The organism is Streptomyces sp. NPDC000229, from assembly GCF_040300825.1.
GTDB lineage: Bacteria > Actinomycetota > Actinomycetes > Streptomycetales > Streptomycetaceae > Streptomyces.
In genome coordinates, this window is the sequence record NZ_JBEPEL010000003.1 from 171,549 (window position 1) to 224,469 (window position 52,921).

The window sequence follows — 52,921 nt, forward strand, 5'->3', positions numbered from 1 at the left end:
CCGCTGATCGTCGGGTGTGGCCTTGTTGGCGGGAGTTCTGGAGCTGGAGGAGCCGAAGAGATGGACATGCAGCAAGCAGCGGAGCAGGCCGATGCCATGCTGGATGCCACGGTCAATGCTGTGGTGCCTGAGGTTCAGTGGGCCCACCACGTCACAACAGCGGGCAGTTGCAATGTGAATCGTCGGCGGATGGTGACGACGATCATTTCTGAGCAAAGGCGGGGAAGTTTCCTGGGCGTGGTTGAGCGGTTCTGGAGGAAGAGCGGCTACACCATCACTTCGGTGAACCGGGATCAAGAGATGCCGGCGATCTTCGCCAGGTCCTCTGACGGATTTCAGCTGGCCTTGGACGTGGGTTACAAGGGGCAAGCGCACTTCGAAGTGATCACCCCCTGCGTAACGAAGTCGGACGTCGCCGAGCCCACCTCCGAACCCAACGGCCCCGCCTACCCCCTCGGGCAGATCCCCACCCCCAACGTCCGTTCCGCGTTCTGGTCCGCCGAGACGCCCGTCCCCAGTACACCCTCGCCGTCCTCCTGAGCCGCACTCAGTTGCCGTTGCCACCCCCGCCGTTGCCGCCGCCGTCGCCGAAGAAGTCCACCAGCGACGGCGCCAGGACCTGCGGGGCCACCGAGTGGGTCTGGCCCGTCAGCGTGCTGTGGCGGGCGTTCGGAAGGGCGTGGGCCACCGCGCGGGCGGTGTCGCGCAGCCAGGCCGGGCTCGCGCCGCCGTGGATGACCAGTACGCGCGTGGTGAGGGTGGACAGGCGCTCGGCGGGCAGCCGGCCGTCGCCGAGCACGGCGTGGTCGTACGGCAGGGTGGGGGCCAGGGCTTCCAGCGCGGGCCACAGGGGCGAGGCGCGCAGGCCGGCGAGTTCCGGGGGCGGGGTCTCGGACATGAAGAGCGTGAGCGCGTCACCGCGCCGGCCGTCCGCGAGCAGCCGCGTCAGCCGCCCGGTCTGTGCGGTGAAGGCCTCGCAGCCCGCCGGGTCGGTGCGGTAGGGCGGTTCGTACACCGACAGCCGGGTGATCGGCAGCCCGGCCGCCGCCGCCTCCAGTGCGAGCGCGCCGCCGGACGACATGCCGTGCACGGCCGCGCTTCCGCCCGCCGTGTCGATCACCGCCGCCAGGTCCTCGACCTCGTGCTCCACGGCGTAACGATCCGCGTCCCCGCTGTCGCCCCGGCCCCGCCGGTCGTAGGTGTACGTGGCGAAGTGCGGCGCCAGCAGCTCGGCGAGGCGTGCCTCACTGGCGCCCGTGCACAGTGCTCCGCTCACCAGGACCAGTGGCGGGCCGTCGCCGCGCCGCTCGTACGCGAGGGGGGTGCCGTCGTCCGACGTGGTCGTTCCACCGAGGTTGTCCATGAGGAGACAGACCGGCGCCGGGCGTGGAACTCATCGCTCGCCGTCACACCACCTGTGTTTCGTAGAAACACAGGTGGTCCTTGATCTCCGCGACCTCCGGCTTGGGGTCGGAGTACGCCCACACCGCGTCCTTGGCCCCGTCCAGCGACCAATAGGACGCTGTGCCCTTGAACGGGCAGTACGTGTGCGTCTCCGACGGGGACAGCAGGTCCATCCGGACGTCCGCCGTGGGCAGGTAGTAGCGCACGGGACAGCCCGTCTCGCGCAGCACCAGTGGCCGTCGGCTCTCCGCGATCACATGACCGTCGTGGACCACGCGTACAAGGTCGGTGCTCTGTTCGATGGTGATGCGGTGTCCTGTCGTCATGGTCGGTCCAACAGCCGCGCCGGGCGCGCGATTCCCCCTATGGTTGCATCATGAACATTTGTGTCTTCCTGTCCGCCGCCGACCTCGACGAGCGCTACACCGCTCCCGCCCGCGAGTTCGCCGGACTGCTCGGCAAGGGCGGCCACACCCTGGTGTGGGGCGGGAGCGACTCGGGCCTGATGAAGGTCGTGGCGGACGGCGTCCAGGAGGCGGGCGGCCGGATCGTCGGCGTGTCCGTGGACTTCCTGGCCGCCAAGGCGCGGACCGACGCCTACGAGATGGTCTTCGCCAAGGACCTCGCCGAGCGGAAGGCGCTGATGCTCGCCAAGTCGGACGCGGTCGTCATCATGGTCGGCGGCACCGGCACCCTCGACGAGGCCACCGAGATCCTGGAGCTGAAGAAGCACGGCAAGCACACCAAGCCCGTGGTGCTGCTCAACGCGGCGGGGTTCTACGACGGGCTCAAGGAGCAGTTCCGGCGCATGGAGGCCGAAGGCTTCCTGCCGCTGCCGCTGACCGACCTGGTGTTCTTCGCGGAGGACGGGGTTTCGGCGCTCGCGTACCTGGAGGAGAGCGCCGGGATCCGGTAGCCGCCGTCCGGATGCGAGCATGACCCGTATGGCTACACACATGATCACCGGGGCGGGTTCCGGCATCGGCGCGGCCGTCGCCCGCCGCCTGCACGAGCGGGGCGACGACCTCGTCCTGCTGGCCCGCGACGCCGGGCGCGCCAAGGAACTGGCCGACACCTATCCGGGTGCCCGCACCCTCGTCGGCGACCTCGCCAACCCCGACCGGCTCTCCTGGGCCTTCTCCCACCAGACCCTTCCGGACCGGCTCGACTCGCTGCTGCACATCGCGGGCGTCGTCGACCTCGGGCGGGTCGGCGACCTCACCACCAAGGCCTGGCGGAGCCAGCTGGACGTGAACCTCATCGCCCCCGCCGAGCTCACCCGGTTGCTCCTGCCGCAACTGCGGGTCTCCCAGGGGCACGTGGTGTTCGTCAACTCCGGCGCAGGTCTGAACGCGCACGCCGAATGGTCCGCCTACGCCGCCTCCAAGCACGGCCTCAAGGCACTGGCCGACTCGCTGCGCCATGAGGAGCACGGCAATGGCGTACGCGTCACGTCCGTCTACCCGGGCCGTACGGCGAGCCCCATGCAGGCCAAGGTGCACCAGCAGGAGGGCAAGGAGTACGACGCCTCCCGCTGGATCGACCCCGAGTCGGTCGCCACGGCGATCCTGACCGCCATCGACCTGCCGCGCGACGCGGAGATCAACGACCTGACGGTGCGGCCCGGACGATGAACGACACCGACGACTTCAGCTGGGGCCCGGCCACCGGTGTCGGGTCCATGCCGGGCGGCGACGCGCGGGAGGCCGCCAAGGCCGTCACAGGGACCTTCGAGGACTTCCCGTACCTGGCGGAGCTGCCCGCGCGAGGACCGGGCGCCGACATGATCGGGCGGACCATCGGGCTGCTGGTGGAGATGTACGCGCACGTCGAGCCGAGCGGCTGGCGGATCAGCGACCGGCCGGGCCGCGACACCCGGCGGGCCAGGTCCTGGATGGGGGAGGACCTCGACGCCCTGGAGGAGTTCACGCAAGGGTACGAGGGGCTCCTGAAGGTACAGGCCGTGGGGCCGTGGACGCTGGCCGCCGCCCTGGAGCTGCGGGGCGGCGAGGCGGTCCTCGGCGACCCCGGCGCCTGCCGGGACCTGGCGGCCTCGCTGGCGGAGGGGCTGCGCGCCCACCTCGCGGAGGTACGCCGCCGGGTGCCCGGGGCGCGGGTGGCCCTCCAGCTCGACGAGCCGTCCCTCACCGCAGTACTGACCGGGCAGGTGCGGACCGCGAGCGGCTACCGCACGTACCGGGCGGTGGACCGGCAGGTCGTGGAGAGCACGCTCAGGGACGTGGTGGCGGTGAACGAGGGTCCGGTGATCGTGCACTCGTGCGCCCCGGACGTGCCGTTCGCGCTGCTGCGGCGCGCGGGCGCGGCGGGCATCTCGTTCGATTTCGGTCTGCTCACGGAGCGTGACGAGGAGCAGATCGGTGAGGCGGTCGAGGGCGGCACGAGGCTGTTGGTGGGCGTCGTCGAGTCGACCGACGTTCCATTGTCAGACCCTGCCGGTAGCGTCATGGGTGTCAGGACGCTGTGGCGCAGGCTGGGGCTGAATCCGGGGACTCTCGCCGAGTCGCTGGTGGTCACCCCGTCGTGCGGGCTGGCGGGCGCTTCGCCCGCGTATGCCCGCGCCGCGCTCGCCCACTGCGTCAGGGCGGCGAGATCGCTCGCGGACAACCCTGAGTGACGTCAGTAACGGGAGGAATGACGGTGGCTGTCGAACAGCAGGACGTCGTGCCGGCGGAGGCACGGGACAAGCACGCGCAGCTGGCCGAGCAGGTCGAGGAGCACCGCTTCCGGTACTACGTGAAGGACCAGCCGGTCATCAGCGACGCCGAGTTCGACAAGCTGCTGCGCTCGCTGGAGGCCCTGGAGGAGGAGTATCCGGAGCTCCGTACGCCCGACTCGCCGACCCAGAAGGTCGCCGGGTCGTACGCGACGGAGTTCACGGCCGTCCAGCACCGCGAGCGGATGCTGTCGCTGGACAACGCCTTCGACGACGAGGAGCTGGCCGGCTGGGCGGACCGCGTCGCCAAGGAGGTCGGCACCTCGGAGTACCACTTCCTGTGCGAGCTCAAGGTCGACGGCCTCGCCGTGAACCTGACGTACGAGAAGGGGCGCCTCACGCGCGCGGCCACCCGCGGCGACGGCCGCACGGGCGAGGACATCACGCCGAACATCCGCACCATCTCGGACGTGCCCGACCGGCTGAGGGGCGACCGGATCCCGGACCTCGTCGAGATCCGCGGTGAGGTCTACTTCCCGATGGAGAAGTTCGAGGAGCTCAACGCCCGCTTGGTGGAGGCCGGTGACAAGCCCTTCGCCAACCCGCGCAACGCGGCGGCCGGTTCCCTGCGCCAGAAGGATCCGAAGGTCACCGCCACCCGCCCGCTGCACATGGTGGTGCACGGCATCGGCGCGCGCGACGGCCTGGAGATCACCCGGCTGTCGGAGGCGTACGACCTGCTGCGCGAGTGGGGCCTGCCGACGGCCCGGCACAACAAGGTGGTCGACGACATCGCCGGCGTGCGGGAGTTCATCGCGTATTTCGGTGAGAACCGCCACTCGGTGGAGCACGAGATCGACGGCGTGGTCGTCAAGCTCGACGAGATCCCGCTCCAGGGCCGGCTCGGTTCCACCTCGCGGGCGCCGCGCTGGGCGATCGCTTGGAAGTACGCGCCGGAGGAGGTCAACACCAAGCTGGTCAACATCCGGGTGGGTGTGGGCCGGACGGGCCGGGTGACGCCGTACGCGCAGGTGGAGCCGGTCACGGTCGCCGGCTCGGAGGTCGAGTTCGCCACCCTGCACAACCAGGACGTGGTGAAGGCCAAGGGCGTCCTCATCGGCGACACGGTGGTGCTCCGCAAGGCCGGTGACGTCATCCCGGAGATCCTCGGGCCGGTCGCGGACCTGCGGGACGGCACGGAGCGGGAGTTCGTCATGCCCGCCGAGTGCCCCGAGTGCGGGACGGCCCTGCGGCCCATGAAGGAGGGCGACGTCGACCTGCGCTGCCCGAACGGCCGTACCTGCCCGGCGCAGCTGCGTGAGCGTCTCTTCTACCTGGGCAGCCGCAGGGCCCTCGACATCGAGAACTTCGGCTATGTGGCGGCCGCCGCGCTGACCAAGCCCCTGGAGCCGGCCGAGCCGCCGCTGGTGGACGAGGGCGACCTGTTCGACCTGACCATCGAGCAGTTGCTGCCCATCAAGGCGTACGTCCTGGACCAGGACAGCGGCCTGCCGAAGCGGGACCCCAAGACCGGCGAGGAGAAGATCGTCACGGTCTTCGCCAACCAGCAGGGCGAGCCGCGGAAGAACGCGCTGGCCATGCTGGAGAACATCGCGGCGGCCAAGGAGCGGCCGCTGGCGCGGATCATCACCGGTCTGTCGATCCGTCACGTCGGGCCGGTGGCGGCGGAGGCGCTGGCGCGCGAGTTCCGCTCCATCGACCGCATCGAGCAGGCGAGCGAGGAGGAGCTGGCGGCCGTCGAGGGCGTGGGCCCGACCATCGCGGCCTCGCTCAAGCAGTGGTTCGAGGAGGACTGGCACCGGGAGATCCTGCGTAAGTGGCGGGCGGCCGGGGTGCGGATGGAGGAGGAGAGCTCGGGCGAGGACGAAGGGCCGCGCCCCCTGGAGGGGTTGACCGTCGTCGTCACCGGCACCCTGGAGAAGCACACCAGGGATGGCGCAAAAGAGGCCCTCCAGAGCCTCGGAGCGAAAGTGACCGGTTCCGTTTCGAAGAAGACCGCCTTCGTGGTTGTCGGTGACAACCCCGGTTCCAAGTACGACAAGGCGATGCAGCTGAAGGTTCCGGTTCTCGATGAGGACGGCTTCCGTGTGCTGCTCGAACAGGGTCCGGAGGCGGCGCGCGAGGCGGCGGTCCCGCTCGAACAGTAGGCCGGGGAACGACGGAAAAACGTCACCCGTTCAGCGCATACCAGATGGATAAGGGTGGCCGGGTCGCATTCGGGCAAGACCAGTAGAGCGCTGCCCGTCGAAGCCTTCTGCGGCCTACTGTTGAGACGGCGCCTGTCGTGCCCGGCCGGGGGTTGATTCCGGCCGGGCCGACATGACAACGGGCCATCGCGTGGCAACGGCACCGCCGGCTGTGAGAGGGACGGAATGAAACCGACCGAGAGTGCCGCCCCGGTCTCACGGCCGCGTGCGTACGCGGCGTGCACGGGCATCGCCTCCAGGCTCCCGGACATCGTCGTGGCCGTCGCCGCCTTCGTCCTCACCGCCGGGCTGTACGGCGCCGTGAGCGGCGGCCACGCGCTCTTCCCCGGCTCCACGGCGGGCTGGTCGCTCGCGGTGCTCACCGGCATCGTCGTCGGCCACCTGGTCGCCCTCGGCCGCGACCGCTGGTGGGGCGGCACGGGCTCCGGTGCCGCGCTCACCCTCGCCGTCCTGCTCCTGTACGGCTGGGTGCCTGCCGGACTGGTCAGCCTTGCCGTCGTCGTCCTGGTCGGCGTGGCGCGGCGGCACCGCTGGCGGCAGGGGCTGCTGCACGGCGCGGCGGACATCCTCGGCATCGGAGCGGCGGCCCTGGTCCTCGCCGTGTTCGGGGACGTACCGACGGTCGAACAACCATGGCGGCCCCTCGAATGGGGGATCGAGGCCGTACCGGAAGTGGCACTGGCGGCCGCCGCGTATCTGGTGGTGACCCGGCTGCTGTTGTGGTACACGCTGGCCCCGCAGAACGGCGGGCTGCCCACGGCCGCCCGCACGGCGCTGCTGCGGCAGGGACTCGTGGCGGTCGCGCTGCTCGGCATCGCGCCGCTGATCTGCGTCGTGGCCGTGGCCCTGCCGGTGGTGCTGCCGCTGTTCGCCGTACCGCTGATCGCCCTGGACTCGACGCTCTGGATCGCCCGCGCGCGGGCCGAGGAGCAGTTGCGCGACCCGCTGACCGGACTGCCCAACCGGCAGTGGCTGCTGGAGCGGACCTGGTCCGCGCTGGAGGAGGCGGAGGGCGAGGGCGTCAGGGCTGCCCTGGTGCTGATCGACCTCGATCGTTTCCGGTCGGTCAATGACACGCTCGGTCACCTGGCCGGCGACCGGCTGCTGCTCCAGATCGCCGACCGGCTGCGGCTGGCGCTGCCGCGCGGCGCGGAGGCCGCCCGGCTCGGCGGCGACGAGTTCGCCGTACTCCTGCCGGCCGTCGACTCCACCACCAGCGCCCAGCGGGTGGCCCGGCAGCTCGCCGCCGAGCTGTCCTCGCCGCTCGACCTCGACGGCCTCACCCTCGTCCTGGAGGCCAGCGCGGGAGTCGCCGTCTTCCCCGACCACGCGCTGGACGCCGAAGGGCTGCTCCAGCGCGCCGACGTCGCCATGTACCAGGCCAAGCGGGACCGCACGGGCGTCGAGGTGTACGAGTCGAAGCGCGACTCCAACACCCCCGACCGGCTCGGCCTCCTAGGCGACCTGCGGCGCGCCCTGGACGCCGGCGACGTGGAGCTGCACTACCAGCCCAAGGTCCGCTTCGACGGGCACGTGGCCGGGCTGGAGGCGCTGGTGCGCTGGGTGCACCCCGAGCGCGGGAAGGTCCCGCCCGACGAGTTCATCGCCATCGCCGAGTCCTCCGGGCTGATGCCGCACCTCACGGAGTACGTCCTGGAGACGGCGCTCGGCCAGGTCGCCAAGTGGCGCGCCCAGGGCCTGAACGTCCCCGTCGCGGTGAACGTCTCGCCCCGCGACGTCCACACCCCCGGCTTCGCCGGCGCGGTCGCCGCGCGGCTGGCCCGCCACGGGGTCCCGGCGGGCGCCCTCCAGCTCGAGATAACGGAGCACGTCCTGCTGGAGGACCCGCAGCGCGCCGCCGACACCCTGGCGGGACTCACCGGACACGGCGTGAAGATGTCCCTCGACGACTTCGGGACCGGGTACTCGTCCCTGGTCCACCTGAGGCGGCTCCCGGTGAGCGAACTGAAGATCGACCGCTCGTTCGTGGCCCGCCTCGCGATCGACAACGAGGACGCCGAGATCGTCCGCTGCACCGTCGACCTGGCCCACTCGCTGGGCCTGCTCGTGGTGGCCGAGGGGGTCGAGGACGACGAGACCTGGGAGCGGCTGCGGGACCTGGGCTGCGACGCGGTCCAGGGATGGCTGGTCGCCGCCGCGATGCCGCCGGCCGAGACGACGGCCTGGCTCCGCGCCCGCGGCGAGGCCGGCTGGCACCGCCCGCCGCGTGAACTGCCCCCCGCGCCCCAGGACGCGGACCAGGTGGTGCAGTAAGTCCCGCCCCGCCCCGGGCGGGTCGTCCGGTGGGTGGGTTCCCCCCGTGGTGGGCAGTCGCCCCGCAGGCTTCGCCCCCCTTTGTGGGCAGTCGTTCCGCAGGGCGATGGGGGTCCCCCTGCTCGAGCGAAGCCGAGAGCCTGGGGGAGGGTGGGCACAACGGACCGGGGCGGTGCCTGTTCCCGGTTCCCCCTGGGGCAGTGCCCGTCCCCGGGGCGGATGCCGCCGGTGGTGGGGCCCCTCCGGGCTACCCCTCGCGGTCGGCGGGGTGCCCGCCCGGTGCCGGCGCCGTATCGCGCCGCCGATCCCGGCGCGGCCCCGCCCTGGCCGGAGGGCGTGTGCGGGTCGGTGGGTGGTGGGCGCGGCCCTGCCCCGGCCGGAGGCGCGAGGGCCCCGCGGCCAACCGTTTAACGGGTAGAGCGCCCCGCCCCATAGGATTGGGCCAAAACCATCACACTCACCCCTGAGGATCGCTGCATGCCTGGCATCACGCGCGAGGAGGTCGCCCACCTCGCCCGGCTGGCACGTCTTGAGCTGAAGGACGAAGAGCTCGACCACTTCGCCGGACAGCTCGACGACATCATCGGCGCGGTCGCCCGCGTCTCCGAGGTCGCCGACCAAGACGTACCCCCGACCTCCCACCCGCTGCCGCTGACCAACGTCATGCGCGCGGACGAGGTCCGTCCCTCGCTCACCCCCGAGCAGGCGCTCTCCGGTGCGCCCGCCCAGGAGCAGCAGCGTTTCAAGGTGCCGCAGATCCTGGGGGAGGACTGACATGACGGACATCATCAAGCTCACCGCCGCCGAGATCGCGGAGAAGATCGCCTCCGGCGAGCTCACCGCCGTCGAGGTCACCGAGGCCCACCTGGCCCGCATCGAGGCCGTCGACGAGAAGGTCCACGCCTTCCTGCACGTCGACCGCGAGGGCGCCCTCGCCCAGGCGCGCGCCGTCGACGAGAAGCGGGCCAAGGGCGAGAAGCTCGGTCCGCTCGCCGGCGTACCGCTCGCGCTCAAGGACATCTTCACCACCCAGGACATGCCGACGACCGTCGGTTCGAAGATCCTGGAGGGCTGGCTCCCGCCGTACGACGCGACGCTCGTCACCAAGCTGCGCGGCGCCGATGTCGTCATCCTCGGCAAGACCAACATGGACGAGTTCGCCATGGGGTCGTCGACCGAGAACAGCGCCTACGGCCCGACCGGCAACCCCTGGGACCTGACCCGGATCCCGGGCGGCTCGGGAGGCGGCTCCAGCGCGGCTCTCGCGGCGTACGAGGCCCCGCTCGCCATCGGCACCGACACCGGCGGCTCCATCCGCCAGCCCGCGGCCGTCACCGGCACGGTCGGCGTCAAGCCGACGTACGGCGGTGTCTCCCGCTACGGCATGGTGGCGTTCTCCAGCAGCCTCGACCAGGGCGGGCCCTGTGCCCGTACGGTCCTGGACGCGGCACTGCTCCACGAGGTCGTCGCGGGCCACGACCCGATGGACTCGACGTCCATCGACGCGCCCGTCCCGCCGGTCGTCGAGGCCGCGCGGAACGGCTCCGTGCAGGGGATGCGGGTCGGCGTCGTCAAGCAGTTCCGCGGCGAGGGCTACCAGGCCGGCGTGGTCCAGCGGTTCAACGAGTCCGTCGAGCTGCTGAAGGAGCTGGGCGCCGAGATCGTCGAGCTGGACTGCCCGTCCTTCGACCTGGCGCTGTCGGCGTACTACCTGATCGCCCCGTCCGAGTGCTCCTCGAACCTCGCCCGGTTCGACGGCCTGCGCTACGGCCTGCGCGTCGGCGACGACGGCACGAAGTCCGCCGAGGACGTCACCGCGCTGACGCGTGAGGCCGGCTTCGGCGACGAGGTCAAGCGCCGCATCATGCTCGGTACGTACGCGCTCAGCTCCGGCTACTACGACGCGTACTACGGCAGTGCGCAGAAGGTCCGGACGCTCATCACCCAGGACTTCGAGAAGGCTTTCGAGCAGGTCGACGTGATCGTCTCCCCGACGACCCCGACCACCGCCTTCCCGATCGGCGAGCGTGCCGACGACCCGATGGCGATGTACCTCGCCGACCTGTGCACCATCCCGACCAACCTGGCCGGCAACGCCGCCATGTCGCTGCCGTGCGGCCTGGCGCCGGAGGACGGCCTGCCGGTCGGTCTGCAGATCATCGCCCCCGCCATGAAGGACGACCGTCTCTACAAGGTCGGCGCGGCCGTCGAGGCCGCCTTCGTGGCACGCTGGGGCCACCCGCTGCTTGAGGAGGCTCCGTCGCTGTGAGTGCACTGACCAAGGCCAAGGGCTTCAGGAAGTCCCGGGCCGGAACGTATCTGTCCATCGGCACCACCGCCTTCGGCGCGCTCAGCGTGATCAAGCAGGTCCGGAAGGCGCGTGGCGAGAGCGACACGCTTCTGCTGCTGGACGCCGTCGTGTCCGCCGCCGCGATCGCGACCGGTCTCGCCATCCTGGTGCGCGAGCTGAAGCGCGTCGGTGACGACGACGTCCTGTTCGGCTGAGAGGGAAAGTTTCACCGTGACCGTCATCACTGAGCTGGTGTCGTACGAGGACGCCCTCGCCGCCTACGACCCCGTCATGGGGCTCGAGGTGCACGTCGAACTCGGCACCAAGACCAAGATGTTCTGCGGCTGTTCCACCGAGCTGGGCGCCGAGCCCAACTCGCAGACCTGCCCCACCTGCCTCGGCATGCCCGGCTCGCTCCCGGTCGTGAACGCGGTCGGCGTCGAGTCCGCCATCAAGATCGGTCTCGCGCTGAACTGTGAGATCGCCGAGTGGTGCCGCTTCGCCCGGAAGAACTACTTCTATCCGGACATGCCGAAGAACTTCCAGACCTCGCAGTACGACGAGCCGATCGCCTTCAACGGCTATCTGGACGTCCAGCTGGAGGACGGCGAGGTCTTCCGCGTGGAGATCGAGCGCGCCCACATGGAGGAGGACACCGGCAAGTCCACCCACGTGGGCGGTGCGACCGGCCGTATCCACGGCGCCTCGCACTCGCTGCTGGACTACAACCGCGCCGGCATCCCGCTGATCGAGATCGTCACCAAACCGATCACCGGCGCCGGCGAGCGTGCCCCCGAGGTCGCCAAGGCGTACGTCGCCGAGCTGCGTGAGCTCATCAAGGCGCTCGGTGTCTCGGAGGCCCGCATGGAGATGGGCCAGATGCGCTGCGACGTGAACCTGTCTCTGCGCCCGCACGGCACCGAGAAGTTCGGTACGCGCTCGGAGACGAAGAACGTCAACTCGCTCCGGTCGGTGGAGCGGGCCGTACGGTTCGAGATCAGCCGCCACGCGGGCGTGCTGAACGCGGGCGGCACGGTCATCCAGGAGACCCGCCACTTCCACGAGGACGACGGCTCCACGACGTCCGGCCGGGTGAAGGAGGAGGCCGAGGACTACCGGTACTTCCCGGAGCCCGACCTCGTCCCCGTCGCCCCGTCCCGTGAGTGGGTGGAGCAGCTCCGCCAGGAGCTGCCCGAGCTCCCGCGCGTGCGCCGCAACCGGCTGCGCGAGGAGTGGGGCGTCTCCGAGCACGACATGCAGTCCATCCTCAACGCGGGTGCGGTCGACCTGATCGTCGCCACCACCGAGGCGGGCGCCCCGGCCGACCAGGCCCGTAAGTGGTGGATGGGCGAACTGGCCCGGAACGCCAACGAGTCGGGCACGTCGCTCGACGCGCTGCCCATCACCCCGGCGCAGGTCGCCCGGGTGACCGAGCTCGTCGCGTCCGGTGACCTCAACGACAAGCTGGCCCGCCAGGTGATCGAGGGCGTCCTCGCCGGCGAGGGCGACCCGGACACCGTCGTCGAGAAGCGGGGCCTGAAGGTCGTCTCGGACGAGGGCGCGCTGGGCGCGGCCGTGGACGAGGCGATCGCCGCCAACGCCGCCATCGCGGACAAGATCCGCGGCGGCAAGGTGGCCGCGGCCGGTGCCCTGGTCGGCGCGGTCATGAAGGCCACCCGGGGCCAGGCGGACGCGGCCCGCGTGCGTGAGCTGATCCTGGAGAAGCTCGGCGTCGAAGGCTGACACCGGCCCACGGTCCGCACGGCTCGGCCCCCGTACCTGAGGTTCTCGGGTGCGGGGGCCGCGTCATGGTCCGGGGGTCCCCGCCACCGGGGGGAGGGGAGTGGCGGGGACCGGGTACCGTCCCGTGGGGGGAGCGTTGGTGCTTCTGCCCCCGAGTTCGCCGCTCATGCACATCTGGCGTGTTGTGGCCATGGCGATCAGACCGTGTTGCCGGGCACTGCGGGGCGAAGGCGGGCGAACCGCTTGGACTCTTCGCCTCGCCCCTTGGACATTCACCACGCCGTCGTCGCGAGGTCTTTCCGTCGACACCCGCTCTCACTACCGTCCCGTCCGTACTACTCAATGGATCACAGGCGAACCATTGAGCCGTCGACTGGAGGTCGAGCTTGTCACCGGACATTTCGCGGCAGCCGGACATGTCGCGCCGAAGGATGCTCGCACTGGGTGGAGGCGTCCTCGGCGCCGCCGCGGCCGGGTCGCTGCTGCCGCCCTCGTTGCGGGCGGCGATGGCCGCCGCGCCGCCCTCCGGCGGACTGCGGGCGGTCAGGCACGTGGTGATCCTGATGCAGGAGAATCGTTCCTTCGACCATTACTTCGGCACCCTGCGCGGCGTCCGCGGATTCGGTGACCGCAACGCCGTCGAACTGCCCTCGGGCAAGCCGGTCTTCGAGCAGCCCGGCCCCCTCGGCCGCACCGTCCTGCCCTTCCCCGTCCGCGACGCCGCCGAGACGCAGAAGAAGGACCTCCAGTACATCGGAGACCTCGACCACTCCTGGGGCGGCGGAGCCAAGGCCTGGCGCGACGGCTGGATGGACGGCTGGGTCTCCGCGAAGACGGCCGCGACGATGGCGTACTACGACCGCCGCGACATCCCGCTGCACTACGAGCTCGCGGACACGTTCACGATCTGCGACGCGTACCACTCGTCGATCCACACCTCCACCAGCCCGAACCGGAACCACCTGTGGAGCGGGTGGACGGGGTACGAGGCCGACGGCAGCCGCGCCGTCACCAACGCCGCGTACGCGGAGGGCACCCACCCCGGCTACCCGTGGCCCACCTACGCCGAGCGCCTGGAGAAGGCGGGCCGGACGTGGAAGACGTACACGGAGTGGGAGAACTTCACCGACAACAACATCGAGTTCTTCACCACCTTCAAGCAGATCGCCCGCAAGGCCCTGGCCAAGACCGGCGACCACACGTACATGGAGTCCTTCTACGCGGCCGTGCGCGACACCGGGGACGCCGCCGAGCGGGCCGCACTCCTCGCCGCCCTGGAGGAGGGCGTGGCCACGCTCACCGACCAGGAGCGCTCGCTGTTCGAGCGCGGGCTGCGCCGCGTGGAGACCGGCACCCTTGCCGACGCGTTCCGGGCCGATGTCGCCGCCGGCGCGCTGCCCGAGGTCTCCTATCTCGTGCCCTCCGCGATCGACTCCGAGCACCCCGGCTCGTCCTCACCGATCGCCTCCGCCACCCTGGTCTACAAGGTGCTGGACGCCCTCGGCTCCCACCCGGACGTCTGGCGGCACACCGTCGTACTGATCAACTACGACGAGAACGACGGCTTCTTCGACCACGTCCCGCCGCCCGTGCCGCCCGCCGACAACACCGACGAGCGGTGGAAGGGGCTGCCCACCGGGCTCGGCATCCGCGTGCCGCTGCTCGTCGTCTCGCCGTGGACGGTCGGCGGCTACGTCTGCTCCGAGGTCTTCGACCACACCTCGGTGATCCGTTTCCTGGAGGCCTGGACCGGCGTCGGGGAGCCCAACATCACGTCGTGGCGACGGAAGGCCACCGGCGATCTGACGTCCGCGTTCGACTTCCGGCGCGGCCGCCCGCAGCCGGAGGTGGAGCGGCCCGGCGCCATCCCGCCGTTCACCGGCCGGTGGCGCCCGCAGCCGCCGCTGGTGCAGCACATGCCCGTCCAGGAACCCGGTACGCGGCCGGCGCGGCCCCTGCCGTACCAGCCGGACGCGTATGGGCGTCTCAAGGACGGCGGCCTGACCGTCACGCTCAGCAACACCGGAAAGGCGAGCGCCCACTTCGCGCTGTATCCGTACGCGGGGGAGTTCACCGCCCCGCAGCACCAGGATGTAAGGGGCACGGCGCAATGGAGGGTGCCCCTTACCCGTGACGCGTACCGCTTCACGATCACCGGCCCGAACGGCTTCCGCCGCGAGTTCGCCGGCACGGCGGCGGGCGGCGCCGAGGTCACCTCGCGCATCGACCCGCACGAGCGCGACCTGCCCCTCACCCTGGCCGCCACCGGGAACCGGCCGGTCACCTTCACCGTCCGCGCCCTCGGCTACGTCGACGAGGCCGACCTCGGTGACTGGACGCGGCAGGTCACCGTCAAGGCGGGCCGAAGCCGTACGGTCGTGCACTCCGCCGCCGACGCGCACGGCTGGTACGACGTCGAGGTCACCGGCCCTGACGGCTTCCGGCGCCGGCTGATGGGCCACATCGAGAACGGGCGCGCGAGCGTCTCGGGCTGAGTGGACAGGTGGGGCGCGGAAGCCCAGGAGCCTTGGCCCGGGCTTCTGCGCACCGTGGCGAGGGGGCTGTGAGTATCGCCACGAAACGGACAATTGATCTCTTTGGGCTGCCAGAGTGGCGGGACGTAGGTCATGCGTTCTTTACGGGCAACCCCCGATAGAGACCACGAACCACCCAGGGAGTACACCCGTTGGCAGCCATCGCCCGATGGTGCATCACGCACCGCCTCGCCGCCGTCCTGCTCTGGCTTCTCGCCCTGGTCGGTGTCACGGCGGCCTCCGGTATCGCCGGTTCCGCGTACTCCAACGACTACGAGGTGCCCGGCACCGAGTCCGGGCGCGCCGCAGCCCTCCTCGACGAGGCCTTCCGGGGCCAGACCGGCGACGGCGACACCATCGTCTGGCACACCACCGAGCGCAGCGTCCGCGCGGTCGCCGTCGAGGAGCGCATGACGGCGATGCTCGACGACGTGGCCGAGCTGCCGGGCGTCGCCTCCGTCACCGGCCCGTACGACCACGCCTCGACCCCCGCCCAGATCCCGGCCCAGGGCGGCGCCAAGAGCCCCGCCCTTGACACGGCCCCGGGCCGGGCCCATGGCACCGGCCCCTCCGAGCCGGCCTACGAGCCGGGCCGAATCAGCGAGGACGGACGCACCGCCTACGCCACGGTCGCCTTCGACCGGCACGCCGACGAGCTCCCGCCCGACCGGATCCAGGCCGTCGTCGACACCGCCCGCGCGGCGGCGGGCGACGGGGTCCAGGTGGAGCTCGGCGGCAGCGCCGTCGCGGTCACCGAGGCGCCGACCTCCCACACCGCCGAGATCGTCGGCGTGGCCGTCGCCGCCGTGGTCCTCTTCCTCGCCTTCGGCTCCCTCGCCGCCAGCCTCCTGCCGATCGCCACCGCGCTGGTCAGCGTCGGCACCGCCTACGCGGGCATCGGGCTGCTGGGCCACGTCATGACCGTCGCCGACTTCGCACCCATGCTCGGCATGCTCATCGGCCTCGGCGTCGGCATCGACTACGCGCTGTTCATCGTCACCCGGCACCGCAAGGGCCTCAAACGCGGCCTGCCGGTCGCCGAAGCCGCCCGGAACGCCGTCGCCACCACCGGCCGTGCCGTGGTCTTCGCCGGCGCCACGGTCTGCATCGCGCTGCTGGGCATGCTGATACTGCGGCTCGGCTTCCTCAACGGCGTCGCCATCGCGGCCTCCCTCACCGTCGTCCTCACCGTCGCCGCCTCCGTGACGCTGCTGCCCGCGCTGCTGTCGTTCATCGGCATGCGCGCCCTGTCGCGCCGCGAGCGCGCCCGGCTCGCCGAGCACGGCCCGGAGCCCGAGCTGCCGACCGGGTTCGCCGCCCGCTGGTCCGCGTTCGTCGAACGCCACCCCAAGCTGCTGGGCGCCGTCGCCGCCGTCGTCATGCTGGTCCTCGCGCTGCCCACGTTCGGCCTCCACCTCGGCACCTCCGACCAGGGCAACAACCCGGCCTCCTCCACGACCCGCAAGGCCTACGACCTGCTCGCCGACGGCTTCGGCCCCGGCGTCAACGGCCCCCTCACCCTCGTCGCCGAGCTCGACGGCGCCGACGACCGGCTCGCCCTCGCCACGCTCCCCGACGCCCTGCGCGCCACGGGCGGCGTCGAAACGGTCGGCCCGGTCACCTACAGCGGCAGCGGCAACACGGCCGTCCTCACCGTCGTACCGGACTCCGCCCCGCAGTCCCAGCGGACCAGCGACCTCGTCGACCGGCTGCGCGACGACGTCCTGCCGACCGCCGAGCACGGCACCTCCCTCGACGTGTACGTCGGCGGCGTCACCGCCGGGTACGACGACTTCGCCCAGGTCATCATCGGCAAGCTGCCGCTCTTCGTGGGCGTCGTCATCGCCCTGGGCTGTCTGCTGCTGCTGGTCGCCTTCCGTTCGATCGGGATCCCGCTGAAGGCGGCCCTGATGAACGTCGCCGCCGTCGCCTCCGCCTTCGGGGTCGTCGTCGCGATCTTCCAGTGGGGGATGGGCAGCGAACTGCTCGGCCTCGGCCGGGCGGGCCCCATCGAACCCTTCCTGCCGGTGATCATGGTGTCCGTGCTCTTCGGGCTCTCCATGGACTACCAGGTCTTCCTGGTCAGCCGGATGTACGAGGAGTGGCTGGAGACCGGTGACAACCGGCGGGCCGTACGCGTCGGCCTCGCCGAGACCAGCCGGGTCATCAACTCCGCCGCCGTCATCATGATCGCCGTCTTCCTCGCGTTCGTCCTCTCCGGGGACCGGGTCATCGCGATGTTCGGCATCGGCCTGGCGGCCGCCGTGGCCCTCGACGCGTTCGTCCTCCGTACGCTCCTGGTCCCCGCCCTGATGCACATGCTCGGTGGCGCCAACTGGTGGCTGCCCGGCTGGCTGGACCGCGTCCTGCCGCGCATCAGCATCGAAAATCCCGAGTGCCGCGAATCCGATCATGCGAAGATCCCGTGGCAGCGCGCGAGCGACGACGGACAGCTCGTGCCTTGAGCCACGGAGGGCCACGACGGTGTTCGCGACATCCCTGGGCGACGACGGAGCCGAACTGCGCCCGCTGGAGCCGTGGCAGGCCGAGGAGTTCCTGGCCCACATGGACCGGGGCAGGGACTACATCGGGCAGTACGTCGCCCTCCCGACCGTCTGCACCGACCTGCCGTCGACACGGGCCTACCTCCAGTCGTACGCCGACAAGGCGGCCGCCGACACGGGCCGCATCCTCGGCATCTGGCTGGAGGGCACCCTGGTCGGCGGGGTCCTGCTGAGGGTCATGGACACCGCCGCCGGCACCTGCGAGGCGGGCTGCTGGCTGGAGCCGTCGGCGTCCGGCCGCGGCCTGGTCACCCGCGCGGTCCGCGTCCTGATCGACTGGGCGGTCAACGAGCGCGGTATGCACCGCGTCGAGTGGCTGGTCTCCTCGGCGAACACCGCCAGCATCAATGTCGCCAAGCGGCTCGGTATGACCAAGGAGGGCGTGCTGCGCGAGAGCTACCCCTACCGGGGCGTACGGCACGACATGGAGGTCTGGTCCGTCCTGGCACCGGAGTGGCGCGCGGCACGCCAAGAGGCGCGTTAAGGGCCCTCTCAGAAACGGCACCTGGCGTGCCGCGCATGAACCCCACGACGACCAAGACCGACAACGGCGCCGACACCACGGCGACGGCACCCGGGACCGGGCCCTCCACGGAGCCCGGGACCACGCCCCGAACCGCGCCCGAGACGGCCGCCGGCCCGCAGGACCACCAGCCCGAGCACGACGACGAGCACGCCGCCGAGTTCGAGCAGGAGCAGCAGGAGCAGCAGGAACCGCGGGAACAGCCCGAGGCACGGGACGGCGCCGAGCGGTCCACCGGGCCGGGCGGGGCCACCGGTCTCGCCGCCGCCGCGGCGGCCGTCGTCGCCACGGCACTCGGCATCGCCTCCCTCACCGGCACCTGGATGGGCCGCGTCGCCGCCGAGCGCGAGACGCTCATCGGACAGATCGCCACCTCCCAGTCCGGGTCACCCGCCCAGCAGATCTCCGAGATCTACGGAGACGCCTGGCACACCACCGCCCTCGTCAACGGCCTGTTCGCCGTCGTCGCGCTGATCACCGGCCTTGTCGTGCTCATCCGCTCGCAGCGCCCCCTGTGGATCCGGGCGGTGGCCCTGGCCGGCGCCGTGCTCGGCGGACTCGGGCTGCTGCTGTCCGCGGGCATGTACGCCGACCTGTTCCTGCCCCTGCCCAGCACCCGCTCCTGAGGCCCCCTTACGTACGCCTAAGGACCCCGCGCCGCGCAAGATGCGGCAGTCTCCCGATGTGGCCGGACCCCCTGGGGAACGAGAGTTGAGGCATCACCAACGCCCCGACACCACCAGGGAGAACACGATGTTCACGTACGAACTCCAGCAGGCCGCCCGTCACGCCGAGCTCCTCCGCGAGGCCGACGCCCAGCGGCTGGTCAACCTCGCCCGGGCCGCCCGCAGGGCCCACCGCGCCCTCGCCCGCCGGTCCGGCGATCACGCCCCCGGAGGGCAGGTGAATACCGACCACGACCGCTTCGTGACGGCCGCCTGACGGAAGGGTGACGCCCGGGCCATGGCCGTCGCACCGATAACCAGTGCCACGTTGTCAGCGGGCTGTGCGATGCTCGGCGACGTGGAGAACAGGTCCGTCAGTCCGGTATTCGTCGGCAGAGCAGGTGAATTGACCGCACTCACCGAAGCGCTCTCCCGCGCCACCGCGGGAGAGCCTCAGGCGTTGCTCGTCGGCGGTGAGGCGGGCGTGGGCAAGACCCGCCTGCTGGAGGAGTTCCTCGGCGAGGCATGTGCCCAGGGCGCCGTCGTCGCCGTCGGCGGCTGCGTCGAAATCGGCGCGGACGGCCTGCCGTTCGCGCCGTTCTCCACCGCGCTGCGCGCCCTGCGCCGTACGCTCCCCGACGAGCTCGCCGCCGCGGCACAGGGGCAGGAGGGGGAGCTCGCCCGGCTCCTGCCCGAGCTGGGCGACGCGGCCGGGCCCGAGCCGTACAACGAGGACAGCACCGCCCGGCTCTTCGAGCTCACCGTCCGCCTCCTGGAGCGCATCGCCACCGACCGCACGGTCGTCCTCGCCCTGGAGGACCTGCACTGGGCCGACGCCTCCACCCGCCACCTCCTCGCCTACCTCTTCCGCACCCTGCACCGCGGCCGGCTCGTCGTCGTCGCCACCTACCGCGCCGACGACATCCACCGCCGCCACCCGCTCAGGCCCCTGCTCGCCGAGCTGGACCGCCTCCGCACCGTGCGCCGTATCGAACTGCCCCGGTTCACCCGCACGGAAGTCCACCGGCAGCTGACCGGCATCCTGGCCGCCGAGCCGGCGGCCGCCCTCGTCGACGACATCTTCCGCCGCTCCGACGGCAATGCCTTCTTCGTCGAGGAGCTCGTCGTCTGCCAGGAGAGCGGATGCGAGCCCGGCGGCCTGAGCGAATCCCTCCGCGACCTGCTGCTGGTGCGCGTGGAACGGCTCTCCGAGGACGCCCAGAAGGTCGCCAGGATCGTCGCCGAAGGCGGCTCCACCGTGGAGTACGGCCTGCTGGCCGCCGTCGCCCGGCTGCCCGAGGACGACCTCATCGAGGCGCTGCGAGCCGCCGTCAACGCCAACATCCTGCTCGCCGTGCCCGACGGAGAGGGCTACCGCTTCCGCCACTCCCTGGTGCGCGAGGCCGTCAGCGACGACCTGCTGCCCGGCGAGCGCTCCCGCCTCAACCGGCGGTACGCCGAAGCGCTGGAGGCCGATCCCGGCCTCGTACGGGCCGACGAGCGCACCACCCGCCTCGCCAGTTACTGGTACCACGCGCACGACGCCGCCAAGGCGCTGCCCGTCGTCCTCCGCGCCGCCGTCGAGGCCCGCAAGCGCCACGCCCACGCCGAGCAAATGCGCCTGCTGGAGCGGGCCATGGAGCTGTGGGACGACGTGCCCGAGGACGTACGCGCGTCCCTCAGGCCCATCGACTACGCCGAGGCGTACCCGCCGTGCGGCTGCCCCGACACGACCCCGCTGCGCTACCTCGACCTCCTGGCCGAGGCGGCCGTCGCCGCGCGGCTGTGCGGCGAACGCGAGCGTGCCCTGAAGATCGTCAAGCGTGCGCTGCGGATCCTCGACGAGGAGAGCGATCCCGCCATGGCCTCCGGCGGCAAGGACCCCCAGCGCGCCGCCTGGTTCTGGACCGAGCGGTCCCGGCTCATGTCGAACCTCGGCCGGGGCGACGGCTGGGCCGAACTGGCCACCGCCCAGGAGCTGGTGCGCGGTCTGCCGCCGTCCGCCGTCCACGCGAAGGTCCTCGCCGTGGCCGCCGGCTGGGGCATGCTGCACGCGCCGGGCCTGGAGAGCCTCGCCGCGGCAGAACGGGCCGTCGAATACGCCCGCCTGGTCAAGGCCGAGCCGGTCGAGCTCAACGCCCGCCTCACCCTCGGCGGACTGATGGTCGACGCGGGCGACATCGAGGCCGGACTCGCGGAGATGTACGCGGTCCTCGACCGCGCCCGCGAGCTGTGCGTGCGGAACGAGGCCGGACGCGCCTACGTCAACATCCCCTCCTGCCTGGAAGCCGTCGGGCGCTCCCGCGACGCGGTCCGCATCGCCCTGGAGGGGCTCGCGTACTCCCGCGAGTCCGGCCTGCGCGACAACGAGGGCTGGGTGCTGAACAACCTCGTCGAGTCACAGATATCGCTGGGCCACTGGGACGAGGCGAGCGAGGGAGCGCGCCGGCTCCAGCGCATCGCCTACAGCACGAAACCCCGCGCCGGAGCGCACCTCAGGCGTGCCCAACTCGCCTGGCTCCGCGGCGAACTGTCCGTCACCGCCGAGCACTTGGCGCTCGCCAGGGACACCTACGGCAAGCACGACCCGATGTTGCAGTACCTGCTGCCGCTGGCCCAGGTCCAGTTGGGCGTCGCCGCCGCGCAGGGCCGCATCGCCGACGTACGGACCGGACTGGCCGAAGCGGCCCGGGACGGCTTCCCGACCGGCAGCCAGCGGTACGCGTGGCCGCTGCTGCTCGTCGCCGCCACGGCGGAGGCGGAGGCGCGCGGGCTGCCGGCGGCCGAGGAGGGCCGTACGGAAGCCCTGGCGCTGATCCGCTCGTACGCGAAGCGGCTCGCCGCCCCCGTCCCGGTGTGGCAGGCGCACGCGCTGTTCGTCGCGGCCGAGCTGGCCCGCGCGGAGGGCCGCGACGACGCCGACCGCTGGGCGGAGGTCGCGGTCGCCCTCGGTCCGCTGGAGCGCCCCTACGAGCTGGCCCGCGCCCGGCACCGCTGGGCGGACGCGCTGCTCGTCCGGGGCGGCAACCGGGACCGCGCCACCGAACTGGTCCGCGAGGCTCATGTCGTCGCCGTCCACCTGGGGGCCCGCCCCCTGCGCGAGGACCTGGAACTGCTCGCCGCCCGTGCCCGCCTCGCCCTCATGGCACCGCCCGCCGCCCCGGCCCCGGAGCCGGACCACGAGGGTTTCGGCCTCACGCCCCGCGAACAGGACGTGCTCCGCCTGGTCGCGATGGGCCGCACCAACCGCCGGATAGCCGAGGAGCTGTTCATCTCACCGAAGACGGCGAGTGTCCACGTCTCCAACATCCTCGCCAAACTCGGCGTCTCCGGCCGAGGCGAAGCCGCCGCCCTGGCGCACCGCCTCCGCCTCCTCCCCGAAGTCCCCGCCTGACCGCCTGACCGCCTGACCGCGAGGGCCCGACCGGGGCGTGGCGCGGTCCTGCCGGACGGCCTGGCGGGGCCGGCCCGCCCTCGCGCGGCCCTGCCGGACCCCCGGCCGGGGGCGGCCCGCCCCCGCCCGGGCTCAGGTGTCCGACGCGTGGGGCGCGCGGACGGTGACCGTGCCGGAGGCGAGGTCTATCGGGCCGCGTGCCGGGTCGTTGTCGCCCAGGTCCTCCCGGGTGAGTTCGAGGCGCCGACGCTCGTCGTCCGTGTGCTTGCGGCCCGGCGCGAAGAGTTCCTCCATCAGGTTGAACACTGGCTGCCGCCTCTCACTCCACCTCCAGCCGGAGGATCCTGTCGTCGCCCGCTTCCGGTGTGCCCCGGCCGTCCGTCTCGCTGGTCACCAGCCAGAGCTTGTCGCCGCCCGCCGCCAGGACCGTGCGCAGCCGGCCGTACCGCTCTTCCAGGAACGGCTGAGGGTCCGCCGAAGGTTCCGCGCCGGCCAGCGGGATGCGCCACAGCCGCTCGCCCCGCAGCCCCGCCATCCAGACGGAGCCCTCCGCGACGGCGATACCGCTCGGGGAGGCGTCGGCGGTCTTCCACTGGGCGACCGGGTCGACGAAGCCCGGCTTGCCGCCCTTGCCCTCCACCTCCGGCCAGCCGTAGTTCTTGCCGGGCTCGACGAGATTCAGCTCGTCCCAGGTGTTCTGCCCGAACTCGGCCGCCCACAGCCGCTTCTCCGCGTCCCAGGCCAGCCCTTGCACATTGCGGTGCCCGTGCGAGTAGACCACCGAGTCCGCGGACGGGTTGCCGTGCACCGGCTGTCCGTCCGGGGTCATCCGGAGGACCTTCCCGCCCAGCGAGGCCTTGTCCTGCGCCAGGCCGGTCTCACCGGTCTCGCCCGTGCCCGCGTACAGCATCTTGTCCGGGCCGAAGGCGATCCGCCCGCCGTTGTGGATCGTGCCCTTGGGGATGCCCCGCAGCACCGTGTCGGGTGCGCCGAGCTGCTGGCCGGCCGGCTTCTTCTCGTCGTACAGCATGCGGGCGATGCGGTTGTCCGACTCGGTGGTGAAGTAGGCGTACACCAGGCGGTCGGAGGCGTACGTCGGTGAGACCGCCAGCCCCAGGAGACCGCCCTCGCCCGCCGGAGCGACGCCCGGCACCGTGCCGATCACGGTCTTCGCGCCGCTCTCGCCGTCGATCCGGGTGATCGTGCCCTCGTCGCGCGAGGAGACCAGCAGGTCGCCGTCCGGCAGGGCGGCCAGGCCCCAGGGCGACTTCAGCCCTTCGGTGAGCGTGGACACGACCCTCGCCGTGCCCTTCGCCGGCGGCGCGGACGGGGACGGCCGGGAGGGTGACCCCGACGGTGGGGCGGAGGCGGCCGACGGGGACCCGGCGCTCCTGTCGTCCGCGGGGCGCGCGCCCCCGTCCGACGAGCACCCGGTCACGAGACACAGGACGGCGGCGGCCAACACGGCCGTCACAGCAGGACGTTGCACAGTTGTGATCCCTTCGACGGCGGTGTGAGCCGCGTACGCACCCTTGATACACCGCTCGCGCCGGGGAATCAGTCCCACGACCCCTGGGCCGGAGGCAGTGCCGCGATCTCCGCCAGGTCCTCCACCGTCAGCGACAGCCCGGCCGCCCGCGCGTTCTCCACCGCCCACCGCTCGTGCTTCGTCCCCGGCACCGGTACGACGTGCCGGCCCCGTTCCCGTACCCACGCCAGCGCCACCTGTGCCGGGGTGACCCCGGCCGCCTCGCCGCCGTGCCGCTCGGCCACCCGCCGCAGCCCCACCACGATCGGCTGGTTCGCGGCCATCATCTCGGCCGTGAACCGGGGGTGCCGGGCCCGCAGGTCCTCGGGCTCGAATCCGCCGCCGGGCGTCAGCGTCCCGGTCAGGAAGCCGTTGCCGAGCGGCATCGCCGCCAGGAAGCCCACGCCCCGTGACTCGCACCACGGCAGCAGCCGCCGCAGCGCCTCCGGCGACCACACCGACAGCTCGGCCTGCACCGCGCTCACCGGGAACACCTGCTGCACCCGCTCCAGCTGCCGAATCGTTCCCTCGTACAGATCGGCCCCAGCCGCACCCGCCGGGCCCCGGCGCGAAGAGCGGACCGCCATCGCGCACAGGCCGAGCGCCCGCACCTTCCCGGCCGTCACCAGCTCCGCCATCGCGCCCCAGGTCTCCTCGACCGGGACCTCCGGATCGGCGCGGTGCAGCTGGTACAGGTCGATGACGTCGGTCTGGAGCCGCCGCAGCGAGGCGTCACAGGCCCGCCGTACGTACCCCGGCCGCCCATTGGCCACGATGTGCTGCTCACCGACGAGCAGCCCGCACTTCGTCGACACGAAGGCCTCCGCCCGCCGCTCCTTGAGTACCCGGCCCAGCAGCAGCTCATTGGTGAACGGTCCGTACATGTCGGCCGTGTCGAGCAGCGTCACCCCGGCGTCGAGCGCGGCGTGCACGGTGCGCAAGGAGCGGTCACCGCGCTGTTGCGAGGCGCTGTAGGCCCAGCTCATCGGCATGCAGCCGAGGCCGATAGCACCGACTTCGAGCGCCGTCGCCCCGATTGTCCTGCGCTCCAACTCCCCGTACCCCTCCTCGTGCCGCTCCCCAAACTAACCTCCTGACCATGACTGCTGACGTGTGGCTCCCCATTGCGGCCGACGAGATAGAGGGGCTCCCCGCCCCCGCCGAGTCCGGCCTGACCTACCGCTTCTGGGACGGCGGCCCGGACTTCCCGGCCGACCCGGCGGACTGCGTGTTCTACGTCGTGCCCTACATGAAGGGCAGCGAGATCGCGGTGCGCCCGATGGCCGCGATGACCTCCGTACGCGTCGTCCAGACCCTCTCGGCGGGAATCGACCACGTGACGCCCGGGCTCGACCTCCTGCCGCCCGGTGTGGCGCTGTGCAACGCCAAGGGCGTCCACGAGGCCAGTACCGCCGAGCTGACGATCGCGCTGATCCTCGCCTCGCTGCGCGGCATCCCCGGCTTCGTGCGGGGTCAGGACCAGGAGGAATGGCGGGCGGGCTTCTACCCGGCGCTCGCCGACAAATCCGTGCTGATCGTGGGGTACGGATCGATCGGCGCCGCGATCGAGGACCGGCTCGCGCCCTTTGAGTGCGCGCGGGTGGCGCGCGTCGCGCGCTCCGCGCGCACCACCGAGCGCGGTCCCGTGCAGGCGTTCACCGATCTGCCTGCACTCCTTCCCGAGGCGGACGTCGTCATCCTGTCCACGCCGCTGACACCCGACACCCACCACCTCGCCGACGCCGGCTTCCTGGCACTGATGAAGGACGGGGCCCTGCTGGTGAACGTCGCACGCGGTCCCGTCGTCGACACCGAGGCGCTCCTCGCCGAGACCCGGAGCGGCCGGATCACCGCCGCGCTCGACGTCACCGACCCGGAACCGCTGCCCCAGGGGCACCCTCTGTGGCACGTTCCGGGCGTACTGATCAGCCCCCACGTCGGCGGCTCAACATCCGCGTTCATGCCCCGCGCCAAGCGCCTCGTCGCCGGGCAACTCACCCGGTTCGCCGAGCGCGCGCCGATGCGGAATATCGTCCTCACCACCCTCTGACCACGCTCTGAAGCGAAATGGGCGCCCTCCGTACCCATAACACTGATGATCGTCACGGAGCGTAGAGGACCCCTGTCCCTGAGTGACGATCCTGGTGTATCGTCCCGATCTGGGGGCCGCGTCGAGCACGAACCGGCGCAGGGGAGCGACGTGATTGCCGATCAGAATCCGAGGGGGGCGACGGGTGATGCACGGTCGATGGGCAAGCGAGCCGACGCGACGGGGCAGCCGACTGCGACCCGCGACCGCGTCCCGGCCACCGAAGCGGAAGCCGAAGCAGGCGCCGTCGCCGCACCGACCCGAGCCGCGCACCGGGGTGACACCGTGAGCGCCCCGGGAGTGCTCATCGAGCGCCCGCCCGTCACGGGCGGCGCCACCGGCGGGGCGGCGGGAAGCGGTGCGGGAAGCGGCGACGCGGGCCGCTCCGGCGGCCTGCTGTGCCAGCTGCTCCTCGCCGTACTGTGCGGAAGCTATGCCACCGGGGCCGCCGTCGGCTGGGGTTCCGAGGAACTGTCCCTGATCATGGGGGACTTCGGCCTCAGCGCCGCCGCCCTGCTCGCCGCCGTCTCGTGCTTCGTCTACGCACGCACGCGTGGCAGCCGTTTCCGGCCCGCCTGGTTGCTGTTCGCCTTCTCCTCGGCGATGGCGGCCGGTGGCAACACCGTCTGGGGGTGGTACGAGGTCGTGCTCGACCGGGCCGTACCACAGCCGTCCCTCGCCGACCTGTTCTTCCTGCTCTTCGCGCCGCCCGCCATCGTCGGGCTGCTCGTCCTCGCCAAGCGGCCGGTCACCAGGGCCGGCTGGATCTGCCTCGCCCTGGACTCCTGGCTGATCGGCGGTTCGCTGCTCACGCTGTCCTGGAGCCTCGCCCTCGCCCACACCGCCCGCTTCGAGGGTGAGAGCGTCGCGCGGGCCGCGCTCTCGCTCGCCTACCCGCTCCTGGACATCGTGCTGGTGAGCATGGTGCTCGCGCTGCACTTCCGGCGCACCCACGCCAACCGCTCCGCCGTCCACACGGCGATCGCCGCACTCGCCCTCACCGTCCTGTGTGACGCGCTGTTCACCTCTCCGCTGCTGCGCGAGCACTACCGCTCGGGCCAGCTCCTCGACGCGGGCTGGTTCGCCGGCTCGCTGCTCCTGGCGTACGCCCCCTGGGGCGCCAGCCGCGTCCCCGAGAGCCCCGCCCCGCCGCGCGGGCCCCGCCAGTCCAGTCGTCCCATCGCCGGGTCGCTGGCCGCCCTCACGCCTTACCTGGCGGCCGCGGTCTGCACGCTCGGCATCCTCTACAACGTCATCGAGGACCGCACGGTGGACCGCGTCGTCGTCTTCACCGGATGCACAGTCGTGCTCGCCCTGGTCGTACGCCAGGGGATCATGCTCCTCGACAACATCGCCCTCACCCATGAACTGGCCCAGAAGGAGAACCACTTCAGGTCCCTGGTGCAGGGCTCCAGCGACGTCATCATGATCGCCGCTCCCGACGGCGTGCTGCGATACGTCAGCCCGGCCGCGTCCGGCGTGTACGGACGGGACGCGGACGAACTCATCGGCTCCGAGCTCGCCTCCCTCATCCACCCCGAGGACCTGGGCGGCGTCGTCCACGAGGTACGGCGATTCCTGGCCGCTCCTCCTTCGGAGGAGCCCACGACCCGCATCGAATGCCGCTTCAGGTCCGGCACCGGCGAGTGGCTCAACGTCGAGTCCACCGTCAACCGCCACCAGGGCGGCCTGATCTTCAACAGCCGGGACGTCACCGAACGGGTCCGCCTCCAGGCGCAGCTCCAGCACAACGCGGAACACGACCCGCTCACGGACCTGCCCAACCGCGCCCTGTTCACCCGGCGCGTCCGGCAGGCACTCGGCGGGCGCCGCGCGGGCGACGCCGGCACGGCCGTGCTCTTCATCGACCTGGACGGCTTCAAGGGCGTCAACGACCGGCTGGGGCACCAGGCGGGCGACGAGCTGCTCATCCAGGCCGCCCGCCGGCTCCAGGACTCCGTACGAGCCGGGGACACCGCCGCCCGCCTCGGCGGCGACGAGTTCGCGGCCCTGATCCTCGGTGACGGCAACCCCGACCAGTCCGGGCGCGAGCCGCAGGTCCAGGAGATCGCCGACCGGCTGCGGCTCACGCTCTCGCAGCCGTACCGGATCGAAGGGCAGGAGGTACGGGTCGCCGCGTCCATCGGCGTGGCCTTCGCCGAGGCCGGCATCAGCGCGGGAGACCTCCTGCGCAACGCCGACCTCGCCATGTACCGGGCCAAGGCGGGCGGCAAGAACCGCGTCGAGCTGTACGCGCCCCAGATGCAGACGGACGTCGTACGCCGCACGGAGCTGGCCGCCCGGGCGCGTACCGCCGCCCAGGACGGCGAGTTCGTGCTCCTGCACCAGCCCGTGGTGGACCTCGCCACCGGGCGGATCGCCGCGGTCGCCGCACAGCCCCGCTGGCGGTCCGCCCAGGGCATCCTGTTCACCCCGGCCGAGTACCTCAGAGTCGCCGAGGACGCCGAGCGCGCCGCCGAGGCCGGCAGCCGGCTCCTCGAAGAGGCGGTCGAGCAGGCCGCCGAGCGCGGCCGGCTCGGCCACCACGTACCGGTCTCCGTCCGCTTCCCGGCACGCAAGCTGGTCGACAGGTCCATGCCGCTCGGCACCATCGAAACGCTGCTGACCAAGTACGAACTGCCCTCCGGCTCGCTGATCATCGAGCTGTCCGACAGCGACCCGAGGATCTCCTTCGACGAGCTGGAGAAGCGCCTGGCCGGTCTGCGCAGACTCGGCGTACGCATCGCGCTCGACGGATTCGGCAGCGGATATGCGGCGATCAACGCGCTCCGGCGGCTCCCGGTCGACATACTGAAACTGGACAGAGGCCTGGTCGAGGGCGTCGTCGAATCGGCTCGGCTGCACAAGATCACCAGCGGGCTGCTCCGCATCGCCTGCGACCTCGGCATGCAGTCCGTGGCCGACGGCGTCGACGTACCGGAGCAGGTCCTGGCGCTACGCGCGATGGGGTGCACCCATGGGCAGGGCATGGCCTTCTCAGGCCCCCTCGACGAGTACCGGCTCCGCCGTGCCCTCGTCCGGGACGAGTTCCCCGTGCCCAGCGGGGCCGCCCTGCCCGCCCTCACCGGAGGCGTTCGTCCCAGCCCCCTCCCAAGCGTCCTCCCCGTCGCCCTCCCCAGCGCCCTGCCCGGCCCCCTCCCGAGCGGCGTCCCCAGCACCGCGTCGAACACCACCCCCACCCCCACACCGGAAGCCCCGGACCCCGGCGCCCTTCCCGGCACCGGACCCGCCGGCCCAGGGCCCCTGCCGGGCGGCCCCCTCGGCACCGGGCCCGGCAGTGCCCCCTGCACCCCCGGCGACCGTTCCGGCCCCGCCGCCCGGCCGCCCGGCGGCGACCGGCTCAGCCTGGGCCCCGGCGACCGGCCGGGCGGCGCCCGCACCGACCCGCCCGGCACCGGCCCCGGCGGCGCCCACCGCGACCCGCCGGGCGGTGCCCACCGCGACCTGCCCGGCACCGGCCCCGGCGGTACCCACCGCGACCGGCCGGGCGGCGGCCCGGACCACCTGCCCGGGGGGCTGTCCAGCGCCGTGCCCAACGCCGTTCCCGCCGCCCTGCCGAGCGCCCTTCCGGGAATGCGCTCGCCCTACCCACTTCGCTCACATAATGAGACTCGCGTCCCACCCACTTGACACTGACGGTGCGCCGGAGGGAGGGTCAATGCCATGCGCACCCGAATTCTCGTACTTGGAAAGCGCGTCGGCTGAGCACGGCCTGATGACGGCCCTGCAGACCCACACCGGCGCGCTCCCCTCGCTTGCCTCACGGCACGAGGGGTTTTTTGTTGCACTGGCTCCCTGCCAAACCAGCTAAACCTCGCGAAAACCCTCAGCTTCGAGAAGAGAATGCCGATGACCGAGCAGGCCACCGGGGCCCACCATCCGCAGCCGCGGGCCCGTACCGGCGGACAGACACCCGCCACCGTTGAGCACGTCACGGGTGCGCAGTCCCTCATCCGTTCTCTCGAGGAAGTGGGCGCCGAGACGGTGTTCGGCATCCCCGGCGGCGCCATCCTCCCCGCGTACGACCCGATGATGGACTCCACCCGGGTCCGTCACATCCTCGTCCGCCACGAGCAGGGCGCCGGCCACGCCGCGACCGGCTACGCCCAGGCGACCGGCAAGGTCGGCGTCTGCATGGCCACCTCCGGCCCCGGTGCCACCAACCTGGTCACCCCGATCGCCGACGCGCACATGGACTCCGTCCCGCTGGTCGCGATCACCGGTCAGGTCGCCTCCAAGGCCATCGGCACGGACGCCTTCCAGGAGGCGGACATCTGCGGCATCACCATGCCGATCACCAAGCACAACTTCCTGGTCACCAAGGCCGAGGACATCCCCAAGACGATCGCCGAGGCGTTCCACATCGCCTCCACCGGCCGCCCCGGCCCGGTCCTGGTCGACATCGCCAAGGACGCCCTCCAGGCCCGTACCACCTTCAGCTGGCCGCCGCAGCTCGACCTGCCCGGCTACCGCCCGGTGACCAAGCCGCACGCCAAGCAGATCCGCGAGGCCGCCAAGCTGATCACCCAGGCCAAGCGCCCCGTCCTGTACGTCGGCGGCGGCGTCCTCAAGGCCGGCGCCACCGCCGAGCTGAAGGTCCTGGCCGAGCTGACCCAGGCCCCGGTCACCACCACCCTGATGGCGCTGGGCGCGTTCCCCGACAGCCACCCGCTGCACGTCGGCATGCCGGGCATGCACGGCGCCGTCACCGCGGTCACGGCGCTGCAGAAGGCCGACCTGATCGTCGCCCTCGGCGCTCGGTTCGACGACCGCGTCACCGGCAAGCTGGACAGCTTCGCGCCCTTCGCCAAGATCGTCCACGCCGACATCGACCCGGCCGAGATCGGCAAGAACCGCGCCGCCGACGTGCCGATCGTCGGTGACGCCCGCGAGGTCATCGCCGACCTGGTCCAGGCCGTCCAGGCCGAGCACACCGAGGGCAACACCGGCGACTACAGCGCCTGGTGGAAGGACCTCAGCCGCTGGCGCGACACCTACCCCCTCGGCTACGACCAGCCCGAGGACGGCAGCCTGTCGCCGCAGCAGGTCATCCAGCGCATCGGGCAGCTCGCCCCCGAGGGCACCATCTACGCGGCCGGTGTCGGCCAGCACCAGATGTGGGCCGCCCACTTCATCGACTACGAGCAGCCCGCCACCTGGCTGAACTCCGGCGGCGCCGGGACGATGGGCTACGCCGTGCCGGCCGCCATGGGCGCCAAGGCGGGCATGCCGGACCGCACGGTCTGGGCCATCGACGGCGACGGCTGCTTCCAGATGACCAACCAGGAGCTGGTCACCTGCGCGCTGAACAACATCCCGATCAAGGTCGCGATCATCAACAACGGCGCGCTCGGGATGGTCCGCCAGTGGCAGACCCTCTTCTACAACCAGCGCTACTCCAACACCGTGCTGCACTCCGGCCCCGAGGCGGACGGCAAGCAGCCCAGCGCGGGCACCCGCATCCCGGACTTCGTGAAGCTGTCCGAAGCCATGGGCTGCGTCGCACTGCGCTGCGAGCGCCCGGAGGACCTGGACAAGGTCATCGCCGAGGCCAACGCCATCAACGACCGCCCGGTCGTCATCGACTTCATCGTCCACGAGGACGCCCAGGTGTGGCCCATGGTCGCCGCCGGCACCTCCAACGACGAGGTCATGGCCGCCCGCGGGGTCCGCCCCGACTTCGGCGACAACGAAGACGACTGAGAGAGAGCTGAGTCAAGAACATGTCCAAGCACACGCTCTCCGTCCTGGTGGAGAACACGCCCGGCATCCTCGCCCGGATCGCCGCCCTGTTCTCCCGCCGCGGCTTCAACATCGACTCGCTCGCCGTCGGTGTCACCGAGCACCCCGACATCTCCCGCATCACCATCGTGGTGAATGTCGAGGACCTGCCGCTGGAACAGGTGACCAAGCAGCTCAACAAGCTGGTCAACGTCCTGAAGATCGTCGAGCTGGAGCCCAGCGCCGCCATCCAGCGTGAACTCGTTCTGGTGAAGGTCCGCGCCGACAACGAGACCCGCTCCCAGATCGTCGAGATCGTCCAGCTGTTCCGCGCCAAGACCGTGGACGTCTCGCCCGAGGCGGTCACGATCGAGGCAACGGGTTCGAGTGACAAGCTCGACGCGATGCTGAAGATGCTGGAGCAGTTCGGCATCAAGGAGCTCGTCCAGTCCGGAACGATCGCCATAGGGCGTGGCGCCCGGTCCATCACGGACCGCTCGCTCCGGGCCCTGGACCGTTCCGCGTAGCGAGACCCCCCGACTTACACATCCCTCCCCGCCGTACGGTGGGACGCAACATCAGCACACCAAGGAGAAACCCAGTGGCCGAGCTGTTCTACGACGACGACGCCGACCTGTCCATCATCCAGGGCCGCAAGGTCGCGGTGATCGGTTACGGCAGCCAGGGCCACGCCCACGCGCTGTCGCTCCGTGACTCGGGTGTCGACGTCCGCGTCGGTCTGCACGAGGGCTCCAAGTCCAAGGCGAAGGCCGAGGAGCAGGGCCTGCGCGTGGTCACGCCCGCCGAGGCCGCCGCCGAGGCCGACGTCATCATGATCCTCATCCCGGACCCGATCCAGGCCCAGGTCTACGAGGAGTCCGTCAAGGACAACCTGAAGGACGGCGACGCGCTGTTCTTCGCCCACGGCTTCAACGTCCGCTTCGGCTTCATCAAGCCCCCGGCCGGCGTCGACGTCGCCCTCGTCGCCCCGAAGGGCCCGGGCCACCTGGTCCGCCGTCAGTACGAGGAGGGCCGCGGCGTTCCGGCGATCGCCGCCGTGGAGCAGGATGCCACCGGCAACGCGTTCGCGCTGGCGCTCTCGTACGCGAAGGCCATCGGCGGCACCCGCGCGGGTGTCATCAAGACGACCTTCACCGAGGAGACCGAGACCGACCTGTTCGGTGAGCAGGCCGTGCTGTGCGGCGGTGCCTCGGCGCTGGTCAAGGCGGGCTTCGAGACCCTGGTCGAGGCCGGCTACCAGCCGGAGATCGCGTACTTCGAGTGCCTCCACGAGCTGAAGCTGATCGTGGACCTGATGTACGAGGGCGGCCTGGAGAAGATGCGCTGGTCGGTCTCCGAGACCGCCGAGTGGGGCGACTACGTCACCGGCCCGCGGATCATCACGGACGCCACCAAGGCCGAGATGAAGAAGGTCCTCTCCGAGATCCAGGACGGCACGTTCGCCAAGAACTGGATGGACGAGTACCACGGCGGCCTGAAGAAGTACAACGAGTACAAGACGCAGGACTCCGAGCACCTGCTGGAGACCACCGGCAAGGAGCTGCGCAAGCTCATGAGCTGGGTGGACAACGAGGAGGCGTAAGCCTCGTGGCGGCGGGTCCGGACAGGTGTCCGGACCCGCCCGTCTTCATTGGACCGACTGTCCAACCACGGACGGGTGATCCTTCCGCCGAGGCGGAAAAGATGTCACTCACCACCACTACACTTCTCAACACATACGCGTCAGGCCCACAGCGTCGTGCGTCTTCCACGCGGCAAGCCCCCTCCACCGCATGCGGCCGTCGGGACGGCCGTCCGCACTGGACTTGTGAGGACCCACGTGAGCTCGCATCCCCCCAAAAAGCCGGTAGTACTGATCGCTGAAGAGCTGTCGCCCGCCACCGTCGACGCGCTCGGCCCCGACTTCGAGATCCGGCACTGCAACGGCGCCGACCGAGCCGAACTGCTGCCTGCCGTCGTGGACGTGGACGCCATCCTGGTGCGCTCCGCCACCAAGGTCGACGCCGAGGCGATCGCCGCGGCCAACAAGCTCAAGGTCGTCGCCCGCGCGGGCGTGGGCCTGGACAATGTCGACGTCTCCGCCGCCACCAAGGCCGGTGTGATGGTCGTCAACGCGCCGACGTCCAACATCGTCACCGCCGCCGAGCTGGCCTGCGGTCTGCTGGTCGCCACCGCGCGCAACATCCCGCAGGCCAACACCGCCCTCAAGAACGGCGAGTGGAAGCGGAGCAAGTACACCGGCGTCGAGCTCAGCGAGAAGACCCTCGGCGTCGTCGGCCTCGGCCGCATCGGCGTTCTGGTCGCGCAGCGCATGTCGGCCTTCGGCATGAAGATCGTCGCCTACGACCCCTACGTCCAGCCGGCGCGCGCCGCGCAGATGGGGGTCAAGCTCCTCACGCTGGACGAGCTGCTGGAGGCCGCCGACTTCATCACCGTCCACCTGCCGAAGACCCCCGAGACGCTCGGCCTGATCGGCGACGAGGCGCTGCACAAGGTCAAGCCGACCGTCCGCATCGTCAACGCCGCGCGCGGCGGGATCGTCGACGAGGCCGCGCTGTACTCGGCGCTCAAGGAGGGCCGGGTCGCGGGCGCGGGCCTCGACGTGTACGCGAAGGAGCCCTGCACGGACTCCCCGCTGTTCGAACTCGACCAGGTCGTCTGCACCCCGCACCTGGGCGCGTCCACGGACGAGGCGCAGGAGAAGGCCGGTATCGCGGTCGCCCGTTCGGTGCGCCTCGCCCTCGCCGGTGAGCTGGTCCCCGACGCGGTCAACGTCCAGGGCGGGGTCATCGCCGAGGACGTCAAGCCGGGTCTGCCGCTCGCCGAGCGGCTCGGCCGGATCTTCACCGCGCTGGCGGGCGAGGTCGCGGTCCGGCTCGACGTCGAGGTGTACGGCGAGATCACCCAGCACGACGTCAAGGTGCTCGAACTGTCCGCGCTGAAGGGTGTCTTCGAGGACGTCGTCGACGAGACGGTGAGCTATGTCAACGCGCCGCTGTTCGCGCAGGAGCGCGGTGTCGAGGTCCGCCTGACGACGTCCAGCGAGTCCCCCGACCACCGGAACGTGGTCACCGTGCGCGGCACGCTCTCGGGCGGCGAGGAGGTCGCGGTCTCCGGCACGCTGGCCGGCCCCAAGCACCTCCAGAAGATCGTCGCCGTCGGCGACTACGACGTGGACCTGGCGCTCGCCGACCACATGGTCGTCCTGCGGTACGAGGACCGTCCGGGTGTCGTCGGCACCGTCGGCCGCATCCTCGGCGAGGCGGGCCTGAACATCGCGGGCATGCAGGTCGCCCGCGCGGCGGAGGGTGGCGAGGCGCTCGCGGTCCTCACCGTCGACGACACGGTCCCGCAGCAGGTGCTGACGGAGGTCGCGGAGGAGATCGGCGCGACGTCGGCCCGCTCGGTGAACCTCGCCTGATCGTTCGTACGCTCGTCGAAGGGACCGGCCCGGTGCGTCAGCGCACCGGGCCGGTCTCGTCGATGAGGCGGGTCGGTTCGCCGAGGAAGACGCCGGGGTCGACGGGCCCGTACGCGACGTTGAAGGTGTCCAGCCAGTACGTCCATCCCCGGATGCCGAGCGCCGAGCTGAACCGGTAGTTGAGCTGCCAGCGCAGCCACTCGCCGGGCGCCAGCCGCACGGCGGGCGGCCGGCGCGACCGGGGCGGGATGCCGTGCAACGGGTTCACACGGGGGAGCACCGTCAGCTTTCCGTCCCGCTCCAGCAGCCGGAGGGGGGTCTCACGGAGGGCCCGGGTCGAAGCCTGCGGCACGAAGTCGCGCCACTCGTCCATCCGGACGTGGTGGGTGAACGGCCCGTCGACGTCGCCCGGGAGGGTGAATCCCACAGGCAGGGCATGGCGCCGGGCGGCTGCCTCACCGCCGCGTGACGCCTTGGTCCACGTGGTGTGCACCCACTGCACGGTGACGGGGTGCTTCACAGCCGGGCCGCCTTGAGGGCCATGTGGAGCAGGAGCCGGTCCTCGCCGTCGTCGAGGTCCAGGCCGGTGAGCTGTTCCACGCGGGAGAGGCGGTAGTAGAGCGTCTGGCGGTGGATGCCCAGGGTCGCCGCGGTGCGGCCCGCCTGGCCCGCGCTGTCGAGGAACACCTCGGCGGTGCGGGCCAGTTCCCCATGGCCGGGCGTGAGCAGGGCGCGGACCGCCGGGTCGTGGGGCGGAGCCGCCGGAAGCGCCGACAGGAGGCGGTACGGGCCGATCGACGCCCACTGGGCCAGCGGACCGAGCCGTGGCTGGGCCATGGCCGCCCGGGCGGCGGACACCGCCTCCCGCCAGGCGTCCCCGAGGCCGGTCAGGCCCTTGCGCGGGTCGGCCACCCCGGCGACGACGTGCTCTCCCGCCCCGGCGTCGGAGCTGGGACCGCCCCCGGCTCGCGCCCCGGTGCCCCGGCGTCCGGGACCGGCCTCCGGACCCGGCCCTGCGTCCGCGCGCACGCCGGCGCCCGGCCCGCCCGCGGCGTTCATGGTGGCTTCGGGGGCTGGTGAGGCCCCGGCACCTCCAGCGCCCCGGCCGCCCGCGGTGGCCCCGGCGCCTCCAGCGCCCCTGCCGCCCGCGGTGGGTCCGGGGGGCGTCGCGGCTTGGGCGGGGTCGGCGTTCCCCGTGCGCCCCGGGGGCGTCGCGCCGGGGGAGGGGTCGGGTCGAGGGGGCTGGTGGCCACGGCTGCCCGCGGCGTTCCCGGTGGCGGCGGGGGGCGCGGCTTCACGGGTGGGGGCGGTGCCCGGGGCCGCCGCGCCTTTGGTGCGCCCGGCGGCCTCCGCGGCCCGGCGTGCCGCCCACGCCGCGGTGGGTGTGGCAACGGGCGGTGGGGCGCCGGCGGCGTCCCGGAGGCGGGCGGACGCCGTGAGCGCGGGGGCCAGGGAGTCGGGTGAGCGGAGGCGGATCAGGGCGGCGAGCGCATACGTGCCCGGCGCCGTCGGGCGACCCGCGTCCCGACCCGGCTCCTCCCGCCCCGGCCAGGGCAGCGTGCAGAGGGCCGCCGCGCCGGGGGCCGTGCGGAGCGGGGGGGTGTCGGCGCCCCGCCAGGGGGCGACGCACACCAGGGCGTGCAGGCCGTCCGCGTCGCGGCCGAGTGCCGTGCGGAGGGCGGTGAGGGCCATGTCGTACTGCCAGCCCCGCTCGGCCGTCAGCACGGCCCGCAGCTCGCGCGAGAGGTCCGCGTCCGCCCGCTCCTCGTCCGCGAGCAGCGCGCCGATCCGCTGGGCCACCTCCATGGCCGCCGTCAGCCGGTCGGGTGAAGGGCCCGGGTCGGCGTCGAGGAGCCACACGTACCCGAGAACCACGCCCCGGTGGCGTACCGGGAGGCAGATCCGGTCCCGGAAGACCCCGGCGTCCGGGGCGGCGGGGATCCGGACCGGGCCGGTCGCCCGCGTGATGCCGTAGCCCTCGAACCAGGCCCGCACCGCGGGCGTCGACTTCCGGGTGAGGATCGACCGCGTACGGACCGGGTCCATCGCGCTGTCGTCGTCGCTGTCGTGCGCCCCGAAGGCGATCAGCCCGAAGTCGCGGTTCTCCAGTGTCGCCGGGGCGCCCAGCAGCGCGGAGATCTCGTCGACCAGCTCTTGGTAATCGGCCTTCACCCGGACATTCTGCCACCCGTTCAGACATCTGTATGAGAGGCGGGGCACGGATGCGTGACAGCTGTCGATGGCCCCGCATCCGAGCGATCCTTAGGTTTCACGGTGGTTCTCCGTGCCGATACGGATTCGTACCGCTTCGGCCCCCTTCAACCCGTGTTCCGTGGAGGTGCCCCGTGCTGGGTCCCGTGATCCTTGCCGCGTCGCGCAGTGACAAGATGCGCCGTTTTGTCTCTGCCGCCCCGGGCACCAAGCAGGTCGTCGGCCGGTTCATCGCCGGTGAGACGGTCGAGCAGGTCGTTCCGATCGTCCGGGAGACGGTCGCCAAGGGCCTCGAGGTCACCCTGGACGTGGTCGGCGAGGACATCACCACGCGGGACCAGGCGTACGCCGCCCGCGACGCCTACATGGAGCTGATCGAGCACCTGGAGAACCTCGGCCTGGGCGAGAAGGCCGAGATGTCGGTGAAGCTGTCGATGTTCGGCCAGTCCCTGGAGGGCGGGCACGAGCTGGCACTCGCCAACGTCCGCCACGTCGTCGAGGCCGCCGCCTCCATCGGCACCACGGTCACGCTCGACGCGGAGGACCACACCACCCTCGACTCGATGTTCGCCATCCACGAGGAGCTGCGGAAGGACTTCCCGCAGACCGGCTGCGTCATCCAGGCGTACCTCTTCCGCACCGAGGAGGACGCCCGCCGCCTCGCCGCGAACGGCAGCCGCGTCCGGATCGTGAAGGGCGCCTACAAGGAGCCCGCCTCCGTCGCGTACCAGGACAAGGCGGAAATCGACAAGGCGTACGTCCGGATCCTGAAGATCCTGATGGAGGGTGACGGCTACCCGATGATCGGGTCGCACGACCCGCGTCTCATCGCCATCAGCCAGGAGCTCGCGCGCCGCGCCGGGCGCAAACTGGACGAGTACGAGTTCCAGATGCTCTACGGGATCCGCAGCGACGAGCACGTACGGCTCGCCGCCGAAGGTCACCGGATGCGCGTCTACACCGCGTACGGAACCGACTGGTACGGGTACTTCATGCGCCGCCTCGCGGAGAAGCCGGCCAACCTGCTGTTCTTCGTCCGCTCGATGATCACCAAGAACTGAAGGAGTTACGGAACTCATGGACGCTGTGACCCAGGTCCCCGCTCCGGTCAACGAGCCGGTCCACACCTACGCCCCCGGTTCGGCCGAGCGCACCCGCCTGGAGGCCAAGCTCAAGGAGCTGTCCGAGAACCCCATCGACCTCCCGATGACCATCGGCGGCGTCAAGCGGATGGGCGGCGGTGAGCGCGTGAACGTCGTGCAGCCGCACAACCACGCCAAGGTCCTCGGCACCTTCGCCGGCGCCACGCAGGCGGACGCGCAGGACGCCATCGACGCGGCCCTCGCCGCCGCCCCGGCCTGGCGCGCGATGTCCTTCGACGACCGCGCGGCGATCATCCTCCGCGCCGCCGAGCTGCTGGCCGGCCCGTGGCGCGAGACCATGGCCGCCTCGACCATGCTCGGCCAGTCCAAGACGGTCCAGCAGGCCGAGATCGACACCCCGTGCGAGCTCGTCGACTTCTGGCGCTTCAACGTCAAGTACGCCCGCGACCTGCTCGCCGAGCAGCCGCCGGCCAACGCCCCGGGTGTGTGGAACCGCCTCGACCACCGCCCGCTGGAGGGCTTCGTCTACGCGATCACGCCCTTCAACTTCACCGCCATCGCGGGCAACCTGCCCACCGCCCCGGCCCTCATGGGCAACGTGGTGGTCTGGAAGCCGTCCCCGACGCAGACCCACGCCGCCGTGCTGCTCATGCAGCTCCTGGAGGAGGCCGGCCTGCCCAAGGGCGTCATCAACCTGGTGACGGGCGACGGCATCGCCGTCTCCGAGGTGGCCCTGAACCACCCGGAGCTCGCGGGCATCCACTTCACGGGTTCCACCAAGACCTTCCAGCACCTGTGGAAGACGGTCGGCACCAACATCGAGAAGTACCGCGGCTACCCGCGCATCGTCGGCGAGACCGGCGGCAAGGACTTCGTCGTCGCACACCCGAGCGCCGACCGCGCCATCCTGAAGACCGCGCTGACCCGCGGCGCCTTCGAGTACCAGGGCCAGAAGTGCTCGGCGACCTCACGCGCCTACATCCCGGCCTCCATCTGGAACTCGGGCTTCAAGGAGGAGTTCGCCACCGAGGTCGACGGCATCAAGATGGGTGACGTCACCGACCTGACGAACTTCATCGGCGCCGTCATCGACGAGCGGGCCTTCGCCAAGAACAAGGCCGCCATCGACCGCGCCAAGGCCGACCCCACCTGCACGATCGTCGCCGGTGGCACCTACGACGACTCGGTCGGCTACTTCGTCCGCCCGACGGTCGTCGAGTGCACCGACCCGGCCAACGAGGTGTTCACCACCGAGTACTTCGGCCCCTTCCTCGCGGTGTACGTCTACGAGGACGACAGCTACGACGCGATGCTGGAGCAGATGGAGTCGGTGTCCGCGTACGCGCTGACCGGCTCGGTCATCGCGAACGACCGCGCGGCGGCCGCGTACACGATGGAGAAGCTGCGGTACGCCGCGGGCAACTTCTACATCAACGACAAGTCCACCGGCGCCGTCGTCGGCCAGCAGCCCTTCGGCGGCGGTCGCGCCTCCGGCACGAACGACAAGGCGGGCGCCCCGCAGAACCTGATGCGCTGGACGCTGACCCGCGCCATCAAGGAGACGCTGGTCCCGCCGACGGACTACACGTACCCGCACATGGGCTGACCTCCAGCACCTGAACACCGCCCCCCTCCGGCCTACGCCGGACGGGGGCGGTGTTCGTACCCGGAACGTACGAATTCCCGGCGGCCGCGGGCCGTCTCGGTGGTGCGAAGCTCCGGGATCGTCCGGTTCCGGTCCACGAGGAGCGTTCCCGGAACTACCGTCCCCGGGTCCATCACCGACGGGGGGTTCGCCATGTCCGCACCGACGGGCCTCCGGGCCGTCGTCGCCGTCGCGGGCGCCGGCCTGCCCGTGATCTCCTTCCTGGCGCGGCTCCCCGCCGCCCTCTGTCCCATCGGCACCCTGCTGATGCTCACGGAGTTGAACGGCATCGGCCGGGCGGGGCTCGTCGCGGGCATGCTGTGGACCGGTCAGGCGGTGGGCGGCCCGCCCATCGGGCGGCTGGCCGACCGGCTCGGCCACCGACCGGTCATCCTGGTCGCCTCACTGGCCAACGCGGCCACGATCGCCGCCCTGGTGGCCTCGGTACTGGCCGGGACGCCGGCAGCCGTGCAGGCGCTGCTCGCCGCGCTGGTGGGGTTGACCATCCCCCAGGTGGGGCCGCTGTCCCGGACCCGGTGGATCGTGCTCACCAGGTCGCGGCCGGCCGAACTGACCGGGCGGGCGCTCTCCTTCGACACCATGGTCGACGAGGTCGGCTTCATGGCCGGGCCGGCGCTCGCCGGGACGGTGGTGGTGCTGGTCCACCCGGTGGCCGCGATGGTGCTGGCGGCGGCGCTGATCGCGGTGTTCGGCGTGCTGTTCGCGGTGCACCCCACGGCGCCGCGCGGTGGTGGGGGGCCGCGGACGGCCGGTGTACGCCTGCTGTCGCCCGGGCTCCTCGTGCTGTTCGCCATGGCCCTGCTCCAGGGCATGGTGTGGGGCGGCGCGAACGCGGGCGTCAGCGCGCTGGCGAAGCACCTGGGCGCCTTTGGGGCGGCGGGTTTCGTGTGGGGCGCCATGGCGGTGACGAGCGCCCTCGCGGGTCTGGTCACGACCGCGATGCCGGGCCCCTGGGACCTGACCGTACGGCTGCGCCTCGCGATGGTGGCGCAGGCGGCCCTGCTCTTCCCGCTGCTGGCGGTCGACGGTCACGTCGGTGCGGCGGTGGCCGTCGCCGGGGTCGGCTTCGCGGTGGCGCCGCACCTGATCGCCCTGTTCGGCCTCGCCGAGCGGGTGGCGCCCGTCGCGCGCATGGGGGAGGCGATGGCGATGCTCGGCAGCGGCCTCATCGTCGGCCAGGGTGTCGCGGCCCTCGCCTCCGGTCAGCTGGCCCAGCGCTGGGGCCACGGCGCGGCGTTCACCTTCAGCTGCGCCGCGGGCGTGGTGGCCGTCGCCGTGGCGCTGACGTTCGTGCGCCGTGAGGCGTTCGCCGTGGCCGGTCCGCGGTCCGTGGCCGTACAGCAGGGTTGAACGGCCGTCAGTTTGCCGGGGCGCGGAGCGGTTACCCGCACACCATGGCTGACACGAACAAGACTTCGACGACCAAGACCGCCTCGCGGGCCGGCACGGCGACCAAGGACCGGGCGCAGGACGCCGCGAAGTCCGCGTCGGGCACCGCGTCCCAGTCCGCGCGCAGCGGAAAGGAAGCGCTCGCCGGACTCGGCGGAGCGACCACCGAGAAGGCCAGGTCCGCGGCCAGGACCGTCCAGTCCGCCGTCAGCACGGCGGCCGGGCAGACCGTGGGCAAGGCGGGTGTGGCCTGGACGCTGGTGAAGGCCCGGAAGGCCATCGCCGCCGGGGCCGGCGCCAGTGTGGTGACGGTGGTGGCGTCCTCGTACGCCCTGGGCCGCCGGGCCGGGCTGCGTCAGCGCGGCCCGCTGTCCCGGCTGACGGGCGGCCGCCTCTGAGGGCGGCCGGCGCCGACGCGGTCGGCGGCGGGCGGACGACGGCGGGGCGCGGGTGAGGGCCGGGGCGCGGGCGGTGGCCGGTTCTTCACCACGCGCCCCGTCGGCGCTGCGAGAGTAGCCCTATGACCGACTCCTTGCACATGGCTCACACCTACGAGCTGGCCCCCGCCGCCCTCGCCGGGATACGGGCGATGCTGAGCGCCGCGTTCGACGGGGACTTCACCGACCAGGACTGGGACCACGGGCTCGGCGGCGTCCACGTGTACGTCGAGGACGAGCACGGCGTCGCCGCGCACGGCAGCGTGATCATGCGCCGGGTGGCGCACGCCGGCCGCTCGTACCGCATCGGTTACGTGGAGGCGGTCGCCGTCCGTACCGACCGCCGCCGCCAGGGCCTGGGCGGCCGGGTGATGGCGGCGCTGGAGGAGGTCGTCGACGGGGCGTACGCCTTCGGCGCGCTGTCGGCGTCCGACGAGGGTGCCGAGCTGTACCGGGCGCGCGGCTGGCAGCTGTGGAACGGCCGCATCGAGGTGTACGGCCCGGAGGGTGTGCTGCACCTGCCGGACGAGGAGGACTCGACGTACCTGCGCCCGGCGGCCGGCCGTCCGCTGCCCGCCGCCGACGAGGGCGCGCTGCTCTTCGACTGGCGCGACGGTGACGTCCTGTAGAGGCGGGGCCCGGGTCGAGCGCGGCTCCACCGCCGCCCGTCTCAGATAGTAGGAAGTCCGAGTAATTGTGGAGACAGACGCTCCGCGACCGCTTAGCTTTGTAGGAGCCGAACGTCTCGCTCCATCAAGCGAACGGCGGACGAGAGCGCTGTGCCCCCGGCAGGCAACCCCTGCGGCCGTGCTCCCCGCCCCTTCCGGCGCCTCGAATCATCTGATCTCAAGGAGTCGATCGTCATGGCCGCTGAGACCGTCGTTCGCCGCGTCCGCCACACCGCCCCCCGACCCACCGACACCGAGCGCCGCAACGCCGCCGCCGCGCTGCAGCGGGCGCTCGACCGGCGGGACAACGGCGGGGCCACCGGCCACCGGACCCCCTGACACACCGTCCACATTCCGGAACGCTCATGTCAGGCTCTGGGACCGGGGAGTAGGGTGCGGACATGTCTCGCAGCATCAATCTCGCAGTGGTTCCCGGTGACGGCATCGGCCAGGAGGTCGTGGCCCAGGGCCTCAAGGTCCTTCGCTCCGTCCTCCCGCAGGATGTGAAGCTGGAGACCAAGGAGTACGACCTCGGCGCCCAGCGCTGGCACCGCACCGGGGAGACCCTCCCCGACGCGGAGCTGGAGTCCCTCAGGACGCACGACGCCATCCTGCTCGGCGCGATCGGCGACCCGTCCGTCCCCTCCGGTGTGCTTGAGCGCGGGCTGCTGCTCAAGCTGCGCTTCGCCTTCGACCACTACGTCAACCTGCGTCCGTCGAAGCTCTTCCCGAACACCGCCACCCCGCTGGCCGGCCGCCCCGACATCGACTTCGTCGTGGTCCGCGAGGGCACCGAGGGCCCGTACACCGGCAACGGCGGCTCGCTGCGCACCGGGACCCCGGCCGAGGTCGCCACCGAGGTCAGCGTCAACACGGCGTACGGCGTCGAGCGCGTCGTCCGTGACGCGTACGAGCGCGCCAACGCCCGCCCGCGCAAGAAGCTGACGCTGGTCCACAAGAACAACGTCCTGGTCTACGCCGGCCACATGTGGAAGAACATCTTCGACAGGGTCGGCCAGGAGTATCCCGAGGTCACCACCGACTACCTGCACGTCGACGCCGCGACGATCTTCTTCGTCACCCAGCCCGAGCGCTTCGACGTCATCGTCACCGACAACCTCTTCGGCGACATCCTGACCGACCTCGCCGCTGCCGTGACCGGCGGCATCGGCCTGGCCGCGTCCGGCAACATCAACCCGACGGGCGAGTTCCCGTCGATGTTCGAGCCCGTCCACGGTTCCGCGCCCGACATCGCGGGCCAGGGCAAGGCCGACCCGACCGCCACGATCCTGTCCGTCGCGCTGCTCCTGCGCCACCTCGGCTACGAGGCCGAGGCCGTCCGCATCGAGGAGACGGTCGCCGCCGACCTGGCGGAACGCGACCCCTCGGCGCCGCGCACGACGGACGAGATCGGCGACGCGCTCGCGGTACGCGTAGCGAGCTGACCCGCCGACTGAAGAGCATCAGACACAGCCGCCGGGTCGCACACGCACCCGGCGGCTTCTCCTGTGCGGCCGCGGGTGCCACCATCAACCCTGGACCGCACTCCAGCCGTTTCATTGCACCGGCCACGCGCGCGATAATCGAACGCGGGGCCGCGGCATGCGGGAAAGCTCGGACGTCCTAGCAGGTGTAGCGGCGTGAGCGCGGTCCGTCACATACACACGGTGAAGGACACAGCACTCATGACGACGACGCCCACGATCGAGCTCAAGCCCTCCTCCAACCCGCTGTCCGACGCGGAGCGCGAGGCGATCCTGGCCAACCCCGGTTTCGGCCGCCACTTCACCGACCACATGGTGACGATCAAGTGGACGGAAGGGCGCGGCTGGCACGACGCCCAGCTCACGCCGTACGCGCCGCTCTCGATCGACCCGGCGAACATGACCCTGCACTACGCGCAGGAGATCTTCGAGGGGCTGAAGGCGTACCGCCGCCCCGACGGATCGGTCTCGCTGTTCCGGCCCGAGGCCAACGCCGAGCGGTTCCAGGTCTCGGCCAAGCGCCTGGCCATGCCGGAGCTGCCGGTGGAGACGTTCGTCGCCGCGTGCGACGCGCTGGTCCAGCAGGACCAGGCCTGGGTGCCGCCGCACGGCGGCGAGGAGTCGCTGTACCTGCGGCCTTTCATGATCGCCAATGAGGTCGGGCTGGGTGTCCGCCCGGCCAACGAGTACCTGTTCATCGTCATCGCCTCGCCGGCCGGCGCGTACTTCCCCGGTGGCGTGAAGCCCGTCTCGATCTGGCTCTCCGAGGACCGCGTCCGCGCGGTGCCCGGCGGTATCGGCTTCGCCAAGACCGGCGGCAACTACGCCGCGTCCCTGCTCGCCCAGGCCGAGGCCGCGGCCAAGGGCTGCGACCAGGTCGCCTACCTCGACGCGGTCGAGCACAAGTGGGTCGAGGAGCTGGGGGGCATGAACCTGTACTTCGTGTACGGGAACCGCATCGTCACCCCGGAGCTGACCGGTTCGCTCCTGGCGGGCATCACCCGCGACTCGCTCCTCCAGCTCGCCCGTGACCTCGGGTACGAGTCGGAGGAGGGCCGCGTCTCCATCGACCAGTGGAAGCGCGACACCGAGAACGGCACGCTGACGGAGGTCTTCGCCTGCGGCACGGCCGCCGTCATCACCCCGGTCGGCACGGTCAAGTCGGCCGGCGGCGAGTGGACCCAGGGCGACGGCACGCCGGGCGAGGTCACCCTGAGGCTCCGCAAGGCGCTGCTGGACATCCAGACCGGCGCCGCCGAGGACGTCCACGGCTGGACCCACAAGATCGGCTGACGCCCCCGTATCGGCTGACGCCCATGTGCGGAACGCCCGCGCCTCCCGCTCTTCAGGCGCGGGCGTTCCGCGTGCCGCGCGTCAGGGCGCGGCGGTCTCGGGTTCGGGCGCCGCGAGGGGGCCCGGGGCCGGGGCCGGGGCCCGCGAGGTGGCCGTCAACGCGGCATAGGCCACGCCGCCCGCCAGGCCCGACAGGATGAAGCTCACGTCGACGCCGCCGGTCAGCGCCACCAGTGGGCCCTCGTAGAGCGGCGTCGAGACGGCCGAGAGGCCCACGGCCGCGCCCAGTGCCCAGGACACCGTGGCGCGGGGGTGCCAGCCGGCGCGGAACCAGTAGATGCCGCCCTGCGCCCGCCGGTTGAAGACCTGGAGCGCCTCCGGGTCGTACCGCCCGCCGCACCGGACGTGGCCCATCAGCGTGATGACCGCCCACGGCGTCCCGATCGCGGTCAGCAGCAGCACGAACGACGTCATCGCCGACTGCGCGTCCCACGCGAAGTGGCCCACGAACACGAAGACCGTGGCGACGGCCGCGACCACCAGGGTGGCCGTGGCACGCGTGGCGCGCGGCACGATGGCGTCCAGGTCGAGGCCCATCGAGTAGAGCATCAGCCCCGCGTTGCCGACGGACCCTGCGCTCGCCGCGACCAGCAGCGGCAGCAGGAACCACGGCGCCGCCGTCTCGACCAGCGGCCCCGCGTAGTCGAGCCCCGCCCGCGCGGCCAGGGCGGTGAACGTACCGAAGAGCTGCGGCACCAGCAGGCCCAGGAACAGGCCCAGGCACGTCGCCCGCCACACCGCCCGCGGGCTGTGCCGCTCCGGTGAGACGTACCGCGTGTAGTCGCCGAGCAGGGTGATGAAGGCGACCGGCCCGCTCAGGCCCGCCGCGACGGCGGACAGCAGCCACGTCGGCCAGAAGGAACCCAGCAGGTAGGGGGTGTCCGGCGGCGGCGCGGTCGTGAAGTCGCCCGCGTACGCGAGGACCCCGAGTGCCAGCAGCACCGTCATGCCCACCGCGAGGTACCGGCTGATCCGCAGCAGCAGCCGGTAGCCGTACACGGCGGCGGTCACCGTGCAGCCGGCGAGCAGCACGTACACGAGGGTGTGCGCCACCGGGCCGGTCGGCACGTCGAAGAGCCGGGACAGCGTGCCGAGCATCACGTCGCCGCCGATCCACAGGGTCAGCGCCGTGTAGCCCAGCGACAGCAGCAGCCCGACGACCGAGCCGACGAGCCGGCCGCGTACGCCGAAGAAGGCGCCGCTGGACGTCGACAGGTTGGTTCCCGTGCGCAGCGAGACCAGCGCGAGCGGGGCGGTGACGGCGACGCCGACCACCGTCCCGACCACCACCGACGTGACCGCGGGCCACAGGCCGAGCCCGAAGGACACCGGCAGCCAGCCGAAGACGATCACACCGAGGCACAGGTTCGAGCCAAGCAGGATCGAGACGAGGTCCCGCGGCCCGCTGGTCCGCTCCGCCTCCGGGATGGTGTCGACTCCGCGCTGTTCAATCGGCATGGGCGTCCTCCCTGCTCTGCTCGTCGACGTATGGGAATGCTTTTAGAGTGACGTTCAATGTGACGTACACCCTGTGATCCCGTCAATGGTTTCTTCCCTGGAATCTTGTGGTTAGAGTGATGCTCAAACAGGAGGTGTGGTGACGTGCGACTGACCCCCACGGAACGCGACCGGCTGCTGATCTTCGGCGCCGCCGAGCTCGCCCGGGCGCGCCGGGCCCGTGGTCTGAGGCTCAATGTCCCCGAGGCGACCGCCCTCATCGCGGACACCGTCTGCGAGGCGGCCCGCGACGGGCGGCGGCTCGCCGAGGCGATCGAGGCCGCCCGCTCGGTCCTCGGCCCCGAGGACGTCCTGCCGGGCGTCGCGGACGTCGTGACCGAGGTCCATGTGGAGGCCGTCTTCGACGACGGCTCCCGGCTCGCCGTGGTCAGTGACCCCATCGGCGGGGGAAGCCAGGAGAGTGACGCCCCCGGCGCGCTGCTGCCGGGGCCGGAGCACTCCGAGCCGGAGCCCGTGGTGCGGCTGCGGGTCACCAACACCGCGGGCGTGCCGGTCTCCGTCACCTCGCACTTCCACTTCTTCGAGGCCAACCCGCGGCTCGACTTCGACCGCGCCCGGACCTACGGCATGCGGCTCGCCGTCCCCGCCGGATCGTCCGTGCGCTTCGGCCCGGGCGAGAGCGAGGAGGTCGGGCTGGTGCCGATCGGCGGCGACCGGATCGCGATCGGCTTCGCCGGACTGGTCGACGGGCCGCTGGACGCGCCGGGTGCCCGCGAGGAAGCACTGCGCCGCGCCGCAGCCTGCGGCTACCTCGGCGTACCGGAAACGACTGAGCAGGAGGCCGAGCGATGAGCCGCCCCGGAGGCCACCCCGCCGAGGCGCGCCGCCTCACCCCCTACGAGTACGCCGCCACCCACGGCCCCCGCGCGGGCGACCGCGTCCGCCTCGGCGACTCGGGCCTCACGGTCCGGGTCGAGTCGGACGCGCAGAAGCCCGGCGACGAGTTCCTCGCCGGCTTCGGCAAGACCGCCCGTGACGGACTGCACCTCAAGGCCGCCGCCGTCCGCGAGACCTGCGACGTCGTCATCAGCAACGTGCTGGTCATCGACGCCGTCCAGGGAATCCGCAAGGTGTCCATCGGCATCCGCGAGGGCCGCATCCACGCCATCGGCCGCGCCGGCAACCCCGACACCCTCGACGGCGTCGACGTCGTCGTCGGCACCGGGACCAGCATCGTCTCCGGCGAGGGCCTCATCGCCACCGCCGGAGCGGTCGACACCCACGTACACCTGCTGTCGCCGCGCATCATGGAGGCCTCCCTCGCCTCCGGCGTCACCACGATCATCGGCCAGGAATTCGGCCCGGTGTGGGGCGTGGGCGTCAACTCGCCGTGGGCGCTGCGCCACGCCTTCAACGCCTTCGACGCCTGGCCCGTCAACATCGGCTTCCTCGGCCGCGGCTCCTCCTCCCACGAGGCACCGCTGATCGAGGCGCTCGCCGAGGGCGGAGCCTCCGGCTTCAAGGTCCACGAGGACATGGGCGCCCACACCCGCGCCCTCGACACCGCGCTGCGCGTCGCCGAGGAGTACGACGTCCAGGTCGCCCTCCACAGCGACGGCCTCAACGAGTGCCTGTCGGTCGAGGACACCCTGAAGGTGCTGGAGGGCCGGACGATCCACGCCTTCCACATCGAGGGCTGCGGTGGCGGCCACGTCCCCAACGTCCTGAAGATGGCGGGCGTCCGCAACGTCATCGGCTCGTCGACCAACCCCACCCTCCCCTTCGGGCGGGACGCGGTCGACGAGCACTACGGAATGATCGTCTCCGTACACGACCTGAAGACCGACCTGCCCGGCGACGCGGCCATGGCCCGCGACCGGATCAGGGCCGGGACGATGGGCGCGGAGGACGTCCTGCACGACCTCGGCGCGATCGGGATCACGTCGTCGGACGCGCAGGGCATGGGAAGGGCCGGCGAGACCGTACGCCGGACCTTCGCCATGGCCGGGAAGATGAAGGCCGAGCTGGGCCCGCTGGAGGGTGACGGGGACGGCGACGACAACGCGCGCGTCCTGCGCTACATGGCCAAGCTCACCATCAACCCGGCGATCGCCCACGGCCTCGCGCACGAGGTCGGCTCGATCGAGGCCGGCAAGCTCGCCGACATCGTGCTGTGGCGGCCGGAGTTCTTCGGCGCCAAGCCGCAGCTCGTGCTGAAGTCGGGCTTCCCCGCGTACGGGGTCGTGGGCGACCCGAACGCCGCCACCGACACCTGCGAACCGCTGGTCCTCGGACCGCAGTTCGGCGCGTTCGGGGCGACGGCCGCCGACATCTCGGTGGCGTTCGTCTCGGGTGCCGCCGCGCAGGCCGGCAACGACCTGATGCCCACCCGCCGCCGCCGGGTCGCCGTGCGCGGCACGCGCGGCATCGGCCCCGGCGACCTGCTGCTCAACTCCCGTATCGGCGAGGTCGCGGTCGACGGCCGCACCGGGCTCGTCACGCTCGACGGCGATCCGGTCCGCTCGGACCCGGCCGACTCCGTCTCCCTCAACCGCCTCTACTTCCTCTGAGGACACCCACCCCATGAGTACCTTCCGCATGCCCGCCGAGTGGGCCCCGCACGAGCGCACCTGGATGGCCTGGCCGGGGCCGAACCCGACCTTCACCAACGACGACGAGCTGCGCGAGGCCCGCGAGGCCTGGGCGTCGGTCGCCCGCGCCGTACGCCGCTTCGAGCCGGTGACCGTGGTCCACGCCCCCGGCGACGAGGCGTCCGCCCGGGAGCTGCTCGGCCCGGACATCGACCTGGTCGAGCGGGACCTGGACGACGCGTGGATGCGCGACATCGGCCCCACCTTCGTCACCGACGGTCGGGAACTCGCCGCCGTGGACTGGGTGTTCAACGGCTGGGGCGCGGCCGACTGGGCGCGCTGGGAGCACGACTCGAAGATCGCCCGCCATGTCGCGGACATCGCCGGAGTGCCCGTGCACAGCTCCCCGCTCGTCAACGAGGGCGGCGCCATCCACGTCGACGGCGAGGGTACGGTCCTGCTCACCGACACCGTCCAGCTCGGCCCCGAGCGGAACCCGGAGTGGACCCGCGAGCAGGTCGAGGCGGAGATCCACGCCAAGCTCGGCACCACCAAGGCGATCTGGCTGCCGCGCGGCCTGACCGGCGACTACGGCATGTACGGCACCCGCGGCCACGTCGACATCGTCGCCGCCTTCGCCCGCCCGGGTGTCGTGGTCGCCCACACCCAGCCCGACCCGTCCCACCCGGACCACGAGCTGTGCAAGGCCAACGTGGACCTGCTGCGCAAGCAGACCGACGCCAAGGGCCGCCGCCTGGAGGTCGTCGAGGTCCCCGCCCCGACGGTCCTCCAGGAGGACGGGGAGTGGGTCGACTACTCCTACATCAACCACTACATCTGCAACGGCGGTGTGGTGCTGTGCGCCTTCGACGACCCGCGCGACGAGATCGCCGCGGGCATCTTCCGCCGCCTCTTCCCGGACCGTACGGTCACGCTGGTCGACGCGCGGACGATCTTCGCGGGCGGCGGCGGCATCCACTGCATCACACAGCAGCAGCCCAAGGCCGGATGACCGTCCGGCGGGGGAGGGGCGGCCATGACAGCCTTCGCCCATGACCGCCCCCGCCCGTGACGGCTACTCCCTCACGTTCCTGTACTCGAACCCGGACGACGCCTGGTACGTGGAGCTCTGCCACACGGGGCAGATCCTGGTGACGGGGATCGTCCCGGACGAGGATCCGGAGCGCGAGCCGACGGTCTGCTTCAACGAACGGGCCGGGCACCACGAGGTGCCGTACGACGTGATGGTCTGGTTCATGGACCGGACCGCGGAGGAGATCCGCACCAGCCGCGGCTGGATGGGACTGCGCCCCGGACTCGTGGAGATCATCCGGCAGTTGCGGGAGATCTACCTGGGTTGCGTCCGCGAGGACGAGTACCCGGCACTGCTGGTGATCCTGCGCGAGCTGGTCGCCGAGGAGGAACTGGCCCAGATCGTCCAGTGGGCCTTCGGGCCGGAGCTCGGCCTGGACCCGCCCGTGCCCCCGCCCGCCCAGGTGGCGGCCCTGCGCGAGCGCCTGGCCGAGGACGGCTGGACGGTCACCCACGACGACCAGGAAGGATCAGGTACAACGTACGAGTGAACGAACCCCGTACGACACCGGCCGCACGGCGGCGCAACACCGCGCCGCCCCGCGAAGAGGTCCTCGCCGCCGCCATGGCGACCATCGCCGAGCGCGGGCTCGACGGGCTGACCATGGCGGGGCTCGGCCGCGAGGTCGGGATGAGCAGCGGGCACCTGCTCTACTACTTCCGCACCAAGGACGAGCTGCTGCTCCAGACCCTGGAGTGGAGCGAGGGCCGCCTCGGTGCCGAGCGCAGCGCCCTGCTGTCGCGTCCGGCGCCGGTGCGGGAGCGGCTCGACGCCTACGTCGACCTGTACGTGCCCGACGGTCCGCGCGACCCGCACTGGACCCTCTGGCTGGAGGTCTGGAACCGGTCGCAGAACGCCGACGCCGACGCCCGCGCCCGGCAGGCCGCCATCGAGGGCGCCTGGCACCGCGACCTGGTGGCCCTCCTCGCCGAGGGCATCTCCCGGGGCGAACTGCGCCCCGTGGACCCCGACCGTTTCGCGGCGCGCCTGCGCGCCCTGCTCGACGGCTTCAGCGTCCACGTGGCGGTCGGGATACCGGGCACCGGCCGCACGGCGGTCCTCGCCCACGTACGAGAGTTCATCGAGGACACCCTGGTCCGCACGGCCCCTGACGCGGGGCCGCCCGCATCGTGAGATTCGGGTCCAGCGGCGTTCACATCTGTGGCAGACTGCGACCGTGCTTGCTACCGCCATGATTATGGGCAGCAGCGCGCCGGTCCGCAGTGACCACTGAATCGCGGCAGAACCTCGCGGCAGTGGACACCGTGTCTCAGACCCGCGCGCAGACCTCTCGCACCCGCGAGGGGTCTTTTCGTTTTCCGGCCCCACCCCGGCCGGGGACGGCGGCGCGCGAGAATGGGGGCAGGTGGATCCAGGGAGTCCGGAGCCACATCCGACAGGAGCCAACACAGTCATGACCACGGAGACCGACAGTCTTCCTGCCGCCACCGCCGACGGCGGTGTCGACGACAGCTTCCACGTCTTCGACACCACGCTGCGCGACGGTGCCCAGCGCGAGGGCATCAACCTCACCGTCGCCGACAAGCTGACCATCGCCCGGCACCTGGACGACTTCGGCGTCGGCTTCATCGAGGGCGGCTGGCCCGGGGCCAACCCGCGCGACACCGAGTTCTTCGCCCGCGCCAAGCAGGAGATCCGCTTCCAGCACGCGCAGCTCGTCGCCTTCGGCGCCACCCGCAGGGCCGGCGCCACCGCCGCCGAGGACCCGCAGGTCAAGGCGCTCCTCGACTCCGGCGCCCCCGTCATCACGCTGGTGGCCAAGTCGCACGACCGCCATGTCGAGCTGGCCCTGCGCACCACGCTCGACGAGAACATCGCCATGGTCCGTGACACCGTGACCCACCTGCGCGAGCAGGGCCGGCGCGTCTTCGTCGACTGCGAGCACTTCTTCGACGGCTACCGGGCCAACCCGGAGTACGCCAAGTCCGTCGTCCGCGCCGCCTCGGAGGCCGGTGCCGACGTCGTCATCCTGTGCGACACCAACGGCGGCATGCTCCCGGCGCAGATCCAGGCCGTGGTCTCCACCGTCCTCGCCGACACCGGCGCCCGGCTCGGCATCCACGCCCAGGACGACACCGGCTGCGCCGTCGCCAACACCCTCGCCGCCGTCGACGCGGGCGCCACCCACGTCCAGTGCACCGCCAACGGCTACGGCGAGCGCGTGGGCAACGCCAACCTCTTCCCGGTCGTCGCCGCGCTGGAGCTCAAGTACGGCAAGAAGGTGCTCCCCGAAGGGGCCCTGAAGGAGATGACGCGCATCTCGCACGCCATCGCCGAGGTGGTCAACCTGACCCCCTCCACCCACCAGCCGTACGTCGGTGTCTCCGCCTTCGCCCACAAGGCGGGCCTGCAC

General features: G+C 71.8%; 43 protein-coding genes and 1 pseudogene. 36 read left to right on the plus strand and 8 right to left on the minus strand.

Annotated elements, in window-relative coordinates; genetic code table 11:
- Positions 1-60 precede the first annotated feature (60 nt).
- Positions 61-540, plus strand: a complete 480-nt coding sequence (locus tag ABT360_RS03345; protein ID WP_351809911.1) for a hypothetical protein — start codon at positions 61-63, stop codon at positions 538-540.
- A 7-nt stretch (positions 541-547) separates the two neighbouring features.
- Here the strand turns inward: ABT360_RS03345 and ABT360_RS03350 are convergent, their stop codons facing one another.
- Positions 548-1,363, minus strand: a complete 816-nt coding sequence (locus tag ABT360_RS03350) for an alpha/beta fold hydrolase (RefSeq protein ID WP_351809914.1) — start codon at positions 1,361-1,363, stop codon at positions 548-550.
- Between the two features lie 43 nt (positions 1,364-1,406).
- The gene (locus ABT360_RS03355) at positions 1,407-1,730 is read right to left on the minus strand and encodes a DUF427 domain-containing protein (protein WP_351809917.1); all 324 of its coding nucleotides are present in this window, start codon (positions 1,728-1,730) and stop codon (positions 1,407-1,409) included.
- 50 nt (positions 1,731-1,780) lie between these two features.
- On the opposite strand from ABT360_RS03355, the gene ABT360_RS03360 reads away from it, so the two are divergent.
- The 15 genes from ABT360_RS03360 to ABT360_RS03430 all read left to right on the plus strand — a co-directional run bounded on the left by ABT360_RS03360 (position 1,781) and on the right by ABT360_RS03430 (position 22,293).
- The gene (locus ABT360_RS03360) at positions 1,781-2,320 is read left to right on the plus strand and encodes an LOG family protein (RefSeq protein WP_351809920.1); all 540 of its coding nucleotides are present in this window, start codon (positions 1,781-1,783) and stop codon (positions 2,318-2,320) included.
- Between the two features lie 28 nt (positions 2,321-2,348).
- Positions 2,349-3,038, plus strand: coding sequence for an SDR family oxidoreductase (locus ABT360_RS03365; protein ID WP_351809923.1), 690 nt, complete (start codon positions 2,349-2,351; stop codon positions 3,036-3,038).
- Positions 3,035-4,039, plus strand: a complete 1,005-nt coding sequence (locus ABT360_RS03370) for a methionine synthase (RefSeq protein WP_351809926.1) — start codon at positions 3,035-3,037, stop codon at positions 4,037-4,039. The genes ABT360_RS03365 and ABT360_RS03370 overlap by 4 nt, the downstream gene beginning before the upstream one ends.
- A gap of 17 nt (positions 4,040-4,056) precedes the next feature.
- Positions 4,057-6,246, plus strand: a complete 2,190-nt coding sequence (gene ligA / locus ABT360_RS03375; protein WP_351809929.1) for an NAD-dependent DNA ligase LigA — start codon at positions 4,057-4,059, stop codon at positions 6,244-6,246.
- 225 nt (positions 6,247-6,471) lie between these two features.
- Positions 6,472-8,580 (plus strand): putative bifunctional diguanylate cyclase/phosphodiesterase, encoded by a 2,109-nt coding sequence (locus ABT360_RS03380; RefSeq protein ID WP_351809932.1) that lies wholly within the window; start codon positions 6,472-6,474, stop codon positions 8,578-8,580.
- Positions 8,581-9,057: 477 nt separating this feature from the next.
- The gene (gene gatC, locus ABT360_RS03385; protein ID WP_016642027.1) at positions 9,058-9,354 is read left to right on the plus strand and encodes an Asp-tRNA(Asn)/Glu-tRNA(Gln) amidotransferase subunit GatC; all 297 of its coding nucleotides are present in this window, start codon (positions 9,058-9,060) and stop codon (positions 9,352-9,354) included.
- Position 9,355: 1 nt separating this feature from the next.
- Positions 9,356-10,849, plus strand: coding sequence for an Asp-tRNA(Asn)/Glu-tRNA(Gln) amidotransferase subunit GatA (gatA, locus tag ABT360_RS03390; RefSeq protein WP_351809935.1), 1,494 nt, complete (start codon positions 9,356-9,358; stop codon positions 10,847-10,849).
- Complete coding sequence (locus ABT360_RS03395) at positions 10,846-11,085, plus strand: hypothetical protein (protein WP_351809938.1); 240 nt, start codon at positions 10,846-10,848, stop codon at positions 11,083-11,085. Before gatA ends, ABT360_RS03395 begins: the two co-directional genes overlap by 4 nt.
- 16 nt (positions 11,086-11,101) lie before the next feature.
- Positions 11,102-12,613, plus strand: a complete 1,512-nt coding sequence (gatB, locus tag ABT360_RS03400; protein ID WP_351809941.1) for an Asp-tRNA(Asn)/Glu-tRNA(Gln) amidotransferase subunit GatB — start codon at positions 11,102-11,104, stop codon at positions 12,611-12,613.
- Between the two features lie 416 nt (positions 12,614-13,029).
- On the plus strand, positions 13,030-15,108 hold the full coding sequence (locus ABT360_RS03405; protein WP_351809944.1) for a phosphocholine-specific phospholipase C: 2,079 nt from the start codon (positions 13,030-13,032) through the stop codon (positions 15,106-15,108).
- Positions 15,109-15,299: 191 nt separating this feature from the next.
- Positions 15,300-17,612, plus strand: coding sequence for an MMPL family transporter (locus ABT360_RS03410; RefSeq protein WP_351809947.1), 2,313 nt, complete (start codon positions 15,300-15,302; stop codon positions 17,610-17,612).
- A gap of 19 nt (positions 17,613-17,631) precedes the next feature.
- Complete coding sequence (locus ABT360_RS03415) at positions 17,632-18,195, plus strand: GNAT family N-acetyltransferase (RefSeq protein WP_351809950.1); 564 nt, start codon at positions 17,632-17,634, stop codon at positions 18,193-18,195.
- Positions 18,196-18,230: 35 nt separating this feature from the next.
- A complete protein-coding gene (locus tag ABT360_RS03420; RefSeq protein ID WP_351809952.1) occupies positions 18,231-18,860 on the plus strand; it encodes a hypothetical protein in 630 nt (209 codons plus the stop codon).
- A gap of 127 nt (positions 18,861-18,987) precedes the next feature.
- On the plus strand, positions 18,988-19,176 hold the full coding sequence (locus ABT360_RS03425) for a hypothetical protein (RefSeq protein WP_351809955.1): 189 nt from the start codon (positions 18,988-18,990) through the stop codon (positions 19,174-19,176).
- Positions 19,177-19,245: 69 nt separating this feature from the next.
- A complete protein-coding gene (locus ABT360_RS03430) occupies positions 19,246-22,293 on the plus strand; it encodes a helix-turn-helix transcriptional regulator (protein ID WP_351810041.1) in 3,048 nt (1,015 codons plus the stop codon).
- Positions 22,294-22,425: 132 nt separating this feature from the next.
- On the opposite strand, the gene ABT360_RS03435 is transcribed toward ABT360_RS03430, so the two are convergent.
- The 3 genes from ABT360_RS03435 to ABT360_RS03445 form a co-directional block, all read right to left on the minus strand.
- Complete coding sequence (locus ABT360_RS03435) at positions 22,426-22,599, minus strand: DUF6191 domain-containing protein (RefSeq protein WP_351809957.1); 174 nt, start codon at positions 22,597-22,599, stop codon at positions 22,426-22,428.
- Positions 22,600-22,612: 13 nt separating this feature from the next.
- Positions 22,613-23,767, minus strand: coding sequence for a PQQ-dependent sugar dehydrogenase (locus tag ABT360_RS03440; protein ID WP_351809960.1), 1,155 nt, complete (start codon positions 23,765-23,767; stop codon positions 22,613-22,615).
- 83 nt (positions 23,768-23,850) lie between these two features.
- Positions 23,851-24,873 (minus strand): aldo/keto reductase, encoded by a 1,023-nt coding sequence (locus ABT360_RS03445; RefSeq protein ID WP_351809963.1) that lies wholly within the window; start codon positions 24,871-24,873, stop codon positions 23,851-23,853.
- A gap of 47 nt (positions 24,874-24,920) precedes the next feature.
- Between ABT360_RS03445 and ABT360_RS03450 the strand changes: the two genes are divergently transcribed.
- The 6 genes from ABT360_RS03450 (at position 24,921) to serA (ending at position 35,094) form a co-directional block, all read left to right on the plus strand.
- Positions 24,921-25,871, plus strand: coding sequence for a 2-hydroxyacid dehydrogenase (locus tag ABT360_RS03450; protein WP_351809966.1), 951 nt, complete (start codon positions 24,921-24,923; stop codon positions 25,869-25,871).
- Between the two features lie 324 nt (positions 25,872-26,195).
- Positions 26,196-29,561: an EAL domain-containing protein gene (locus ABT360_RS03455; RefSeq protein ID WP_444852171.1), complete on the plus strand. Its 3,366-nt coding sequence runs from the start codon at positions 26,196-26,198 to the stop codon at positions 29,559-29,561.
- Positions 29,562-29,774: 213 nt separating this feature from the next.
- Positions 29,775-31,634, plus strand: coding sequence for an acetolactate synthase large subunit (locus tag ABT360_RS03460; protein ID WP_351809971.1), 1,860 nt, complete (start codon positions 29,775-29,777; stop codon positions 31,632-31,634).
- Positions 31,635-31,654: 20 nt separating this feature from the next.
- Complete coding sequence (ilvN, locus tag ABT360_RS03465) at positions 31,655-32,179, plus strand: acetolactate synthase small subunit (protein ID WP_019889675.1); 525 nt, start codon at positions 31,655-31,657, stop codon at positions 32,177-32,179.
- Positions 32,180-32,253: 74 nt separating this feature from the next.
- Positions 32,254-33,255: a ketol-acid reductoisomerase gene (gene ilvC, locus ABT360_RS03470; protein WP_351809974.1), complete on the plus strand. Its 1,002-nt coding sequence runs from the start codon at positions 32,254-32,256 to the stop codon at positions 33,253-33,255.
- A 237-nt stretch (positions 33,256-33,492) separates the two neighbouring features.
- On the plus strand, positions 33,493-35,094 hold the full coding sequence (gene serA / locus ABT360_RS03475) for a phosphoglycerate dehydrogenase (RefSeq protein ID WP_351809976.1): 1,602 nt from the start codon (positions 33,493-33,495) through the stop codon (positions 35,092-35,094).
- Positions 35,095-35,131: 37 nt separating this feature from the next.
- Here the strand turns inward: serA and ABT360_RS03480 are convergent, their stop codons facing one another.
- On the minus strand, positions 35,132-35,614 hold the full coding sequence (locus ABT360_RS03480; protein ID WP_351809979.1) for a hypothetical protein: 483 nt from the start codon (positions 35,612-35,614) through the stop codon (positions 35,132-35,134).
- Positions 35,611-37,266 (minus strand): helix-turn-helix domain-containing protein, encoded by a 1,656-nt coding sequence (locus tag ABT360_RS03485; RefSeq protein WP_351809982.1) that lies wholly within the window; start codon positions 37,264-37,266, stop codon positions 35,611-35,613. The genes ABT360_RS03480 and ABT360_RS03485 overlap by 4 nt, the downstream gene beginning before the upstream one ends.
- 173 nt (positions 37,267-37,439) lie before the next feature.
- Between ABT360_RS03485 and ABT360_RS03490 the strand changes: the two genes are divergently transcribed.
- The 8 genes from ABT360_RS03490 (at position 37,440) to ABT360_RS03525 (ending at position 45,345) form a co-directional block, all read left to right on the plus strand.
- Entirely contained in the window at positions 37,440-38,366 is a 927-nt protein-coding gene (locus tag ABT360_RS03490) for a proline dehydrogenase family protein (protein WP_351809984.1), read from the plus strand.
- Between the two features lie 16 nt (positions 38,367-38,382).
- A complete protein-coding gene (gene pruA, locus ABT360_RS03495) occupies positions 38,383-40,014 on the plus strand; it encodes an L-glutamate gamma-semialdehyde dehydrogenase (protein WP_351809987.1) in 1,632 nt (543 codons plus the stop codon).
- A 192-nt stretch (positions 40,015-40,206) separates the two neighbouring features.
- The gene (locus ABT360_RS03500) at positions 40,207-41,424 is read left to right on the plus strand and encodes an MFS transporter (RefSeq protein ID WP_351809990.1); all 1,218 of its coding nucleotides are present in this window, start codon (positions 40,207-40,209) and stop codon (positions 41,422-41,424) included.
- 44 nt (positions 41,425-41,468) lie between these two features.
- Positions 41,469-41,861, plus strand: a complete 393-nt coding sequence (locus ABT360_RS03505; protein ID WP_351809992.1) for a hypothetical protein — start codon at positions 41,469-41,471, stop codon at positions 41,859-41,861.
- Positions 41,862-41,983: 122 nt separating this feature from the next.
- The gene (locus ABT360_RS03510; RefSeq protein WP_351809995.1) at positions 41,984-42,529 is read left to right on the plus strand and encodes a GNAT family N-acetyltransferase; all 546 of its coding nucleotides are present in this window, start codon (positions 41,984-41,986) and stop codon (positions 42,527-42,529) included.
- Positions 42,530-42,763: 234 nt separating this feature from the next.
- Entirely contained in the window at positions 42,764-42,907 is a 144-nt protein-coding gene (locus ABT360_RS03515; protein WP_351809997.1) for a hypothetical protein, read from the plus strand.
- A 62-nt stretch (positions 42,908-42,969) separates the two neighbouring features.
- Entirely contained in the window at positions 42,970-44,013 is a 1,044-nt protein-coding gene (locus tag ABT360_RS03520) for a 3-isopropylmalate dehydrogenase (RefSeq protein ID WP_351810000.1), read from the plus strand.
- A 240-nt stretch (positions 44,014-44,253) separates the two neighbouring features.
- Positions 44,254-45,345 carry a branched-chain amino acid aminotransferase gene (locus tag ABT360_RS03525; protein WP_351810003.1) on the plus strand — a complete coding sequence of 364 codons (1,092 nt, stop codon included), beginning with the start codon at positions 44,254-44,256 and terminating at the stop codon, positions 45,343-45,345.
- Positions 45,346-45,426: 81 nt separating this feature from the next.
- On the opposite strand, the gene ABT360_RS03530 is transcribed toward ABT360_RS03525, so the two are convergent.
- Positions 45,427-46,863, minus strand: a complete 1,437-nt coding sequence (locus tag ABT360_RS03530; protein WP_351810005.1) for a cytosine permease — start codon at positions 46,861-46,863, stop codon at positions 45,427-45,429.
- Between the two features lie 144 nt (positions 46,864-47,007).
- Here ABT360_RS03530 and ureA point away from each other — a divergent pair, with 144 nt between their 5' ends.
- The 6 genes and pseudogenes from ureA to ABT360_RS03560 all read left to right on the plus strand — a co-directional run.
- Positions 47,008-47,715 carry an urease subunit gamma gene (ureA, locus tag ABT360_RS03535; RefSeq protein ID WP_351810008.1) on the plus strand — a complete coding sequence of 236 codons (708 nt, stop codon included), beginning with the start codon at positions 47,008-47,010 and terminating at the stop codon, positions 47,713-47,715.
- Positions 47,712-49,433, plus strand: a complete 1,722-nt coding sequence (locus ABT360_RS03540; protein ID WP_351810011.1) for an urease subunit alpha — start codon at positions 47,712-47,714, stop codon at positions 49,431-49,433. Before ureA ends, ABT360_RS03540 begins: the two co-directional genes overlap by 4 nt.
- A 13-nt stretch (positions 49,434-49,446) precedes the next feature.
- Complete coding sequence (locus ABT360_RS03545) at positions 49,447-50,466, plus strand: agmatine deiminase family protein (RefSeq protein WP_351810014.1); 1,020 nt, start codon at positions 49,447-49,449, stop codon at positions 50,464-50,466.
- A 40-nt stretch (positions 50,467-50,506) separates the two neighbouring features.
- Complete coding sequence (locus ABT360_RS03550) at positions 50,507-51,037, plus strand: hypothetical protein (protein WP_351810016.1); 531 nt, start codon at positions 50,507-50,509, stop codon at positions 51,035-51,037.
- A 74-nt stretch (positions 51,038-51,111) separates the two neighbouring features.
- Entirely contained in the window at positions 51,112-51,681 is a 570-nt protein-coding gene (locus ABT360_RS03555; protein WP_351810044.1) for a TetR/AcrR family transcriptional regulator, read from the plus strand.
- 280 nt (positions 51,682-51,961) lie between these two features.
- Positions 51,962-52,921, plus strand: a pseudogene (locus ABT360_RS03560) (citramalate synthase); the annotation flags it as partial.

Bases quoted from the DNA above. Each gene is read 5' to 3' on its own strand.
- ABT360_RS03345 (WP_351809911.1), top strand. From the start codon at position 61: ATGGACATGCAGCAAGCAGCGGAGCAGGCCGATGCCATGCTGGATGCC.
- ABT360_RS03350 (WP_351809914.1), bottom strand. From the start codon at position 1,363: ATGGACAACCTCGGTGGAACGACCACGTCGGACGACGGCACCCCCCTC.
- ABT360_RS03355 (WP_351809917.1), bottom strand. From the start codon at position 1,730: ATGACGACAGGACACCGCATCACCATCGAACAGAGCACCGACCTTGTA.
- ABT360_RS03360 (WP_351809920.1), top strand. From the start codon at position 1,781: ATGAACATTTGTGTCTTCCTGTCCGCCGCCGACCTCGACGAGCGCTAC.
- ABT360_RS03365 (WP_351809923.1), top strand. From the start codon at position 2,349: ATGGCTACACACATGATCACCGGGGCGGGTTCCGGCATCGGCGCGGCC.
- ABT360_RS03370 (WP_351809926.1), top strand. From the start codon at position 3,035: ATGAACGACACCGACGACTTCAGCTGGGGCCCGGCCACCGGTGTCGGG.
- ligA (WP_351809929.1), top strand. From the start codon at position 4,057: ATGACGGTGGCTGTCGAACAGCAGGACGTCGTGCCGGCGGAGGCACGG.
- ABT360_RS03380 (WP_351809932.1), top strand. From the start codon at position 6,472: ATGAAACCGACCGAGAGTGCCGCCCCGGTCTCACGGCCGCGTGCGTAC.
- gatC (WP_016642027.1), top strand. From the start codon at position 9,058: ATGCCTGGCATCACGCGCGAGGAGGTCGCCCACCTCGCCCGGCTGGCA.
- gatA (WP_351809935.1), top strand. From the start codon at position 9,356: ATGACGGACATCATCAAGCTCACCGCCGCCGAGATCGCGGAGAAGATC.
- ABT360_RS03405 (WP_351809944.1), top strand. From the start codon at position 13,030: ATGTCGCGCCGAAGGATGCTCGCACTGGGTGGAGGCGTCCTCGGCGCC.
- ABT360_RS03420 (WP_351809952.1), top strand. From the start codon at position 18,231: ATGAACCCCACGACGACCAAGACCGACAACGGCGCCGACACCACGGCG.
- ABT360_RS03425 (WP_351809955.1), top strand. From the start codon at position 18,988: ATGTTCACGTACGAACTCCAGCAGGCCGCCCGTCACGCCGAGCTCCTC.
- ABT360_RS03430 (WP_351810041.1), top strand. From the start codon at position 19,246: ATGCTCGGCGACGTGGAGAACAGGTCCGTCAGTCCGGTATTCGTCGGC.
- ABT360_RS03450 (WP_351809966.1), top strand. From the start codon at position 24,921: ATGACTGCTGACGTGTGGCTCCCCATTGCGGCCGACGAGATAGAGGGG.
- ABT360_RS03460 (WP_351809971.1), top strand. From the start codon at position 29,775: ATGCCGATGACCGAGCAGGCCACCGGGGCCCACCATCCGCAGCCGCGG.
- ilvN (WP_019889675.1), top strand. From the start codon at position 31,655: ATGTCCAAGCACACGCTCTCCGTCCTGGTGGAGAACACGCCCGGCATC.
- pruA (WP_351809987.1), top strand. From the start codon at position 38,383: ATGGACGCTGTGACCCAGGTCCCCGCTCCGGTCAACGAGCCGGTCCAC.
- ABT360_RS03500 (WP_351809990.1), top strand. From the start codon at position 40,207: ATGTCCGCACCGACGGGCCTCCGGGCCGTCGTCGCCGTCGCGGGCGCC.
- ABT360_RS03505 (WP_351809992.1), top strand. From the start codon at position 41,469: ATGGCTGACACGAACAAGACTTCGACGACCAAGACCGCCTCGCGGGCC.
- ABT360_RS03510 (WP_351809995.1), top strand. From the start codon at position 41,984: ATGACCGACTCCTTGCACATGGCTCACACCTACGAGCTGGCCCCCGCC.
- ABT360_RS03515 (WP_351809997.1), top strand. From the start codon at position 42,764: ATGGCCGCTGAGACCGTCGTTCGCCGCGTCCGCCACACCGCCCCCCGA.
- ABT360_RS03520 (WP_351810000.1), top strand. From the start codon at position 42,970: ATGTCTCGCAGCATCAATCTCGCAGTGGTTCCCGGTGACGGCATCGGC.
- ABT360_RS03525 (WP_351810003.1), top strand. From the start codon at position 44,254: ATGACGACGACGCCCACGATCGAGCTCAAGCCCTCCTCCAACCCGCTG.
- ABT360_RS03530 (WP_351810005.1), bottom strand. From the start codon at position 46,863: ATGCCGATTGAACAGCGCGGAGTCGACACCATCCCGGAGGCGGAGCGG.
- ABT360_RS03540 (WP_351810011.1), top strand. From the start codon at position 47,712: ATGAGCCGCCCCGGAGGCCACCCCGCCGAGGCGCGCCGCCTCACCCCC.
- ABT360_RS03545 (WP_351810014.1), top strand. From the start codon at position 49,447: ATGAGTACCTTCCGCATGCCCGCCGAGTGGGCCCCGCACGAGCGCACC.
- ABT360_RS03550 (WP_351810016.1), top strand. From the start codon at position 50,507: ATGACCGCCCCCGCCCGTGACGGCTACTCCCTCACGTTCCTGTACTCG.
- ABT360_RS03555 (WP_351810044.1), top strand. From the start codon at position 51,112: ATGGCGACCATCGCCGAGCGCGGGCTCGACGGGCTGACCATGGCGGGG.